The organism is Roseateles agri (genome assembly GCF_034043675.1).
Taxonomy (GTDB): Bacteria; Pseudomonadota; Gammaproteobacteria; order Burkholderiales; family Burkholderiaceae_C; genus KK5.
The window spans coordinates 1-57,352 of the sequence record NZ_JAXCLA010000013.1 but is presented as its reverse complement, the minus strand read 5'-3'; the positions used below and the strand labels follow the sequence as shown (position 1 = coordinate 57,352).

Genomic DNA, 57,352 nt, shown 5'->3' with positions numbered 1-57,352 from the left:
CGTTGATGCAAGGCGTCGCACCGAAGCTGCCATGCAGCAGATGCAACGGCTTGAAGCAGTGGGCACGCTCGCGGGCGGGGTCGCGCACGACTTCAACAACATCCTCGCAGTCATACTGGGTTTCGGAGAGGCCTCGATGAGACACACCCGCCGCGGGAGCCGGATGAGGCGGGATCTTGAGCGGATCCTCTCCGCCGGAGAGAGAGGGCGGGCCCTGGTTGAACGCATCCTTGCATTCAGCCGGAGCAGCGTGGGCGCGCGGGTCGTCGTGGACGTGCAAGGCGTAGTTGCGGAGTCATTGGCAATGGTAGAGGCCACCTGCCCGCCCTATGTCAGACTGGTTGCCAAGCTGAACTCGTGTGGCACGACGATTGTCGGCGACCCCACGCAGATCCATCAGCTGGTGATGAACCTCGCGACAAATGGCGTTCAGGCCATGACCTCCGCGGGCACTCTCAAGACAGAGCTGCATGATGTTTCCATTTCCAAAAACCAGATGACAACAACGGGCCCCCTGCCGGAGGGCGAGTATGTGGTGCTTTCAGTGCGTGACAGTGGTTCCGGCATTGATCCCGCGATCCGCGAGAAGATTTTCGATCCCTTCTTCACCACCAAGGACGTCGGCACAGGGACGGGCCTGGGACTTTCATTGGTCCACGGCATCGTCGCCGACCTTGGCGGTGCGATAGAGCTCACCACCGAGGTCGGCGCCGGCAGCTGCTTTTCGGTCTACCTGCCCCAGGGCGGGTCCGCGGCCCGGGAGCGCGAAGAGGAAGCCCAGCCTCCCATTGCGAGGGGACGAGAGGAGCGGATTCTTCTTGTCGACGACGAGGAGGCCTTGGTTCGTCTCGCCAGCGACATGCTGACCGAGCTTGGATATCAAGCTGCCGGCTTCACTTCCTCAGCCAGGGCCCTCGAGGCCTTTGACCGCGATCCGGGTGCTTTCGCCGCCGTCATCACCGACTCACGCATGCCCCATATGTCGGGTGTGCGTCTCATCAGGGCCTTGCGTGAGAGAAGGTCGGATACCCCCATCGTTCTGGCAAGCGGATTCCTTTCCACGGCCGGGCTCGCCGAGGCTCGGGCGGCGGGCGCGAACGTCATCCTGAACAAGCCAGTATCGAGAAGAGCCCTGGCCCAAGCGCTCTCCGAGGCACTCAAAAGTTCCGCGCAACTGAGAGCCTCGGCGGATTGAAGGGAGAACCCCATGCAGTCTCCATCGACCTTCACCCCACCCCACGTGCTTGCCGTTGACGACGATCCTGACGTGCTTTCACTGATCAGCAGCTACCTGACCGATCATGACCTGCGAGTCACGACCTCAAGCAACGAACTTGAGATGACCGAAGTGATGGCTCGCGACGCAGCCGACATCGTGGTGTTGGATCTCAGGCTCGCTCGAGAAGACGGCATCCAGATCGCACGACGCCTGCGCGAACGCTCCGTCGTCCCCATCATCATCCTGACCGGTCGACTGGAAGAAGCAGACCGCGTGATGGGACTTGAGATGGGAGCCGATGACTATGTGACCAAGCCCTTCTCGCCGCGGGAACTGCTGGCCCGCGTTCGAGCCCTGTTGCGCCGAACGCGCATGCACACCACGTCAGCGGGATCGTCCGCGAACGTCCGATGCTATCGGTTCGTCGGATGGGAGCTCAATATCGGGTTGCGACGACTCACCTCGCCTTCGAAGAGCGTTGTGGCCTTGAGCAATAGCGAATTCAGTCTTTTGCTGGCCTTTCTTTCAGCCCCTCAGAGGGTGCTAGGACGCGAGCAACTTCTCGCAGCCTCACGTCTTCACAACGCAGAGGTCTTCGACCGGGCCATTGACGTCCAAGTCGGACGGCTGCGTCGGAAAATAGAGGCCAATCCGAAGTCGCCCACGCTGATCGTCACCGAGCGCGGGCAAGGCTATAGCTTCTCCGCGGACGTGGACGCGATTCGTGGCTGAGCAGCCATAGGCACGAGCTCATCGCCTTAGCCCCGCCGCGAAAGCGCTTGAGATACGGCTGCAAGCAGTTGACGCTTGGTAAAGGGCTTTGGCAACACGCCTTGCACACCCAGCTCATTGGCAAGCTCGATGGATCCCTCCTGGCCTTTGCGAAATCTTGCTGAGATCAGCAAAATTGCAATCTTCGCTTGGGGCGTGGCCAAACTATCCAGCAGAGACTGGGCAGCGCGCGGAATGGATACATCGGCAATGACGAGGTCAAAGTCGCGGATCTGTTCCATGGATACGTCGATTTCCACCAGGTGACCCGCATCGCCCAGCCAGCGGCGAACCAACTCTGCCACCGCATCATCGTCTTCAAATACTGCGATTCGTCGCCCTGTTTTCATTTGGATAATGGCTATGACATCTCCATGTATTGAACCCGAGATTGTGTTTGCCGCGCGTGTGCGCGGGACTGTCCCACGTGTCAATCGACACATTGGCAAGGTTTCGGACGGAGATCAAAGTTCTCAACGGTGAATTTGTGTCAACTGATGATTTCAGAGTGGGTTTTGGTCATCCTCCTACCGAGGAATTTCGGCAAGCTTGAGGCGTGTCTTCAATACAAGAATCGAGAGCACATATGAATACGGTCATCGACAGCTCGCCGGGCTTGAAATCATCAGCTTTCAACTTTTCGTCCGGCTCCATCGATTCCAGACAAACCGACCAGGTGCGTTGTTCAATCCGACGCAACCGCAGTCACCCGACACCTTCGGGAATCGGTGAGGGTGCAATATCGATGGCTACCCGCTTTCGCGACGCCGACATGCTTATTGCCGACATCGCGAACCTTGCGAAGTCCTATATGGATCGAAATGAGCCGACGGGCCCAACGGCTTCGACATCGTCCAAATTCGATGTGGCAAGTGAAGGGAACTGCCCGAAGAATGATGAAGGCCGTGAATCCGCGGAATCCGACAAGCCCCATGACTTCGGGCTCGAGGTCGCGAACATGAACGCCGGCGCAGTGGGCAGAGATCGGGAAGAACTCCTGGACGCCGTACTCAGCTTGCTCGGACTGGCTTTGCAACAGATGCGAAATTCCCCTTCACCAGAGACGGGGACGGGGACGGGGACGGGGACGCACTCAGTTGGCGACTTGAAGATACTGTCTCGCCCACGGGGTGGAATTGCACCGTCCGCGCTTCGTCGGGTGCGGGAATATATCGACAAGAATCTCAGCGACCCTATCGAAGTCAATGTTTTGGCAAGCCTGACGGGCTTGTCACTCTGTCACTTTTCTCGCGCCTTCAAGCAAAGCATGGGCATGCCACCTCATCGATATCTGATTTGCAGAAGGATCAAGGAAGCCGCCCGATTGATCGAATGTACGGAAATGCCCATGTATGAGATCGCTCTGGAGGTGGGATTCTCTGACCAGAGCCATTTCACCCGTGTATTCAGCGCACAACTGGGAGAGTCACCAAGCAGATTCCGGCATCAACGTCGCTGATCCGAGTCATTCCGGGCACGTTTCTTCAAGACGGCCGGCCGGAATATGTCAACTGCAATGTGGCCGAAGTGCGTGCGTCCCCCGGTTAGGTTGAAAGCCGACGAACGGAAAATCTGGAAAGATTGCACGCGGCATGTTGTGTGAGATTTTTAATACGGCTCACCGTCCACGGACCCGCCCTCGCCGCGCGCCCGCAACTGACGCGGTGTCATTCCGTGTTGCAGACGGATGACGCGCACAAAATGCGATCCGCTGACGAAACCCGCTCGGCGACCGATCTCGCCCGTCGTGACGCGCTTGAAAAGCGGGGACGTCAACATCCGCACGGCGGTCCGTGATCGCGCATCGATCAGAAGCCTGCCGAAGGTCTCGCTGACCGCTGCCAGCGTCCGGTGCATTGTTCGGACAGAGACACCGAGCGAGGTGGCGACGTCGGAAGCCGTCAGCTCTGGCTCCGTGCATCGTTCGGCAATGCACTCCCTGATGCGCGCATGCAGCGTCTTCGTGCCGGGAGAGACCGTTGGCGTGGCAGACTGCATCGCACTGACCGTCAGCGCCAGCAGCGAGCCAACCTGGTCAGCCATGACGGACAAGGGTAGCGGCGGCGCCGCGGCAAGCTCCGGGGACATTTCTCCGAGGTAGGACGATAGCGCCAGTCCCCACATGGAATTCCCAGGAATCCGCCGGGCAACAAGGAGGCTGGGATCCGGCACCCAACGCCGCAGCCAAGCTTCCGTGACGACCAGGTTGACCAGCGAGAAGTCCTGCCTGACTTCGGCCTTGAGCGGGAAGCTCGAATCGAGGATCAGGACGTCACGCGGCATCATGCGCAGGGAGCCGCGATGCTCCGCATTCCAGGGCGCCTTCAGCGTCGTCATCAGATTGAAGACGTGCACCGAATTGCGCGCCAATTCCTTCTTGCCGCGAGAACTGCGATGAGGTGCGCCAACCGACTGCGACACGCCGATTGCACCCAGCTGGGCAAAGCTCACCTTGCCATGAAAGGTCTCGGCATCAACACTGTCAATGGTCAGCGGGGTCACCGCTTCGCTGACCGCGGCTGCAAAGTAGTCGAGGCGCCTCGACGGTGCCACGTCTTCAGTTGACCAGCGTTGGATGAGCTCAGTGCCGACGGATGCCACGTGTGTTCCCCGATAAGAAACGCAAAGTTATTTTGTCCGCTCCTCTGGCTCGGAGTATGCGGACGGGCCATGCCGCGCACAAGGCGCTTTCCCGAGTACGGCACTATCAAACGGAAATCCCGCCACGAATGGCACGCACAGAACAGAAACAAGGCGGGCTGCCAGCTAGACTTTTGGCGCTTGACGTCGCAAAAGCGTTGTTCCGCGCGATCGCGCCTCATTCCAATCCAGGGAGACTGTCGATGGCAACAGGCGAGACCTTGCAGAAATTCTCGACGCGAGCCATTCCGCAAGCGCATCGCTTCGACTACTGGATGAGTGTTCTCAGCGATTCACTCTGGCAGGTCACCGAGTGGAGCGATATTCCTGCGGACTTCAATGTCGAGCTGAGGTCGGCAAAGCTCGGCAGCCTCACGACCTTGAGCGAATGCATCAGCCCGCATCGCTCCCGCCGCACGCACACGGATCTCGGCCGGAGCGAGGAACGCAGCTACCACCTCTTCGTCAGCACGGCGCCCGCGTGGGGGTTTGAACATCGCGGTATCCATGGTCGCTTGAAGAATGGTGACGTCCTGATGCTTGCCGAGGGCGAGCATGAAACGATCTGCCCGGATGGCTTCACCGGAATCATCCTCAAATGCCCGGAGGACTGGATGCGCACGTGGCTGCCGCACCCCGAACTGCTGGCCGGGCAAACGCTGGCCCATGATTCGAAGTGGGGTCGGGTTCTATCACCGATCATTCGCCAGATGACGCCCGAATTCGCCCTGGCTCCGCCGCTGCCGCAGCAGGTCTTGGTCGACCAATTGGGCGCAATCCTGGGGCTCTTTGCCGGCGACGCACACGGCCAGCTCATGCCGGACCTGACCGAAAGAATCCGTGAATGCATACGCGAACGTTGTGGCGACCCCGGCCTGACCGCCGAAGACATTGCGCGAGCACTTGACGTGCCGCCACGAGTGCTGCATCACGCGCTGTCCACCGCCTCCTCCTGCTTTGCTGCGGAGCTCATCTCGGCAAGGGTTGCCGTCGCGGTCTCTCTGCTCACCTCGCGCCTGTGCAAGCAGATGACGCTCCCGGAAATCGCAGTCCAATCCGGATTCTCAAGCCAGGCGCACTTCTCAAGAGCCTTGAAGAAACGTACCGGACACGGTCCGCTCGAGCTTCGACGCGCGCTGTGGTGAGGGGTCTTGCGGTGAGGGCTCTGCGCTCCCCTCGCCCCGGCTCTATCCGCACCTGGCATCCGCGAATCGGGGTATATGTATTCCGGCTTGCGTTGACCCTGGCATCGACGGCCACACCCGCTGCTCATGCAGAAGCCGACTCGGATATCGTCACGCTCCAGACCGTCACGGTGACAGCACGCAAGCGCTCCGAGGACCTCCAGGACATCCCGATCTCCATCATTGCCTACAGCCAGGACGAACTCCGTGCCCGCTCCGTGCAGCGGCTCTCCGATCTGGGCCAGCTCACGCCCAATTTCTTGTACGGACAGAAGATCCAGTCCGGCAGCAGCGCAGGCCAGGTCTACATCAGAGGCATCGGCCAACAGGACACCAATGTCGCATTCAGCCCAGGGGTCGGCATCTATGTCGACGGCGTGTACCTCGGGCGGGCACAGGCCAACGACGCCGACCTTCCTGACCTGGAACGCGTTGAGGTGCTGTTCGGACCGCAAGGGACACTGTTCGGCAAGAACACGAATGGCGGCGTGGTCAATATCGTGACCAAACGACCCGACGCGTCGGCAGCCGGCCCCAGTGGAACGGCAGAGTTGCAGGCTGGCGACTTTCGCCGCCGGGACGCCAGCGTCTACCTGAACGTGCCGCTGCAGACAAATACCGCCGCACTCGGGCTGAGTGCTGCGACCTATCACGCCGACGGCTACAGCAAGCGTGCCGATGGTGAAGATCAGGCGGACCGCAATCGTGGCGCCATCCGCTTGCAGCTCTTGCTGACTCCCGATGACGACGTGGAGGCGCTGGTAAGGGTCGATCGGACCTCGTTCAACGAGCATTCCGCCGCCTACAAATTGATTCAGGTTCGCACGAGCTCGCCCATTCCCATGCTCTACGCGGCACAGACACCCTATCGCTACGACGATCGTTGGGTGACGGCGAGCGACTACACCTATGACGGGGCGGGCCCCAACCGAAATGCTGGGAGCGTCTGGGGCAGTTCGCTCACCGTTCAATGGAACAGGCCCTGGGGCACGCTCAAGTCCATCTCGGCCTACCGTCATTTATCGGTGGATAGCCAGTTTGATCCCGATGGTTCCCCTTTGAGCGTGCTCGACGTCTTCAATACCGTCCAGCAGCATCAGATCTCGCAGGAGTTGCAGGCCACAGGGTCTTCAATGGCCGGCAAGCTCGATTGGGTGGCGGGGCTCTACTATTTCAAGGAGTCCGCCCAGGACGATCAGCCGGCAATAGTCGCCGCGGAGTTGTTCAACGGCGCTGCAAATTTCAACCCACAGCTTCATGTCGTTAATCAGAACTACGCCATCTACGGTCAAGCCAATTTTCGTGCTTCCTCGGCCCTGACCCTGACGGCCGGCCTGCGTGCAGGAGTGGACAACACTCAGGCCGGGCTGCTTCAAGTAGGCTTTCCAACGCCCGTGGTGCAAACGCCTTTCGTTGAGCGCTCGGCCCAATGGTCCTCGCTTCTTCCCAGACTGAGTGCTTCTTACCAATGGAGCCTTGGGCTGATGACATTCGCTTCCGTGGCCGAAGGGTCCAAGACCGGCGGATTCAATGGTCGCGCGGCCTCGGCCAATGAATTCACACGCTTCGAGCCCGAGCGGGTTTGGTCCTATGAGGCTGGCATCCGGTCCGATTGGGCCGACAAGCGGTTGCGGGTCAATGCGACGGTGTTCTACAACAGCTATCTGGATTTCCAGTTGCAGTTGAATCGCTCTGTCACCGATCCCAACACCGGCAAGCCTGTCGCGTTCAGCTTTGTAGGAAACATTCCGAAGGCGCGTGTCCAAGGGGGCGAGTTCTCGGTGGAGCTCTTGCCATTCACCAGACTCCGATTGATGGCGGGCCTGGGCATCACCGACGGCAAATACCTGCAAGTCCTGCCAGGCGCGCCCGTGACGACCGCTAGCGATTTCGTCAACGCGCCCAGATACACCTTCACCAGCTCAGCGGAATATTCGACCGAGGCTGGTGCCATGGGCTACCTGACAGCACGAATCGACTATGTGCACAAGAGTCGGATCGAATATGACTACAGCAATTCACCACTGGTTGCGCAAGCGCCGTATGGCCTGCTCAATGCCCGACTGACCTGGCACCCGGCCGACAAGCGATTCTCCTTATTCGCCTTCGGCACCAACCTCACCGGCACTCACTACGCCACCGGAGGCATCGACGACGGCGCGGGAGGGTCGCTCGGTGAGGTCGTGAAGCTCATGGGTGCACCTCGCGAATGGGGTCTCGGCGCGAGTTATCGCTTTTAGGCGCATCGGTCGGCAGGCCGACAGGTCCATCGCGATTTAGTCCTGCCAATCCTCACCCACCCTGCTCTTCGGAGGTAGACCACCTTGCTACCAAGTACCATGGCTGCCCTGCCTCGCAGCGCCTAATCTGAATAGGCGAGGCGAACGATCGAGGACAAGTCATCATGGAACATGCGGTTGCTCCGAATCAGACCCAGACAGGACCGTGGCATCGGGCAATCTGACGACCGCCATCGACTCGTCAGACGCCGACGAGGCCGGTCAGCTCCCAAGAACGCTCAAGCTGATGAACGACAAGCTGGCGACCATCGCGGGCAGGTGCGCCATTCGTCCGATTCGATTGCGACCGGCTCTTCACAGATCGCCGTGGGCAAGGCGGACCTCAGTCAGCGCACCGAAGAGCAGGCCAGCAATCTGCAGCAGACGGCCGCTTCGATGGAGGAATTGACGGCAACGGTGAAGCACAACGCCGAAACCGCGAGCGCTGCGACGCAGATCACCAGCAACGCCTCTCAGGCCGCCGCGGAAGGTGCGCGCGTGGTCGACCAAGTCGTGATCACCATGGAGCAGATTTCCGCGGCGTCCAAAAAGGTCGCCGATATCGCCGGCGTGATCGACGGCATCGCATTCCAGACCAACATCCTGGCCCTGAACGCCGCCGTCGAGGCTGCTCGGGCCGGCGAACAGGGCCGAGGCTTCGCCGTCGTCGCCCCCGAAGTACGTTCACTGGCTCAACGTTCCAGCCAGGCCGCGCGCGAGATCAAGCAGCTCATCACCGCCAGCTCGGAAAAGGTCGACGCAGGCTCCCGCCTCGTCGGAACCGCGGGCCAATCCATGACCAATATCGTGTCCCAGGTCTCTCGCGCGCCAACGACCTCATCGGCGAGACTGGCAGCTCCAGCAGCGAGCAAAGCAAAGGTATCTCCCAGGTTGCCGACGCAGTGAGCCAACTGGACCAGGTCATGCAGCTAAATGCGGCCCTCGTGGAAGAGAGTGCAGCCGTCGCTGAAAGCCTCAAGGTGCAAGCCGCCAAGTTGGCGGAGATCGTTTCCGTCTTCACCTTGGCCGGGAAGGCTTGAGTCAAACTCGGGCCGCCTCGCTCTGCAAGCTCCTCAGGCGTCCAGTTCCCGAAAGACATCGCGGAGGAGCCCGCGTCGGCGGGTCGCGGCCGACGAGGATGATGCCGGACTTGCGCCCGTAGAGTTCCGTCGGCGTTGCGTGCGATGCACATCCTGACCTTGCAGCGTGGGTGGCCGGCGCCCTCGGTTGAACTAGTTCATCGCTTCGTCACTGACAGGCGGAATTCGCGTTGGCGATGGCACTTGCAGAGCAAAAGCGTTCGGGTTCGGGCGCTAAAGTTTTGTCATCAATGTTCCGTGCCTGGCTGAAAAAATCCTTCTGAGCCGCGGGGTCGGGGAACTGGGTCGAATCGCTGAATGGCGGAAGAATCATGCCTCTTGAATCTGCCAAGTGGAGAGCATCTCGAACAGCGCGGAGCCGCCGCTTCAGATTGTCGAGACTGATGTCGAAACCGAGAACCTGCCGCCACGTGATCGCGCGGGAGCAGCGTGCGTGACGTCGCTGCAGGAGATTACAAGACGCTTGTTGCGCTCGGGGCATCTCGCTGCCTCTGTCGCATGGCTGTTGCTCCTCGTGGCGATGCCCTCCATGGCGCTGGACGCCAATACACCTCTGAAGCAGCTCAGTCACACGGTATGGCTCGCCAAGGACGGATTGCCCACCGAGGCCCTTTCCGCCATCGAGCAGACTCGCGACGGACATCTCTGGATCGGTACCTTTGGCGGGCTCTATCAGTTCGACGGTTTGCGTTTTGAACGCGAAATCCTCCCGCGTGATCCAAAGCTCGGATCCTCAAGCATCTACACCCTGTACGCCGCGCGCAAAGGCGGCCTGTGGATCGGCTTCACGTTCGGCGGCGTGGGCTTTCTCCGGGATGGAAAGCTGCGCATATACGACGCCCAAGATGGCCTTCCACCTGGAACGATCAGGTTCATGACGGAGGACGCCTCGGGCGTTCCATGGGTCGCAACTAGGTCCGCCATTGCGCACCTGGACACGACGGGTCGATGGCGTCGTATTGACGTTCCCCCCTCTGTTTTGTCCATTCAGACCATTTACTTTGATGCGGACGACTCGCTTTGGGCCTCGGGATCGGGGGGGGTGTTTCGGCGAGAAGCGGGCGCAACCACCTTTTCGACATATCAGGTCGAACCCAAAAAACTGGATGTCATCAAAACCGTCATCCCGGCCTGGGATGGATCGACCTGGATCGTCGATGGGCTGTCCGCGCGCCGCGTGGCGCGTTCTTCCAAGCGACTCGACCCGTTCGCAGGTCACAGCAATGTCGCGAATATCGATGCTGAAGGTGCGCTGTGGATGGTCGATGGCAACTCTGTCGTTCGGGCAAGTCCATCGCCGGCGAACGACACCCTCGATATAGCCGCTCAACGAGACAGAGTCGGGCTTTCAGACGGCATGGTGGGAACAAGCTTCGCCGGTGTCACTCGCTTTCTGACAACGCACGACGGTCAGATGTGGTTCATGACCTCCACCAGCCTTGAACGGTTCTCGATGCGCGCGGCGACGCCTCTCGACATCTCGTTCCTCGCATCAGAATTGGCCGCGAACATGGCCGTTGCTGCGCTCGACGACGGCGCATTGCTGCTAATGCCCGCTGCGGGCCCACTGCAGTTGGTGAACCACGGCAAAGCCAGCGCAGTTCCGGGCTTGGAAGATGTCTTTGCCATCGCCCGGCTGGCTGATGGCACCACCATGGCAGGTGGAGAGGGCAATCTCTGGCACCTCCATGCAGGCGCTTGGCGTGCGGTTCCGCCCCCCCCTGGGATTGATCACTCGGAAATTCAGGCGATTGCGGGAAAGGACCTCGCACACGTTTGGGTATCGATCGTGAGAAAAGGTGTTTTCCAGTACCAGGCAGGCGTCTGGCAGGCAAACGGCGGTCTGCCTGGATTGCCATCAGAACCCGCAGTCACTCTGGCTTGGGATGCAAACGAGAACCTGTGGCTGGGATACGCGGACGGGAGAATCGCCCGGGTAAGGGGTTCGGACGTCCATATGTTCGGGGAAGCTGAAGGCGCAGACTTCGGCGTTGTCACTGCGCTCACCGCGCATGGCCAAAACGTCTGGGCCGGCGGCGAATTGGGATTGCGCCGATGGAACGGGCGGACGTTCACGCGCTTGCGGGCTGATCGCGAACGCGCCTTCGACTTTGTGACCGGCATCGTCGAGACGGCATCCGGGGACGTGTGGCTGAACTCGGCAGCAGGCATCGTACACATTCCTGCCTCTGACCTGGCGCAAGCCGATGGCGCGCCGCACTCCGCCATCGTCATCGATGTCTTTGACCGACTGGACGGATATCTGGGCTCAAGTGCTCGTGTGCGACCGCTACCCACTGCGGCGGAAGGGAAGGACGGCACCTTGTGGTTCTCCAGCACGGCGGGCATCTTCTCGATCGATCCGAAGACCGCAGTCAAGCTCCGAGCCCCGCCGCGCCCCCTTGTCAAGACGCTGCTTGCGAACGGCAAACGGTACGAGCCCAGCGAGCCCATCGTCCTCGCCAAGGGGACGGACAATCTGCGGATCGACTTCGTCGGTCTTGAGCTGGAAGTGCCGGAACGGGTGCGTTATCGATTCAAGCTCGACGGGGTCGACGCCGACTGGCGAGATGCAGGCATGCGGCGAGAAGCTTTCTACACCAATCTTCGCGCGGGCAACTACCGCTTCCATGTCCTTGCTTCCATCGATGGCAGGATCTGGAGCCCGGAAGAAGGTTCGCTCAGCTTTCGCATCGAACCCACCTTTTCCGAGACCGTATGGTTCTTGGCCTTATGCGTCGTCGCAGCCGTTGGCTTTATCACGTTGACGATAAAGTGGCGACTGCGTCGGATAGCGCAGCATCTGCGCCAGAAGTTGGACACCCAGCTCGCCGAACGCGACCGGATTGCGCGTGAACTTCACGACACCTTGCTGCAGAGTACGCAGGGCTTGATTCTGCGCTTTCAGGCGATCACCAATCGAATGCCTGCCGACGACGTCAACCGTGAGCAAATTGAGACCGCCCTTGAACGCGCAGACGAAGTGCTCACCGAAGGGCGAGATCGGGTGCGCGGCCTTCGCCGTGCCGCCAGTCATCGCGACAGCCTGGCGCAAGTACTGCGGACAATCGGCGACGAGCTTGCGGCAGAAGCGCAGCTGATCTTTCGCTTCGAGTCCTCAGGCGAAGATCCGCGGCTGTCGCTGGAAGAGGCCGATGAGATCCAGCGAATCGTTGGCGAGTCGTTGACCAATGCCTGCAGGCACGGAAGGGCGACAACCATCGGGCTCAGCATCAGCAACGCCTCTCAGAAGCTGCTCATATCGGTTGAAGACGACGGCGTCGGCATTGACGCCGAGATGGCCAAATCAGGTTCACGTCCTGGCCATTGGGGTTTGCAGGGCATGCGTGAGCGCAGCGAGCGTATCGGTGCCGCCCTGACAATCGAGCCGCGCGAGAGCGGGGGCACTAGGGTTGAACTTGCTCTCGCGATCAATCCATCGGGGAGATGGTCGTGATCAAGGTGATGATCGTCGACGACCACCCCTTGCTTCGCGAGGGCATCGCTGCAGTGGTCGACGGCGAGAGTGATATGAGGGTCATTGCCGAAGCCGGCAATGGCGTGGAGGCGATCGATCGATTCCGCGAACATCGTCCCGACGTGACGCTCATGGATTTGGCGATGCCGCAGATGGATGGCGTGGCAGCGACTGTCGCGATTCGCGCCGAATGGCCGCAAGCGCGTATTGTGATTCTGACGACGTACAACGGAGACGTGGCAGCCATGCGTGCCCTGAAAGCCGGCGCCTGCGGCTATCTGTTGAAGAGTCTGATCCGGACCGACCTGCTGACCGCAATTCGTTCGGTGCACGCTGGCCACCGTCGTATTCCGCGAGAGGTGGCAGACGAGCTCGCTGAGCACATAGGAGACGAAGTGCTCACCGAACGGGAATTGGGCGTGCTGCGAGAAGTGGCCGCTGGAAACTCGAACCGGAGTGTCGCCATGAAGCTGGGCATCTCCGAAGAGACGGTGAAGGTTCACATGAAGAACATCCTAGGCAAGCTCGCGGCAAATGACCGTACCCATGCCGTCACGATCGCACTGAAGCGCGGCGTCATCGATGTGTGATGCATCGAGGACGAAGAGTGGCTGGCCCGAGGGAGGGCAGAATCCGACGGCCTACATGCCCTGCTTTCTTAACCAGTCCAGACAGGCCGTTGCCACATCGCGCCAGCCATGATCGATAACCAGCGAATGACCTTTGCCGGCAAACTGCTTGAGGTCGGTCACCGCGCTTGAATTGCGATATTGCCTATGGGTGGCGCGGGAGGTGACGTCAGGCACGGTGTGGTCTGAACAGCCCGAGGTCACGAGCAATGGACCCCGCCGGAAGTTCGCCGTGTTGACGGCCGAAGCCGCGCGCGGATTGAAGTTCGCAAATGCGACTTCAAACAGACCGCGAGCCGGCGATGGGATGGTCCATTTCTCGAACAGCTCGTTCGACTCATCCTCCTGCAAGGCATTTCCGAATCCATAGCGGAACTGCTTGGCCGTAAGTGCGACGGACCTGCTCTTGTTGAACGGATTTCCGAGCGCAGGCAGTCCCGCACGCAGTTGTGAAAAGGGCAAAGGCAGTACCCCCTTGATCTGCGCCGGGTTGATCGCGATTGCGGCCCGTGCTATGCCCTCTCCGAGCAGCTTCTGCGCAATCAGTCCGCCAAAGGAATGGCCGATCAGGATGGGCGATGTCGGTTGGGCATTCGCGATCTGCCTGAAATGAGAACTCAGGTCCTCGATGCCCCGGTTCGCGACAAGCTCGGGCGCCGCCCGAGCGGAGGCCATGTCCTCGGGCTCGCCAGGCCAACCCGGGGCCACGGGCTTGTAGCCTTCGGTCTCGAAGAACTTCACCCAGGGCTGCCAGCTGCTGGCGTGAAGCCACATGCCGTGAATGAACACGATGGGCGTTCCCCTGTATCGAGTCGTCATGACTTTGACCTCCGCTTTGCACAAACATGAGCCACTTTGACTGGTATCGAATGGCTGATCGCCTGCCAAAGGATTGAAGAACAAGGGGCGTCCAGTCGCATGCGTGCGTATGCCTTTCGGACAGCGCGGCTGTGCACGCACGTGAGAAATCGCAGCTAGCCATCCTTGCCGTCCGTTCGAGCGGAAAGGCGCCAGGGTCCAAAGAGTGCGAGGTAGATGCCGAATGCCGGTGCAAAGGAGGTGCCGGCCAAGATCAGCGCGACGGGATGCACGCCGGGCCAAAGCAAAGCGTGCGAGATGAGCAGAATTGCTGCGGCGGCCATGAGTACGTAGGAGCAGGTCTCCGCGCGCGAAGCAAGCAATGGGCGACCCGTGTGTCCCCCGGCTGTTCGCGTCATCATGGCGATCAGCAATCCTCCGGTCGCGCCGACTGCGAACGCATGCAAGGCAGGCGACGGGCTCGACCCGCCAAATGCGGACCAAGCGAGCGAGCAAGAGCAGTCCGATGGGTATCCATGCGTAGGCCAGGTGCAGCGACCAGAGAATGGGCTTTTGAATCGTCCGCGCCGGTGCCCAAGTCCACAGGCGCCAGGCGTGCAAGGCGGCGGAGCCCGATAGCAGCGCTGCCGTCAACGTTCCCGCGATGCCCGCGACCCAGCCCAGGAGCGCCAGTACCGTCACGCCGTCAAGCAGCCGGTTCCGCCAGGCCGGGACCGCATTCTGCAATCCCGGCGTGACGCTTCAGGTGAAGAAAGGGATCACACGACCGCCTATCGTGGATTCGATGAGCACGATTGTTGGCGCCGACCGGAAACTGAGCCAGTTCTGTAGGTAGTGCCGAAGTAAAAGTGAGCCAGGTGTTCAACCCACCCTACTGCCTTTCTGAGCAGCGGGGTTCCAGGAGTGATCACCAGGGACATGATTGGCAGAATCCGGCGGCTGCACACGAGGGACAAGCTGTCGGAGCGCGAGATCGCGCGCAAGACGGGCCTGTCACGCAACACCATCTCGAAGTGGCTTCACGCGCCGGTACCCGAGCCAGGGCCACGAGATGCTGTTCGATGCGCACACGCGCTCGTTTGCGCGCTGGGCGGCGTGGCCCGGCGCGGCATCTACGACAACATGCGCACGGCCGTGGACAAGGTGCACAAGGGCAAGGGGCGCACCGTCAACGCGCGCTTCGCGGTGATGTGCGCGCACTACCTGTACGACCCCGACTTCTGCCACGTCGCGTCCGGTTGGGAGAAGGGGCGCGTGGAGAAGAACGTCCAGGACAGCCGCCGTCGCATCTGGATCGACGCGACCAAGCAGCGCTTCGGCTCCTTCGCCGACCTCAATGCCTGGCTGAGCGAGCGCTGCCGCGCGCTGTGGAGCGAAGTCAGACACCCCGAGCACGGCCAGTTCAGTGTGGCCGAGATGCTTGAGCACGAGCGGCCGCACCTGATGCCGATGCCGGCGCCGTTCGATGGTTATGTGGAGACACCCGCCCGGGGTGTCCAGCACCTGCCTGGTGTCGGTGGCGCGCAATCGCTACTCCGTGCCCTGCGAGCCGGCCGGACAGATGGTCAGCACACGTCCGTACCCGGGCAACGTCGAGGTCGTGGCCGACGACGCCGTCGTGGCCCGTCATGAACGGCTCAGTGATGCTGGCGGCACCCGCTACGACCGGCAGCACTACATCCCGCTAGTGCAACGCAAGCCCGGCGCGCTGAGGAACGGCGCGCCCTTCGCCGACATGCCCCAGGTGTTGCAGCGCCTGCGTCGCAGCCTGCTGCGGCAGGCCGGAGGAGACCGCGTGATGGCCCCGGTCCTGGCCATCGCAACGATGGCCGGGCTGGACGCCGTGATCATGCCGGCGGAACTTGCGACGGAGAGCGCGCCATCGTCGTGACGCGTCAGCGTGGAGCACGTCATCAACGTGCTGGCAAGGCTGAACGCGCCGGCGGCGCCCCCGAGCGCCGAGACGGCCCTGCAGGTCGAGACCCAATCGCTCAGTTCTACTTCGGCGCGCACACGCCAAGGCCCATATCACCGTGCCCATCCCGGTCACCAGCACCATCTCGACACAGTCCCGGCGCGGTCCCCAGATCGCCAGAGCCGATGCAAGGCCGCCGATCACAGTTGCGTAGAGCAGGTAGTCTGCCCAGTATCCAGCCTTGCTATGTTCCAGTGAGAACATGCTTCCTCCGCTGCCGTCTCAATATCAATCGTTGGGCCGTGCGAGCACAGCTTCGAGAATGACGGCAGCAACCGCCTCCGGATGCGAAAGCATGACGACGTGGCTGGACCGGACAGGCACCACCCGGGCTTTCATTCGCGAGGACATGGCCCGCTGCAACTCGGGCGGAATCATTTGGTCGTTCTCGGCCAGCACATACCACGAAGGCTTCACGTGCCACGCGGCTTGACTCACCGGTTGCAGGAGCGTCTCGCCAAAGGTCGCACCCTGCTCAGCGGCGAGGACACGTGCCTGATGTGCGGGAAGATCGGGCGCGAAGTAGGTCATGTAGCCCGCTTCCGACAGACTCAGATTTCCCGAGTCATCCCGCTGCAAGGTCGCTGTCCACGGCGCCGGTGGAAAGCCGGAGATGAGGTTCTCGACCGACATGCCCTGATCGGGCGCAAATGCGGCGACGAATACCAAAGAGGACACCTTCGGGTTGACACCGGCCTGCGTGATTACCGCTCCACCCCAAGAGTGGCCCACAAGCACGACCTGACCCTGCTGCGCATCGATCACGCGTCGGGTGGCCTCGGCGTCGCCAGCCAGCGAGGCCAGTGGATTCTCCACGGCCACCACCCTGACACCGATCTTCTGAAGGATGCGGATCACGTCACTCCAGCATCCCGCATCGGCGAAGAATCCGTGCACAAGCACGACGGTACGGTTTCGCAAAGGCGAGCCGGAAGCGGACTCCTGCTGTGTCTCATGGGCCGTGGCCAGGCCGCTCAGGAGCAGGATGATGAAGAACGAGACCAGTGCACGCATTGCATGCGGTTTCAAGGAGATCATGACGGTCCTTTCAGTAGGAGGGATAGCCGGTTTTGCTGCTCCTGAATCCTTCAGGAAACTTCTGCAGCCGACATGCACATGAAGGTATGTGGCGAGCTCCATCTCTCGACGGAGAGGAGCACCACCACGTCCCTTGGCGCAGCGCCAACCCCGACGAATCGGCCGCGAAGCGGTACGCGTTCGCCCATCCAAAGACAGATTCAGCGATGGGTTCCAGCCAGCAGACTGGGTGTCCAGCATCCGAAGTGCGCGCCTGACTTGCATCTGAATTGCGGGACCGGCGCCGATTGACTCCTGTTGAAAGGCAAGAACATCCGATGGCTCCACTCACTTTCATCCGCTGCGCCGCGTGCACGCTCTGCTGTGCCGCGGGTGCCGCATCGGCCCTCGAAGGCGGTGTCGACACCTACGGCTTGGGCGCGGAGGGGACGCTGGCCGGCGCACTGCCGCCCACAGGGCTCTATGGCATCGTCTACCAGAATCACTATCAGGCTCGCCGCTTAGCCGATGACTCGGGACACTCCGCGATTCCGGGCTTCCGGCTCTACGCCGATTCGGTGACGCCTCGCCTGATCCTGATGACCGACACGACGCTGGCCGGAGGCCAGCTCGGTTACTACGCACTGATGCCTCTTGTGGACCTGCGGGTCAGCGTGCCTGGGAAAAGCGATTCCCGGACCGGCAAGGGCGACCTCCTGATGGCCCCGCTGCTGGCCTATCACAGCGGGATGTTCCACTGGGGCTACGCGCTGGAATTCGTGATGCCGGTGGGTGACTACGATCGGAATCGCCTCGCCAACATCGGACGAAACTACTTCTCGCTGAGACCGATCTTCGGTTGGTCCTTCCACGATCCCGAAGGCTGGGACGCATCCACAAAGATGAGCCTGACCTTCAACAGGCGCAACGGTGACACCGACTATCGATCCGGCAGCTACTTCGCCGGCGACTACAACATCGGCTACCGCGTCCGCCCGCATTTGCGGATCGGGCTGGAGGGCTATTTCCTCTCGCAGTTCAGCGACGACAAGCTGAACGGCGCCGTCGTCAGCAACGACGGCAATCGCGCTCAGGTGTTCGGTGTCGGCGGAGGCGTGCAGTACGAGGCGCCCAGCGGCTGGTCCGTCGAGGGAAAGGTCGTCAAGGACACAAGCGTGCGCAATCGCGCCGACGGCACAAGCCTGTGGATCCGCGCCGCCTGGAGGTTCTGAGGCGCCGTCTCTTCAAAGGGCGCGCCGACCCACGGGTCGGCGCATCGCTTTCAGCTGAAGCAAAGCTCGAACTCATGGACACCCGTTGAGGGGCAGCGAATGGAAATGCCGGCCTCGCCGGCCACCACATAAGGAGAATCGCTGCTCTGCACCGTATACCCGCTCCCGCGAGCCATCACGCGCCCATCGCAGACGAGCACCCAAGCGCCGCGCCCGTTCAGCCGTCCGACCACGACCTCGTCGTCGCGCTGCCCGCGTAGCGACATCCTGAAGCGCAGCGCCGAGCAGTGGAACCAGGCAGCATGGAGTTCGACATCGACACCGACTTCCGTCAGCGCCGGCCGTGTGTGGAAGGCAGCATCCAGCTTGTCGTTGTACAGATGCCAGAGCCCGTCCCGAACGTTTAGCCGCGCGTAGCCGAGCAAAACGTTGCCGGTATGCGGCTCGACCAGCGTGCGGTTGCCGAAACCATCCTCCGCCTGATCATTGCGCGGGTAGTAGAGGCCGCCCCGGCTCCACGTGGGACGCATGAAGCGGTCGGCGTGCCCCAGCAGGCCTTGCAGCGTCTCCTCATCACCCATCTCTGCGGCCCAGGCCGCCACCCAGCCGAAATCGCAATCGTCGCTGACGATCCGCTCGCCCATCACCTCAGGCCGCTGAGGTGGATGAACGGACAAGGTGCCGTGCATGCCCGGCTTCACCAACTCCGCGATCTGACGCGGATAGTTGTCGCGCACGAAATCGCGGTTCCACATGTTCATCAGTGCGCCGCACCAGGCATCCACCCACGGCGATCGGCTGAGATTGGGCCGCACCGTTAGCGTATCGGCGGCCAGCATCACGTGGTAATGCCCGTTGTCGCCGATGCGCCCGAACTGCCGCCACGCCGCCTCGTAGGCGTCGGTGACCTCCTGCGCACGATTACCTCCATAGCGCAGGTCATGCAAGCGGAACCCGAGCAGCGCTGGCTGGTTGCAGATCTGGAAGATGCAGTTTGGCTCGCAGGGCACACCGAGGTAGCCGCTCTCCACCATCAGCCAGTACAGATGATCGTTGAGCGAGTGCTCGTCGTAGGCGAAAGCCTTGGGCTCGCCGCCCCAGAAATAGGACCAGTGCTTGAAGGTGATGGCGCCCGGGCTCGACAGGGCGTCGTCATCGAACAGGTAGCTGTACAGCAGCGCAAGCGACTGCACGTAGGCGCTGTACATGATGTTATCGCGCCGCACCGGATCCCATTCTTCCTGGTACCTCGCGGTCAAGTGACGGTTGAAGATGCTGCCGCCGCGACTGACGTCCCGCCAGTACATCCACACCTCGGGCAGGAGCAGCTTGTCAAAAAGGCGCCGGAAGAGCGGCTTGAACAGACCCGGCGCCGCAGGCATGCGATGGATGTAGGTCAGAGCGACCGCGTAAGCCATGTAGGCGAGTTGGAACCGGTAGGCGCCGAAGTCGTCCTGCCCGATGCTGCGCCCCCCCATCAAGGACCAGTCATTCGGGGGCAGCCGGGAGAGATTGTCGAAGTGACGAACATGGCCGCGCTGCAGCGTATCGAGGCCACGGACCGGCAGATCCGCATTCACGACCTCATCTCCAGCACTGCCTTGATGGTCTTGCCCGCATGCTGGTCTTCGATGGCCTCATTGATCTGTTCGAAAGGATAGACGCGGATCAGTTTGTCAAACGGAAAGCGACCCGCCTGATGGAGCGCGATCATCTGTGGAATGAAGACATCGGGGATGGCGTTCCCCTCGATGAAGCCTTGGACGATTTGGCCCTTCAGCAGCATGTACAGCCACGGTAGGTTGAGCGTGCGCTCTGGTGTCGGCGGCACTGCGACGAGTGCGACCGTCCCGAGCCTCGCTAGCCCACCGATCGATGCTTCGACCAAGGCGGGCACGCCGGCCGAATCGACGATGTAGTCGACGCCCCGGGGCACGATCTCCAAGATCGCGGCGACCAGGTCGGGCGAATGATTGGTATCGATGGTGTGGGTTGCTCCCAGTGTTCGCGACAGCTCGAGGCGGCTCTCCACGCGATCGACAGCGATGATCTTCGCGCACCCACAGACCGCCGCGCCCATGATCGCAGCCATGCCCACCGTGCCCGTGCCCAGCACCAGAATGGATGCGCCGGCGCGGGGTCGAAGCCCGTTCATGACCGTGCCGGCACCAGTCTGGATGCCGCACCCGAGCGGCCCCAGCAGAGACAACGGCGCATCCTTCGGCACCTTCACGGCATTGCGGTCCCCCGCCAGCGCGAAGTGTGCGAACGACGACTGCCCGAAATACTTGATGTGGGCATGCTCTCCGGTGTGCAGGCGGGCGGTCGGGCCATGGGGATCTGTCTGCAGGTTGAGATCGGTAAAGCGGTCGCAGTACATCGGCGAGCCTGATTGGCAGAGCGGGCACGAGCCGTCCGAGTCGGGCGCGAGGACGACGTGGTCGCCGACGACCAGCTTAGTCACGTCGCGGCCCACGGCGGTCACAACGCCCGCGCCTTCATGCCCGAAGACTGATGGGAATGGTGCACCCAAATTGCCATCGCGGCTGGCCAGGTCGGTGTGGCAGATCCCGACACCGGCGATCTGCACGAGCACGTCATGGGCGCCCAGCTCGGGCAACTCGATGTCGGTCAGGGAAAACGGCGCCTTGGATGTGCGGACAATTGCGGCCAGTGTCTTCATGGATAAGCTCCTTTCGGTGTCGGCAGGATGACGGCTCCGGGAACGCATCTGCTGCATGTTCGATCCGGCAACCCATCGAATCAGGAGGCTATGGCCAAACCGGATATGACACCCGGCGCAGGAGGTCGAGCGGACGATCTGTCGTTTGACGGATGCTCGTTCAGCGCGTCGCTTCTAGAGTGCCGCCATGAGGACTTTGAAGATCGACCATGAGCTGCCATTGCGGTCAACTGCACTCACCGATTTCTGGCCCCGCCGTGGGCGGCTACTTTTTCTTGGTCAGCCATCAGGACAGACGTGTCGACGCCTACAGCTTTGGCGATCGATTGCTGCTGCTGTTCTTCGGCTTCACCCACTGCGAGATCGTGTGCCGGCGAGAACTGGCAAAGATCGACTCGGCACTCGATCGGCTGGGCGAGATGGCCGACCGAATCCAGCCGCTGTACGTGACGGTTGATCCTGAACGAGACTCGCCAGCAGTTTTGCGGGATTTCCTGAGCCTCCATCCCCGCTTCGTCGGGCTCACGGGAACCCGAGCGGAGATCGACGACGCCATGCGCAGCTTTCGCGTCTTCGCACAGCGGCGTAGCGATGAAAATGCCCCAGATGGTTACTTGGTCCCGCACACCACCATAACCTACCTAGCGGCACCCGGCGGGCAGGTCATCGCACACTTCCTCGATTCGTCGGATGCAAAGAGCCTCGCGGCAGCCTTGCTTTCCCGCCTTCAGGCTACGCCTTGATCTGGTCTTCAGTTCGGCGCGATCGCTTGTTCTCGCTCGCGTAGTGCCGCCTTGCGACTGCGCCTGACCGCGATCTTCGCGCCTCCATAGGCAGATGCAGCAGGCACCGTCAGTGAGATCGACGTTCCTTGGCCATTGACACTGACAACCTCCAGGTGGCCGCCGATCCGCAGGGCGCGTTCTCGCAAACCAGACAGGCCCCAATGACCGGGCCGATTGCCGGCGGCCAACGTGTCCGAAGGTATGCCAATGCCATCGTCTGCGATCGTCATGACGAAGGCCTCCGAAGCAAAGCGCAAGCGAACGGCGACCGCGCTGCCAGCTGAATGTCGAGCTGCGTTGAAGAGTGCCTCGCGGGCTATCCGGTAGCACTCCTCGGCAACCAGGCCTTCGATCTCACGCTCTTGGCCGTCGACCGAGATATGGAAACTCAATGGCGCAAGCGACCTCATATCCTCGAACACTCGTTCCAGTGCTGCCGCCAGACCATCAACTACATTCGCAGATGCACGCATTTCGACAATCTGGTCCCGCCCGTCGACCAGCACCTGTTCAGCCCTGTCGATCGCGCCATCCATCACCACGCGTGCCTCGCTGCTGACGCCGACTCGATCGGCCACTGCCCGGAAGCGGAGCAGCAGACCCTGCACGCCCTGTAGCAAGGTGTCATGCAGTTCGCGCGCGATGCGCTCCCGCTCGAGTTGCTGCGTTTCCTGACGCAGTGTCAGCATCTGGGAGAGGTATCGGACCCGCGCGTGGTACGCGAGCCACGCCAGCAGAATGACGCCAGCAACCACCAGCCCCTTGAAGCTGTTGGTCTGATAGAAGGCCGGCGCAGTCTCCACCTCGGTCGAAGCGCCCTGCTCGCTCCACACACCGTCCTCGTTGGATGCCGTCACCCGGAATCGGTAGCGGCCGGGAGGCAGGTTGGTGTAGAAGGCTTGGCGCCGGGGGCCAGCTTCCTGCCAATCATTGTCCAAACCTTCAAGCTTGTAGCGGAAGGAGACCCTTTCGGGAATGGCCAGGCTGGTAGCGGTGTAGTCGAACTGCACGTCGTGCACGCCTACCGGTGGCGCGACCGGTGGCCCGCCAACAACGTATTCGCGCGGACCGGCCTTGATGCTGCGCACGAGCACCGTCGGCGCGATCGTGTTGCGCCGGACTTTGGCCGGATCGATTGTCACCAAGCCGTTGGTGAGAGAGAACCACAACATGCCGTCAGTGCTTTCGACTGCCGTTGGAACCGGCCGCAGTTGCTCTGCGATGCCCGGGATGTCATCGAAATGGTCGAAGTGCTCGAGTCGCACTCGATGTTCTGGATTCGACAGCGCAAGGGCGATCTCCGCGGCGGCCAGGTGTTCAACGCCGTGGCCTGCATGGGCCCAAAGGTCGCCGTTGGCAGTCTCGACGAGTCCCGACACACCGTCGAGCGCCCCCTCCTGCTCTGGAGCAATTCTGAGAAAGCGCCTGCCGTCGAACCACCCGACTCCCCGACTGCCTGCGGCCCAGAGTCGAGCTCGCGCGCAGGAAGTTTGAGAGAGATGAGTATTCCATCGGTCTAGTGTTCTTCCGGTTGCGGCCGTTGGCTCAAACCATGTCAATGATGCCGCGCCTGAGCGCGATGACGACTGCGTGAGTCCGATCCTTTGCGCCGAGCTTGGCGGATATGTTCTTCAGATGGACCTTTACCGTCTCTTCCGACGACTTCAGCCGCGAGGCGGCTATCTTGTTGGAATTGCCGTTTGAAATGCACTGCAGCACCTCGATTTCCCTTTGAGACAAGGTCGCGCCGCCCATGTTCTGCATGACCTCTGCTGCGACCTCCGGCGTGACATGCCGGCGGCCGGCATGGACAATCCGGATGGCCTCGCGCAGTTCACGATGCAGGCTGCTCTTGAGCAAATAGTCCGCTGCTCCGGCAGCAATTGCTCGCGCCGCCTGGGCATCGCCCTTGTAGGTGGTCAACATGATGACTTTTGCGGAGGGCGACTCCTTGCGGATGCGCACCAGAGCTTCGATGCCATTGACACCCGGCATCTGGATGTCCAGCAAAGTGACCGCAGGCTGATACACCCGGAAGCGCTCGATACCCTCTTCCGCAGTGGCCGCATCGGCCACGAACTGGAAGTCCTCCTGCCCCTGCAGGACCGCCGCGATGCCTTCGCGCAGGAGGGCGTGATCGTCGATACAAAGAACAGAGATCGGCATGGACAGCAGGTCGGCTTGCAGCGATGTCCAAGTATGGTTGGTTCGAAAGCGCGGCCGATAGAACGTTCTTGCTCTTCTCGTAGCCTCTCCTGCCCGTGGGCATCGGCCGGCGCATCTCCAAGGAGGGGTGCGCCCCACGTCCTTTGGCAGATTCCCCGCACAGACGAATGCCACAGACTTGCCCGTCATACCAAAACGAAGGGGATCCACATGCTGGAGGCTGGTGCGCGTCCACGGGAACACCGGCGGACCGGCCTTCCAGGTTGTGGATAGAAGGACCGATCCGAAGTCCAATGCCGTCTACGGGTTCTTCGTCCATGCCTGGGGCCCGACCTATGACGCCGCGCGCCGCGAGCTGCCGTGAACCGTCAGCGATGTCGGAACCGGTAGGCACTCGGCGTCTCACCCATCTCGCGGGAGAAAGTTCGAGTGAAGTGGCTCTGATCCGAGAAGCCCACCTCAAGGGAAACGTCCGTCAGCGAGCGATCGGAGCTTCGGATCAAGTCGGCCGCGGCCTCGACCCTCAGTTTCAATAGGTATCGGTGAGGCGGAACGCCCACGCTTTGCTTGAAAGCCCGTGCGAAGTGTCCCTCCGACAGGCCGACGAGACGAGCAAGCAGCCGAAGATCGCAAGCCTCAGCCATCCGGCTCTCCATCGCCCGCTTCACTTTGCAAAGCGCAGCCGGAGCCAGCCCCCCTCGAAGCGTGCGGCAGCGGTTCACGTTGGGAATTCCGGTCAGCCGGTGAATGGAAGCAAGCAGTTCGCCTTCGTGGCACTCCACCGGCAGGCATTCATCGACGCCGTTCGGAAGCCCCAGTCGCGCTGATCCGCGCTCGCCGGGCGAATCGCTCATCACGACCAGTTTCGGCATCCGTAGTGTCGTTTCGAGCTGTCGCCTCTCGATGAACGACGACGCGGATGCCATGTCCGCAATGAGGATGCCTCCGTCCACATCGTCGAGGGGCCGCTCCCCCTCGGCCTGAGACTGTCGGAGGGAATGCACGCGACAGCCTGGCATCCGTCCCAGGATCGACGCAAGTCCAGCGGCGATCACCGTGCACCGATGCGCCACATAGACCGTCACCACCGAATCGTCACCCATCATCATCGTCTCCTCGCAGCGAGGCCCTCTGCCTCTCTACTCCACGAGCAAATCGTATGGATGCCTCGCGATTTCAGTAATACTGGTTCAAGTAGGAAAGTACTAACTCGATCGAGTTATCGAAGGGCCTTTGGCGCAGCAACAGTGGGCTGGCCGACAGGCCATGGTCACAGTACGGCGTCGTCCAGCCATCGCAGACAGTCCCGCGCGACGGCCTCCCACCCATGATCGATCACGAGCGAGTGCCCCCTGTCATCGAATCGCTGCATATCAGTTACCGCTGCCGACTTTCGATACTGCCGATAAGTTGCACGAGTCGTCACGTCTGGGACAGTGTTGTCCGCGCCCCCGGATATCAACAGCAAGGGGCCGCGGCTCTCATTGCGGGTGTTGACCGCGGACGCGGCACGCGGGTTGAAATTCGCGAATGCCACTTCGAACAAGCCGCGGGCCGGCGAAGGAATAGCCCACTTCTCGAACAACTCGTTGGACTCGTCTTCAGTGATTGCATTGCCGAATCCGAAGCGGAACTGCTTGGCAGTCAAGGCGACCGAACGACTCTTGTTGAACGGATTCCCCAGCGCAGGGAGGCCGGCCCGGAGCTGGGAAAACGGCAGAGGCAACACACCCTTGATCTGTGCCGGATCGATGGCAATGGCCGCGCGGGCCAGGCCTTCTCCGAGCAGCTTCTGCGCAAGCAGTCCACCGAAGGAATGACCGATCAGGATCGGCTTGGATCCGAGAGGGGCCATGATTTTCCTGAAATGCGCCGCGATGTCCTCGATGCCCTTGTTGGCGACGAGCGCTGGGCATCGCCGTGCGTTGTTGATGTCCTCGGGCTCTCCTGGCCAGCCGGGAGCCATCGGTACATAGCCTGCTTTCTTGAAGCGCCTCATCCACGGTTCCCAGCTACTTGCGTGGAGCCACATGCCATGAATGAAGATCACCGGGATATCAATGTTCATCTGCATGCTCAGCGCTCCGATTGAATGCTTGACATCGTTCACTGTGCGCCAGATGGCATTGAAGTGAACCTGTCAGAAGTCGGAAACGAAGTCACCTTCGAGATACACCCCGGGGTCTCCCTACAGGCAGCCAGCTGCGGAGGCCGCACACCGCCCTTACCTCGACCCGGAGGCCGCACACCAACGATGCACGGATTGATCCAGCGCCATCACTTTCATCAAAGCCCCCGGACAGAATCTCCGCAACCATGCAGGCTTTCCAACCCACGGAGTTCCTCATGACTCAACGACTTGACCATCAGGCGCTGGCGCCGGACGGCATGCGCGCGCTCGGCGGTGTCTATGGATACATCATGTCCAAGACGGGGCTTGACTCCGCGTTGGTGGACCTGGTCTACCTCCGCGCCTCGCAGATCAACGGCTGCGCCTACTGCATCTCGATGCATTCGAAAGACTTGATGAAGGCGTCGGTTCCCGCCGAGAAGTTGCTGCTCCTGTCAGCCTGGAGGGAGGCGGGCTCCGTGTTTAGCGCTCGCGAACGTGCCGCGCTGGCCTGGGCCGAGTCGGTCACGTTGGTAGCGCACACCTCGGTGCCAGACGACGTGTTCGAGGCCGCCTCTGAAACATTCACCGCGAAGGAACTGGTCGATCTGACCCTCGCCGTGGGCGTGATCAATACCTACAACCGGATGGCCATCAGTTTCAGAAAGCAACTGGAAGCGCCCACGACCTGACCTGCTGTGCGCCACCAGCGCAACCTCGTCCGCCACGAATCAAGCCGGGGACCGCCGCAAGCGGTCTCCGGCTTTCTCGTCTATCTTGGAGAACGGCTTGAATCAGAACGGGAAATAGTTGGAAGAGTTCTGCACCGAGATCCAGTGCTCGGTCGTGAAGCTGTCGATCACGCCTTCGGAGCCAAAACGGCCAAGCCCCGAGTTCTTCTCTCCTCCGAATGGCATGGTCGGCATGTCGATCGGCGTCACGTCATTGACGTGTGTCATGCCAGCTTCCACCAGGTGAGCAAAGCGAGTGCCACGATCAGTGTCACCGGTGATGACGCCACTCGAGAGACCGGACTCGACATCATTGGCGATACGCAAGGCGTCCGCCTCGTCTCTCGCGCGGATCACCGGCGCGATCGGGCCAAAGATCTCGTTCTGCGCGATTGCCATCTCGCTTGTCACCTGATCGAAGATCTGCGGCGGAAGTACCAGGCCCTGAGGAGACCCGCCCAGCAACTGGCGGGCACCCGATCGCCGGGCGCCATCGATCATCGCGATCAGCCTGTCGAGCTGCTTGCGGCTGATGACCGGTCCGATGACCGTCTTCGGGTCATTCGGGTCTCCGAACTTGAGAACGCGCACGCGATCGACATAGCTCTCGACGAAGGCGTCATGCAGCTTGTCCATCACAATGATGCGGTTCGTGGCCATACAGATCTGCCCCTGGTGTAGGAACTTGGCGACGGTCGCGATGCGCACGGCCCGTTCGAGGTCTGCATCGTCAAGCACGACCAAGGGAGCATTCCCTCCAAGTTCGAGCATGGTCTTCTTGATGCGTCCGCTCGCGACGGCCAGCTGGCCGATTCGTCGCCCCACCGCCGTCGAACCTGTGAACGATAGGACACGCGACAACGGGTTCTGGACGATAGGATCACCGATCGTCTCGTTGGGACCGATGACGACACTCATCACGCCCGCTGGGAGCCCGGCCTCTTCGAGGAGCTTGGCGAGCAGCAGCCCGCCCGTGATCGGTGTCTCGTTCGCGGGCTTCACGACGACAGCATTGCCCAAGGCCAATGCCGGAAATGCCGAGCGTGCCGTCAGGTGCATCGGCCAGTTCCAGGGGCTGATCACGGTGACCACACCGACCGGCTTGCGATAGATGCGGTTCTCCTTGCCGGGAAAGTCACCGGTCAGAATCCTCCCCTGCGATCGAGATGGAAGGGTCGAGCTCTCGAGAACAATCGCTCGCACCGTCATCCATTCCATTTCGGCCTTGATCCGCGTGCTACCGGACTCCTGTATCAGCCAGCGCACGATTTCCTCGCGGCGCTGCTCCATCAGTTGAGCTACTCGACGCAGCACGTCAGCGCGTACTGCCGGCATCGATTCGCCCCATGCGTGCTGCGCTGATGCGGCTCCTTGGAAGGCATCATCGATGTCCCCCAAGCTGGCATCCGGAACTTCGGCAAGAAGCGAACCGCTATACGGATCGTGGACCTTGAGAATCGTGCCAGCGCTACCGCTGCGCCAATGGCCCGAGATATACAGAGCGTCAAAGCTGTAGGGCCTCGGCAATGCTGAGGAATTTACATCAGCGGGTGCTTCATTCACTGCGGACTCCTTCAATGACATGCCTCGCGCTGAATCACGCGCAAGCCTTAGGGGATGCACATCGTGTCAGGCAGTCCTCCATTCGGATTGCTAGATCTGATCGCGGATAGCCTCAGATACTCATCTCGATCTGTCGAAGGCACCCGCTTCACACTGAGTGTGGCCCCTCTGCGCTTCATCAAGTCAATCAAAGCAGGCTTGGCACTGCCATCGACTCGAAGAACTAGCCCTATGAACTTCGCATCAAGAAGCTCGCACGGAAGCGAGATACGCTCATCCGCCAAAGTTTCCACGGCTTGCTACGCAGTTCAATCGACGCTCCCGGCTTCAATCTATATGGCGATTGGGGTCGCAACGGAGGGATTTTGCAATAGCGTCTATGTCCTGATGCGTTGATCGAGATTCAGGGCGTTCCGAAAACAATGAAGGCGATGAGGCAGCCAGGTGCGTAGCAGCCCAGATACTTGCATCGACGCTTCTGGCATCTTTGAGCGAGACACCCCGTCAGCATTCACGTGGTGGGTCGTTGTGCATCTAGCGAGCACTTTGCTGCTGAAGGACATGAGCAGCGTCACATGGTGGGTCAGCCACGAGGGTAGGTACGGTCTATGGCAAGACCTGACTCCGGCGACGAAGTTGACGCGACGATCTGCCAGGCACTGATGGCCAAGCGCGATATCAGTTCTTGCGAACTCGTGCTGCCCGAGAATTCAAGAAGAAGAATCCAAGGACGAACGCCAGCACCGCTCCTTGCGCGATCAGGCCAATCGTCGAAGGGTAGACACCCAAAGGCTCGAACCTCGGAGCCGTCAAGGTGCTCGGTGCGATCCAGCCCGCCTCCTGCAGCGCCGCAATGCCCTTGCCTGTCAGCACGACTGCAAGCACGGCGACGAGCCACGAACTCGCCGAGAAGAACTTCCCGATCGGAAGCCTGGCACTGAACCGAAGCAGCAGCACCGTGATGAGCACGAGGCCCACGATCCCTGTGAGCAGACCGGCCACGATAGCGCCATCACTGCCCTGTCCCCAGAGCGCCGCATAGAAGAGGATCGTTTCGAAGACCTCGCGGTACACCGCGACGAAGGCCAGCCCGAACATGAAGAAGGCGGACTTCCGGTCCAGCGCGGCGGACATCCGTTCACGAAGGTAGGTCTGCCATTGCCCTGCAACGCTCTTCTGATGCATCCAGACCCCGACGCTGAGCAGCACCGCCGCGGCGAAGAGGCTGGAGAGTCCCTCGGTCACCTCTCGATTGGCCCCGCTGATGGTCACCAGGTAGGTGGCTGCTATCCAGGTGATGCCGCCGGCAGCCAGTGCAGCGACCCAACCGGCGTGGACGTAGACCAACACCTCGCGCCGCTCGGCCTTGCGCAGGAAAGCGATCATCGCGACCACCACCAGCAGCGCCTCGATGCCTTCGCGCAGCAGGATGGTCAGGCTGCCGAAGAACGCCGCGGTCGAATCGGCATGGCTGTCAGCGAGGACCTTGTCAGCATCGGAGAACAGCTGTTCGATGGAAGCCGCGACGGCCTTCGCTTCACTCGCCGGCGCTCCCTGGCTCAGGAGCGAGCGATAGCGGCCCATCTCGACTTCGATGCGATCCTTCAGCGATCCGTCACGGGCGGCCAGCGCCTGCTCATACGGCTCGACGCCGTCGAGGTACGAAGACAGGGCGAGGTCTTTCGCTTTGCTCGCATCCCCGGCCTCATAGGCGAGAAGGCTCGCATGCAGCCGTTCGCGGGCCAGGGAGAGTCCTCCTGCCTGAGCCTTCGCGAGCGCCTCGGGGTGCACGTGCAGGTAGGCCATGACGGCGCCGGCCTCAGACGCTCCCAAGGACTTGGACAGGTCGTCCTCGGTGAGCCCGACAAGGCGTTCGACACTGCCCACTTCGGCCGATGCCTTGCTCCCCGCCGCCCACAGCTTCTCGCCTTGTGCGACCTGCTGCGCGTCGTGGGCAAATGAACCGAGATAGGTTGCGACAGCCCAGCGATCCTGATCCGACAGTTGGCCGAAGGCTGGCATGGCCGTCCCCGCGATGCCTTGAGTCACCGCCTGGTACAGGGCGAAGATGCTGCGGTGGCGCGCGCGGTCCTTGTCGGTGAATGCGATCGGTGTCGGATCCAGGGTCTTGCCAACCGGACCGTCGCCGTTGCCGGTGATGCCATGGCAACTCGCGCAGTTCGCTGCATAGACCTTGGCGCCGAGCTGCACGTCCGGGATGGCGGTCGGCGCAAGGGGCACCGGATAGCTCGCAAGCAGGTGGGTGCCAAGTGTTTTGGCCAAAGTCGCGACGCGGGCCGGGTCTGCCTTGGCCTCGATGGCTGCCTCCAGTGTCTTGGCTTCGTCAACGAGCGCAGGCTGATCGGGCTTTGCCTCCAACGATGCGATCTTCTCGCGAGCCGTCTTGGCAAATTCCTTCATCTCGCCGTACTCGGACGCCGAGAGCACGACGCCGCCTTTCACGGCACCGGCGTAGTCCACGCCCAGGTAGTCGAGGATCTGCCAGACCCGTTTCACATCCGCTTCCGCTGCATGGGCGCTGGGAAAGAAGAGGCAGGCGATGAAGCCCAGGATGAGGGCCTGGCGTTGAAGAATTGTATTGAGACGCATTGCTGATTCTGGACCAAAGTAAGGCCCGTGCGCCGCGGGCCTGAGAAAGGGCTTGTCAGCTACCGGCCTTGAGCAGGCACAGACCGTTGAACACGACCAGCAAGCTGGCTCCATGTCCGCGAAGACCGCGAGCGGGAGGCACGGGGCGACGCGTCGGCCGCACCAAACATGGCAGCACGACGACCATCGGGGACTCGACTTAGCGCATGCACCGGGTAGACCGGCAAGCAAAGGCTCAGCGCGAAGCGGGTGCAGTGAGTCGCAGGTTGCGGCATTCGGCGGTGTCGTCGAGCCGCTTCAGATACCCGACGAGGTCCGCCCGGTCCTTCTGGTCCGGAACCCCGTCATAGGTCATCGTCGTGCCGGGAACGATCTTGAGCGGATGGGCGAGGAAGACATCCAGCGTCTTCTCGTCCCAGACGATCTGCGACTTCTTCATGGCCGCCGAATAGGCAAAGCCCGGCACGCTGCCTGCGCGTCGCCCGATCAGGCCGCAGTGCCGTGGTCCCACGCGGTCGTAGGCCGTAGCGTGGCAAGCCATGCAGCGGACGTAGACCTGTGCTCCATGCGCCAGATCGGGAGCGCACTGGGCCGCCGCGGCGACGCCAGCGACGAGGCCCGCGGCCAGGCAAGTCCGCAGCATCCTCATGACACGAAGGCAGCGGGCACGGGGGCCTCCCCGAGCGCTTGGCGCAGCACGGCCCAATGCATCGCTTCATCGCCCAGGATGCTGGCGGCCGCCTTCGCCAGGTCGCGGTTGCCGAACAGGGGCACCGCGCCCAGGTAGGCGCTGACAGCACCCAGCTCGAGCTTGGCGGCGAAGCGCAGCACATCGGCCTGCGACTTGAGCTGGTCGAGCGGGAAGTTGTAGCTTGCCTTGGCCGCGACCGGCTTGCCGCCGAGCTTTTCGATGGTCCGGGCCAGCACGTCCGCATGTTCCTTGTGATGCCCCTGGAAAGTCACGGCAAGGTCCAGGACGGGCTTCTGCAGCAGCTTGCTCTCGGCGCCCAGTTGATAGGCCGCGATGGCTTCCAGTTCGGCGCCCAGTGCCGTATTCAGGATCTGCACATCCTGAGGCGCGCCGCTGCCGGACTGCGCAGCCAGCGCATCCCTGCCGGCCAGCAGGGCCACCGCGGCGCCGGACAGCACGAGGCTTGAATTTCCCAGAATGAGGCGTCGCGCGGAGGCGAGGTTCGGCGTCTGCAGGAAGGACATGGCGATCTCCAATTTTTCGTACCGGCTCCGAGAAGTTCAGGCCCTGTCCATTGGATGCGGTCCTTGCTGGTGACGTTCCCCGGTTCGATCCGAAATGTCTCTACGACGCAGGCAGGCGTGTCAGCACCGCCGCGACGATGCGATCGCAGCGTTCGCCATCAAAGGAGAAGGCATCGCAGGTGGCCATGTCGATGTCCCGCGACAGGCCTTCACGCATCAGGCTGCGGGCCCGGAAGAAGCGCGTGCGGACCGTGGCTTCCGGGATGCCCAGCACCTCGGACACTTCCTCGACGCTCAGTTCCTCGACAGCGCGCAGCAAGAAGACGCTTCGGAACGCATCCGGAAGGACGTCGATATGCGCCTCGATCAGTCGGCGCATCTGGGCGCGCATGACCATGCGGTCGGGGCCGTTGTCAGGGTCTTCGTGCCACATGGCTTGCGTCTCCGCGTCGGTCGACTCCACCGCGACGTCCAGGGGATTGACATTTGCGTCGCGGCTGCGCAGGCGCCCCAGGGCTTCGTTCACCACGATGCGGACCAGCCAGGTACTGAGCTTGGCTTCAGCACGGAAGGACGCGATGCCACGCCAGGCACGCAGATAGGCTTCCTGCAGGATGTCCGCGGCTTCCGGGTCGCTTCTGACGATGCTGCGCGCCGTCCGGAACAGCAGGCGATTGTGGCGCCGCATGATGGCTTCAAACGCCGCCGCCTCGCCGCCCGTGGCGCGCTGCACCAGTTCGGTATCGGTCGTGCTTGCTCCTAGGGACGGGAGCTGGTTTCGGTGGATTTGCATGGGGCCTCCATGCATTGGACGCGGAAATGGCCCGATGCGTTCCCGATGCGTGCGATCAGGCATCCCAGGGTGTCACCAACTGACGCTGAACGCTGCTCGATCCGGCGTCATCGCGACTGGCGGGTTTCGGGCGCCCGATCGGCAGCGGGCAATGTCGTAGATGGGGCGACCCTTGACGGCCATCTCCAGACACTCGCCACCGGCGGCCTTCGAGCAGGCTCGTTCGGGTTCTGATTCAAGGCCCGGACCGCGCCGCCCGCGAATCAATCGGACTACGCACGCCGCCACCTTGCCAGAGGCCTGCGCCAACGCTCGCGCTCCGGTGCAGGCGCGCGCACTGCAGCGAGAGCAGGGCTGCGCGATCAATCCACGAACAGGTGCCGGTGCTTCAACGCCAGGTGGATCTTGTCGCCGATCGTGTCCTTGCTGAACGGCTTCACGACGTAGCCGGCGGCGCCGAGGCGGGCGGCGCGGATGATGTCTTCCTTGCGGGCCTCGGCCGTCACGAGCAGCACGGGCAGCTTGCGCAGCGTGTCCGTCTCGGGCTTGCCCTGCAGCGCTTCCAGCAGCTCGAAGCCGTTCATAACCGGCATGTTGATGTCGCTGAGCACGAAGTGCACGGGCTCGCCGGACTGCGCCGACCGCTCCAGGCCGCGCAGCGCCGCCTGGCCGTTCTCGGCTTCGACGATGTGATGGAAGCCCAGTTCGCGGACGAGGCCGGAGATGATCCGTCGCATCGTCGCGAAGTCGTCCACCACCATGAAGCGGAAGTCCTCGCGCTTGATCGTTGCTGGCATGGTCGGCTTTCCTGGGCAGTCTCGGTGGGGCCGGCGATCAATAGGTGACCGTGACGGTCACGGTGTCGGTGTAGGCACCCGGCACGGCGTTGGCGATCGACGGCAGGCGGCCATAGATGCTCAGCGTCTGCGCGCTGCCGGTACCCGTGCCGGCGGAGGTGCTGCTGCTGGCGGTGCCGTCGCCCCAGACGGTCGAGCGGCCGGTGTCGGTGTAGAGCTGGTAGCTCAGCGTGTTGCTGCCGCTCTTCATCTTGCGGGTGCTGAAGTTGGAAGCGCCACCGGCGTTCGTGCCGGCGTTCAGCGCGACGGTGTAGGGCGTGGTGTTGGAGCAGGTGACCGTCAGCGTCGAGGTGGCATCCACCGGGGTCGGCGTGGCCAGCGAATCGATCGTGTTGCCGAAGTTCAGGGTCGTGCCCGAGACGGTGCAGGAACTGATCACGGTGGCCGTCACCTGGAAGGTGTTGCTCGCCGTCACGGCCATCGACAGGCCCGGCGTCAGCAGTGCGGCGATCAGCAGAGTGCGCTTGAAGTTCGTCATCGTCATCTCCCCTTGGTCTCACGTTGCTGGGCGAGTGCCCGTTGCGATGACGCTAGTTTTCCGGAGAGGGGGTTTCGCCGGCAGAAGGCGAATCCGGCAGTGGCGTGCCGGGGTTGAGGGCAATTGCCGTAGGCAAGTTACCTACATGGCAGCAGGTCCGTGAAGCGCGTCACAAATCGGAGTGGTGCAGTCCACATAACGGCTACGGCAACGGCGTTGCTGCTTCTTTGTGCATCCTGGCCTGGAGGGGAGTGAGCACCCGTCCATTCGCAGGTTCCAGCTCCTCATCGCCTCAAACGAGAAACCCCGTTCGGTGCTTCATTTGAGAGCAGGCAAAGGCGAACGCCGACGGATCAAGGGTCTATGTCGGGAATCTTCAGGTCGTCCCCAACGTTGTCCACAGCTACCGTGGACAAGCCCGCAGCCGATCATGTCGGCGCTAACGCGGCATCGATCGAGCTGCAAAGCGCGGCCAGCGACGATCTGCTGTCGGCGCAGGCAAGACCTCTTTGCCATCTCTATGGACTGGCTGCTCGTGGCGGGTAGACAAACCCTGCGCTGAAGCCGATTCGCAACGGCTGGTCACTTTAGGCCCGCCATTCATTGTGAGCATTCCATGCCCAGCCGCTGATCGCGGCTCAGCTTGAACGTTGAACGGCGGCTTTGGGGCGTCCGATCCGAACAGTTCTAGGACCGCAACGGGTCGTCTCTTGTCGGCCGGGAGCGGTCCTCCGTGCAGCCGAATTTGGGAACCGAAAGCGGCCGCTCAGCGCTGCATTTCAGCGCCGTCGTTAGGCGTCCCCTGGAATGCAGGAGTTAGACGGCCGGTGAGGCTGCTCCACACGAGATGAATGAGAACGCAGGCACCTGCAACGCTAGCGCCTGCGTTGCAATGTGATCAAATTTGAATGGCTGCATTGGCCCAACGCTCAAGCCTTGCACTACGAGGGGAGACCCGCCTGCACCGGCGCGCGCAATGGGTCAACAACACCGAGGCGGCTTTCGGGAAGGCTGATGCGCGGCTCTCGGCTGACACATTGAACGCGTCGGTGGTGGCACACGCTGACCTGTCATGCGTCACACGAGCGACATGATCCCCGCGGCGAGGTTTGTCCGCCTCCTCGAAGTGCGCTTCGAACGTGGGCGTCGCGAACAGCGGTTTGCGCGTCAGAAGCCCACACAAGATCTCCACCCGCTTCGCTCGGAACAGCGGCTCCGGCACGTGCGCGTACTCGCCACCACGCTGGCCGTCTATGCGTTGAGCACGTTGACGATGGCCGCGTCGTTTGTAGTGATGTGATGGGCTTGGCGATCGGGCTGGAGTAATGAGGGGCTGACGCAGAGGACACCCATCAAGTAGGTGGAGATGAGCCTGTCTGCGGCGTCTTATCCCGCATGCCGAAAACTCCTTGTGATATAAGCTCGAAACCCCAGTCAAGCTCAGCGTGGTGGGCGGCCGTGACGCTCTGCTACCTTGATCGAAATCAGTTCATGGTGACTAGACTTAATCTGGAGCTCGAAACGCGCACTTTCCTTGCTAATCGCGAGTTTTGGGCTCGTGAGCATGCGGGCGAGTACGTTCTGATCCACGGGCGCTCGCAGGACTTCTTCACGACGTTGGAGAAAGCCCTGGACGAAGGCTACAGGCGCTATGGCATGCAGTTCCTGGTCAAGCAGGTGACGCGCGAGGTTCACATCGACCGGGTCTCCCCGCTGCTCTGACGTGGGATCGACCGGGTCGTTGCCCATTTTGCCTGCGGACGGTCCCGCAGTCGATCTGCGAATCGGCCTTAGCAGCGCTTTGGTCTCGGCGCTGAGAAGCGTTGGTCAAGCCGTGCCAGGCCCTCTCTTGGTGAGCTTTCTGGTGGACACGGGTGCATCCACCACCGTCATCGAGCCGTGGCTGGTGTCTCATTTCTCGCTGTCGCCACGATCGACATCAATGACCCAGACGGCAGGTGGCGTGGTTTCGGTCCAGCAGTACGACATCAGCCTGGAAATCCCCGACAAACGTCTTATCGCCAGCGGCATGCGCGTCGGCAACCTCCTGGCCTCCGAGATGGCGCTGAATTTCATTAGGCCTAAAGGTGGGCTCCTGGGGCGCGACGTGCTGGACCACTGCACCATGTCATACGACGGCCCCAGCGGAGCGTTTCAGCTGCACTGGTAGGCGGCAGCGTTCCACGAATTTGAGGATTTCACGGCTGGTGCACCTAGCGATACTGGTGGCCCATTCCTCAGCGGAGCCCGTCATGTTTTGCAAGGATCCGGCCATAGCGTTTCTGAAGGACATCGGCTACAGCGTCATCCGCCTGCCGCGACGTGACTTCACGCCGCTACTGATGCTGGCGGGCGAGAACAAGGCGCTCGAAGCGCTCGGCACGCTAGATGGCGTACTGGTCGGCGAAAAGCTCGCCCCGGCGATCGTTGCCGACGAGCCGGTTGCCGACATCTCCGGCCAGCGCACCAGCGAGCTGAGTCTGGGCATCGGCCTAAACATTCTGGGCAACATCATCGGCGCGATGGGCGGCTCCAAGCTGGCTCTGGACGCGGCCTACAAGTCGGCACGCAGCGTTTCCTTCGAGTTCGTGGACGTGCTGCGCGACTCGGTCAGAATCTCCGACCTGGACAAGTACCTGGGCGCCTCGGATGTCGATCCTGGCGCCAAGACCATCGGCCAAATGTTGGAAGCGTCCGACGTCTTTGTCGTGACCTCGATACTCAAGAGCAGGCGGATTTCCGTCGCGGCCAAGAGCGATAGCAATGCCGAGCTGAGCTTGGATGTCCCGACGATCCAGGGCATCGTCGGCGGCAAGGTCAAGGTGTCGGCAGCCGTAAGCGCGAGCCATGTCCTGAGCTATGAGGGCGAGGTGCCGCTGGTCTTCGGCTTCCAAGCCGTTCGCCTGTTCTACGACGAAGGGCGCTATACGGCCTTCGAGCCCGCTGCCGACGTGGCCGCACGCGCCGTACGCGATCTCGAAAAACCGTCCACATTGCCCGAAGGCGTCAAGGCCTTCGTCAGCAATGGGGCGTTCGCCAGGCTTGGCTGAATGGCAGACAACTGGGCCGTCGTCATCGGCGTCAATGAGTACCGCACGCCCGAGCATCGATTGAAGGGGGCGGTCAATGATGCCGTTCAAATGTCAACGTGGTTACTTGACCATGGTGGCGTCGATCGTCACCAGCTGTACCTCCACCTATCCACAACGGAAGCGGTCAAGGCGCCGGTGAGAGTCCGGCGAGCCGAGCGAAGCAACCTCGTCGACACAATGGAGGAACTGCTCGGCCGTAGTGGCGGCGAGGGTGATCGTTTCTACTTCTACTTCGCCGGTCATGGCCTGAGCAGTGCCGTCAGCCATCAACTGCAGTCCGCCATCCTGCCGAGCGATTTCCGCACGATCGAACCGGACCGGAGCATCACGGTGGCCTCGCTCGTTTCGCTACTGGCAAGCACCGGATTCAAGGAGCAGTACTTCTTCATTGATGCATGCCGCAACCTATCCTTCGATACCGACGCCGTGCTGGGCGTCTATCCCAAGCCGCGCTTCGCCAGGACGCCGCCCTGCCCGCAGTTCGTCATGTACGCCACCCAGCCCGGTGTCAAGGCAACCGAGATCCACAATCCCAATGACGAGCACGGCGCCTTCACCCGGGCCCTGCTGGACGGTCTAGGCGGGCGCGGTACCGCGAAATCCTGGATCGAGGACAGCGGCGAATACGCGGTGCGCTGGCTGAGCCTTTTCGCCTATGTGGAGGCCCGGGTCGCCGCGATGAAACTGAGCGTAGGCCGTGGCACCGAGCCGTCGATCATCCAGGTCCCACAGGTCTTTGGCGAGCGGGGCAGCCTGAACCCGGTCTTCCGGCGGCTGGACGAGACCGCGGTCCAGCCGGAGACCTTGTCGATCTGCCTGCTGCCGGAGGCGGCGCGCCCGCTGGCCAGCCTCGCAATCAGCAATCTGTCAGCCCCAGTGCAGACCGTTTCGCCAATGACGGGGTCGACCGCGGAGATCCCGCTGATGCCACGCACCTACGGCCTGCTGCCCACCGCCCCGGGCTATCGCTTCTCGCAGCGGATTAAGACGCTGGAGTTCTACGAAGCAACCACCGTCAATCTGCAGATGCTGCCGCAGGGCGGTGGCCCTGCACAGCCGCCGGCCATGATCGGCGAAGGCTCTGGCCCGCATGTGTTCTACACCGCCACGCGTGGTCCCATCCCTGAATCGTTCGCCTTCACCGGGTCCGGCGTGCACAGTGGCTCGTTGACGCTGAGGGCGCCTGATCCGATGACGTGGCTCGAGGTCACGAGCGCTGCGGGTGATCGGGTCGGCCATGGGGCTGGACAGCTTGAAATGCACGCCCTGCCTGCCGGCTTTTACCGTGCCAGCCTGCTGGCTCCGGACGGCGTTCGCAGCGAGCAGATGTTGGAGGTCGTGCCGGGCAGCCATGCCTTTCTATCGCTGCTTCCGGCCGCGGCGCAGCCCGCCCCCGGCACGGCCCATGCCCTGGCCCTGGCCGGCATCCCGACTACCGAGGATGGCGTACTGCATCCCTCCGAAGCCATCGGTTCGGCCAGCTTCATGAAGCTCTCGAGCCTACTGGCGCTGGCCGCCGGGGCGGCGACCGATCCCGACCAGCGCTGGGGCCACAAGCTGCGTCAACTGGGCCTGCCACGCTTCGATGCGAACTCCGGCGTCTATCTAGTGCTGGGCGACGAGCTGGCGGATCCGGAGCCGCTCGGGGAAGGGGCCTCGATGCTGTGTGTGCCGGCCGGCGAAGCGCCGCACGATTCGGCTTGGGGGATACCCTTGGCCCTGATGCCAGCCTTCAAGGGCATCGGCTTGGCCACGGCCCCGCGTCAGCCGGGCCCGCATGCTTTGCGCCTGGAGTTGTCCAGTGGACAAACCATGACCATGCCTGTAGCCATCATGCCCGGCTGGCTCGCCTTGGTCATCGTCACGCGCGAATCCGATCGCAGCCTGGAGCTCCATCACTACCAAGTACCGCTACTGGACTTTGAGGACTTGCATTCACGCCGTCCCGATGCCACGGCCTTCGCCACTCTACGGCGTGCGGAATTGATGCAGCGGCTGGTCCAGGCGGGACGTCTGGAGCCGCTCGAACCTGACATCAACCTACTGCTCTGGGACAAGTGGCGGGACCCCATCGCCGGCTGTCTGGGCGCCTACCTCCTGCTTGCGAAGGGCCGGCTCGACGATTTAGCCGTGCCCGCAGGCAATCTGGTGCGTTTTTTCGGGACGCTGCCCGACACCCATCTTCTTATGGCCCTCAGCCATGAGCATCGGCGCGACAAGGAAGCGGCCATCCGTTCGCTCGAAACATGCCTGGGCAAAGGTCTGCCGGTTTTCAGAGCCGGCTTGGAAGCCTTATTGGCGGCCGCCGACCGGCTCAGCATCGATCCAGGGCGGACAGGCTTGGCAAGACGGTGGCTGGCGCACGTACCTGCTGGATCGCTGTTCAGTACCGAGTGGGTCACCAGCATGTCTTGGCGCAGTGGCAATGATCGATGGCCGTGATGGCCTCGTGAAGAAGCCAGTGGCCGTGGATCCAGAAACCAGACGTTCATGGATGCCCGCATAGGGTCGTCAGCCGACGTCGGTCAAGCCCTGATGCCCGCGAGCGACCCCTCCACGGCAATGCGAACAATTGGGCACCTGGCCGGCTCCCGAACCGATGGTCTCGACCTCAAAAGGGCATCCACGAACCGCCTGGTCTGGGCCACTTCCGCTCACGATTCTCTTTCCTTGCTCAATGGCGCCAGTTCTTGTAGCGCTCATCATCGAGCTGAAGCCAGCGGCCATTGAATTGACTGACGAGCTCGTTAGCCTTTTGCGCTGCCTGGTCGCGATCGACCTCCCATTGCAGACCGATCCAGGAACGAGTCGCTTTGCGCTCCCAAGCCGATTCATCGAAGAGCCAGTGGGCGACGAGTGGGTCAACGACGAACAGCCGGCCTACAGGGACAGCCTCCTGTGGGTGAGGAGCAAGTGCATCGCCAGCCATGTGTTTCGATACGACGCTGACCGTCAGGAACAGCTTGTGGTTCCAAAGCGTGCTCTTGTCCACATGCGGCGTGGCGTAACAGCACGAAATCCAGATAGCGCCGTGTGGAGCTTGCGTCCTCGACGTGTAGATGTGCGGCGACCGCGCATTCAATCTGACACTTTCAGGGATTGCGGTCTTCGGTAATTCCAGCTCGGCCAGCATCATGGGCAGGTACTCTTTCCTTCAGTGCGCCTCAGCCTGAGCTGCTGCGCGAATTCGTTGTGCTGCGGCCTTGGCGGTGTCGCCTACCCTAGACCAATCGTGGTGCCACCAGGAAATAACATGGGCCGCCTCGCCGGCCGAGCGTGCGGTCAATACCAGGCTCAGTTCGGCATGCACGGCCGTCCACCAAGCCTCGCCTTCGGCGTCCGAAGCCTTCTCATCCACCGCAGCGCGGTAGATCGCTTTGGCGCGATCCAGGGTCAGGATTTGCATGCCGAGATCTTCTAGACCGCAACTGGTTTGGCGGCCATCATTAGTCCTGTGACGTACAACGCCCACTTCGAGCCATAGTCACAATGGCCACACGCCTGGCGCTCAACACGCACGACGTCCGCCAGCAGCGGCACGCGAAGACCATGCTGCTCAGCGAAATCACGCGCTGCAGCCCACATGGCGTTCACTTCGGCCGTCGTCCACTGCTCAACAGTGCGCCCAGGGCGCTTCGCCGCCTCCTCAACAAGCACTGTTTTTAGCGTTTGAATGCCCGTCTCCATTAGACGGTAGCGCGTCAGCGGGTTCATGCCTCCATCCTAGACTTTGAGCCGCTTCAGCCGAGCCTGAAGATCGGCTGTGTCCTTCGGCGGCGCCGTCCTCAGGGCCTCGTAGTTCCGCAGCAGCGTGTGTAGCGTCATCATCTAGCTATTCTTCAGGAAACACTGCCAATCCAATTCAGCCCAATGGACAGTTGAGTTGGAGCCGGGTCATCTCCAAACTTCTGTGCAGAGGCGGCGCCCACTGCGCCCCCTCCTTCGGGCGTTCAACACGGATTCGACCGGGCACTTTGAGGTAAACAATTCTAGGTCGTGCTTGCCGGCGCAGGGTCGCGAGCAGAAGTCCAAATGGCCACGCAAGACATTCGCGGTCGCGCTAAAGTTGGTCCACTGCGCGCCGCATGAGATCCCTAGCGCCGATTCGCTGTGGGGTTTCTTGTGGGGTTTCTGGACTAGGGCAGAAGAATTGCTTTGATCAATCAATCACTTGGCGTCGATGTCGACATTCAGGTGCAAAACATCGAGTGAGCGTTCAGCACGTCTCAGATGGGCGTGCGCAGCGGCTCCCCTGCCAAGTGCCGCGCGGCGTTGTCCATAAAACACGCCAAGGCGGCCTGAAGCGCCTCGGGTGATGACCCGGCGACGTGGGGCGTGAGCACCACGTTCCGCAGGCCAATCAAGGCGGCAGGCGGATCCGGTTCGCCCTCGTAGACATCGAGCCCAGCCCCGCGCAGGCCGCCTGCGGAGAGCGCCTCCGCCAGCGCCGCCGTATCGACCAGGCTGCCCCGCGAGATGTTGACGAGAAACCCATCGCTGCCGAGGGCAGCCAGCACTACGGAATTGACGATGTGCCTGGTCGCCGCTCCGCCGGGAGCCGCCACGATCAGGAAGTCGCTCCAGTTCGCGAGCGCTTCGGCATCGCCGAAATACGCGTACGGCAAGTCCGAGCGCTTCGAGCGGTTGTGATAGCCCACGCTCATGTCGAAGGCCTCACAGCGGCGGGCGATCTTGCGGCCAATGCTTCCCAGCCCGAGGATCCCCACGCGCTTGTGCGCCAGTTGCGGAAAGAGCGGCAGGTCATCTCGCCACACGCCCTGCCGGCATGCGCTGTCGAGCGTGGGGATAGCGCGCACGGCGGAGAGCAGCAGCGCCAGCGCGTGATCGGCCACGCAGTCCTCATTGGAACCTGCGCCATTGGCCAGCGCGATCCCGCGGGAGCGCGCGTGCTCGACGGCGATGTTCTCGTAGCCGGCCCCGTAGGCGCATGCAAAGGTGAGACGGGGCATCGCGTCGATCTGGTCGGCAGAGATACCAATCGTTCCGTTGGTCAGGACAATCTCGATCTCTTCCCCGTGCGACCGGACGATCGCTTCTCGTTCGACCTGCGTGGGCGCATGACGCACATCGAAGCGCTCACGGAGTTGAGCGAGGAGTTGATCTCGAAGGGGGATCATCAGCAAGAGTACGGGCTTCATGCGTGCATTCTTACCCGTGTTCCGGCTCCCTCCTGCCTTCATCTCCTAAGAGCCGACCGCACCGCCACCGAGCGCCTTGTAAAGCGTCACCCGGTTGGTCAGCGCCGTGAGCTGCGTCGTCGCCAGCGTCTGCTGGGCGCTGTAGAGCGTGCGCTGGGCCACCAGTGCGTTCAGGAAGGTATCGACGCCTTTCGAGTAGCGGTCGCTGGCGAGCTGGTAGCTGGCCTGGGCGGCCGCGACCAGCGCCTGCTGGGCGGCGAGTTGCTCCGCCATCGTGCCCTGCCGGGCGAGCGCGTCGGCGGTCTCGCGGAAGGCGGTTTGCACGGCGAGTTCGTAGGCGGCCACGTACCCGTCGCGCTGGGCCTGCGAATACTGCAGGGCAGAGCGATGGGCGCCGCCGTCGAACAGCGTGAGACCCAGCGCGGGCGCGGCGCTCCAGACGCTGGCGCCGCCGCTGAACAGCGAGGACAGCGCGGTGCTCGCGAGGCCGGCGCTGCCAGTCAGCGTGAGCTGCGGGAAGAAGGCCGCGCGGGCCGCGCCGATGTTGGCGTTGGCCGCCTTCAGCTGGTGCTCGGCTTGCAGCACGTCGGGCCGGCGCAGCAGCACCTCGGACGACAGCCCGGCCGGCACATCGGCGAGCCACTCGCTCGCGGGCTGAGCCGCCCCTGGCAGCAGCGCATCGGCCACGGGGCCGCCCACCAACAGTTCCAGCGCGTTGCGGTCCTGCGCCACAGCGGTGGTGGCACTGGCGACGTCGGCGCGGGCCTGCTGGTAGATGGTCTCGGCATCCGTCACGTCCACGCGCGAGGCCACGCCGACGTCCAGGCGCTTGCGCGTCAGCGCCATCGTCTGCTCCGCCGCGGCCAGGGTCCGCCGCGACAGTTCCAGCAGGCTCTGATCGGCCGCCAGGGTGAACCAGGCGGTGGCGGTGCTCGCGATCAGGCTGATGCGCGTGCTGCGGCTGGCCTCTTCCGACGCGAGATAGGTTTCCAGCGCGGCGCCGGTCAGGCTGCGGACGCGGCCGAACAGGTCCAGCTCGTACGAGCTCACGCCAGCAGCGGCGCTGTAGCTGTGCGTGGTGGACGCCGCATTACCGCTGCCGCCGTTGAGCGCGCGGGACGCGCTGCCCGACACGTTGGCCTGCACGGTGGGCACCAGCGCCGCGCGCTGCTCGCCGTACTGGGCACGGGCCGATTCGATGTCGCTGATCGTCTTGCGCAAGGACCGGCTGCCGGCCAGCGCCTGCGTGACGACTTGGCGCAGCCGCTCGTCGAGGATGAAGGACTGCCAGGGCAGATCGGCCGCGGTGCTGCTCGCGGCTGCCGCGGGTGCATAGGCCGGCCCGGTGGGCCAGCTTGCAGCCACGGGCGCCTCAGGGCGTTTGTACTCGGGCGTGAGCCCGGCGCAGGCGCTCAGCATGAGCAAGGCGGCGATCGAGAAGAGGTTGCGGGTCATGTCAGTGAGATTCCTTCTTGTGCTCGCCGAACATCCGGCGCACGCCGACGAAGAACATCGGCACGAGGAAGATCGCGAGCGCCGTAGCGGTCAAGGTGCCGCCGACGATGCCGGAGCCGATGGACACACGGCTGTTGGCGCCGGCGCCGGTGGACACGGCCAGCGGCAGCACACCCGCGATGAAGGCCAGCGAGGTCATCAGGATCGGGCGCAGCCGCAACCGCGCGCCTTCGATGGCGGCGGCCGTCAGCTTCATGCCGGAGGCGTAGGCCGCGTCGGCGAACTCGACGATCAGGATCGCGTTCTTGGCCGACAGGCCGATCGTTGTCAGCAGCGCCACCTGGAAGTACACGTCGTTCTCCAGACCCCGCACGGTGGCGGCCAGCACCGCGCCGACCACGCCCAGCGGGATCACCAGCAGCACCGAGATCGGGATCGACCAGCTCTCGTACAGCGCTGCCAGGCAGAGGAAGACGACGACGATCGAGATCGCGTACAGCTTGCCCGTCTGGCCGCTGGCCTGGCGCTCCTGGTAGGACTGGCCGCTCCAGGCGTAGTTGCTGCCTGCGGGAAGCTTGCTGGCGAGCTGCTCCATCTCGTCCATCGCCGTGCCCGAGCTGATGCCGCTGCCGGCCGCGCCCTGGATCGAGTAGGACGCCAGGCCGTTGTAGCGCGAGAGCGTCTCGGGCCCGTAGGTCCACGCGGTGGTGGCGAAGGTGGAGAACGGCGTCATCACGCTCGTGCCCGCGCTGCTGGTGCCGCGCACCTGCCATTCGTCCAGGTCCTCGGGCTTGGCGCGATAGGCGGCGTCACCCTGCAGGTAGACCTTCTTGACGCGGGCACGGTCGATGAAGTCGTTGACGTAGAGGCCGGCCCAGGCGGTGCTGAGCGTGTCGTTGATGTCGGTCAGCGACAGGCCCAGCGACAGGGCCTTGGCTTCGTCGACCTTGACGTTGAGCTGCGGCTGGTCTTCCAGGGTGCCGGAGCGCGCGGCGCTGAGCTTGGCGTCCTTACCGGCCTCGGCCAGCAGCGTGTCACGCATGCTCTTGAGCGTCGCGCGGTCGGTGCCGGCCGCGCCCTGCAGTTGGAACTCGAAGCCATTGGACTGGCCCAGGCCCGAGATGGACGGCGGCGTCAGCGCGAAGACCTGCGCGTCGCGCACCTTCTGCAGCGCGCCGGTGGCGCGAGCCGAGATCGTGTCGGAGCGGTTGGCGGCGCCGGAGCGCTCGCTCCAGTCCTTCAGGTTCACGAAGGCCATGCCGGCGTTCTGGCCGCTGCCGCTGAAGTTGAAGCCTGAGATCGTGAAGATCGCGCTGGTGTTGGCCTTCTCGTCGACGAGGAAGTGCTGCTCCACGGCCTTGGCCACCTCCATCGTGCGGGCCACGGAGGCGCCCACGGGCAAGGTGTACTGCACCATCACGTCGCCGGTGTCCTCGGTGGGCAGGAAGCCGGTGGGCAGGCGCAGCATCAGCCCGGCCATCAGCGCGACGATGCCGCCGTAGACGATCACCCAGCGCAGCGGCTTCTTCAGGATGCCGGCGACCCGGCCTTCGTAGCGGTTCGTCAAACGGTCGAAGCCGCGGTTGAACCAGCCGGCCAGGCCGCGCTGCCCGCCCTCCTCGTCATGCGGCTTCAGCAAGGTAGCGCAAAGCGCCGGCGTCAGGGTCAACGCCACCAGCACCGACAGCAGCATCGACGCGCAGATCGTGATCGAGAACTGCCGGTAGATCACGCCGGTGGAGCCGCTGAAGAAGGCCATCGGCAGGAACACTGCGATCAGCACCGTGGCAATGCCGACCAGCGCGCCGGTGATCTCGCCCATCGAGCGGATCGTGGCCTCGCGCGGCGGCAGTTTCTCCTCGCGCATCAGGCGCTCGACGTTCTCCACGACGACGATCGCGTCGTCCACCAGCAGGCCGATGGCCAGCACCATGCCGAACATCGTCAGCGTGTTGATCGAATAGCCGAAGACCTCCAACACGCCGAAGGTGCCCAGCAACACGACCGGCACCGCGATGGCCGGGATCAGGGTGGCGCGCCAGTTCTGCAGGAAGACGTACATCACCAGCACCACCAGCACGACGGCCTCGATCAGCGTCTTCACCACCTCCTCGATGGCGATCTTGACGAAGCGGGTGGAGTCCTTCGCGTAGGCCATCTTGTAGCCATGGGGCATGCCCGATTCCAGCGAGCTGATCAGCGCGCGCACGCGGTTGGCCGTGGTCAGCGCGTTGGCGCCCGGGGCCAATTGCACCGCGATGCCGGAGGCCGGATGACCGTTCAGCCGCGCCACGTTGTTGTAGCTCTCCGCGCCCAGCTCCACGCGGGCCACGTCGGACAGGCGCACGACGGCGCCGCTGCTGTCGTTCTTGACGATAATGGCGCGGAACTGCTCGGGCGTCTGCAGCTTGGACTGCGCGGTGACGGTGGCGTTCAATTGCTGCGTGCCGACCGTCGGCAAGGCGCCGATCTTGCCGGCCGAGACCTGCGTGTTCTGTGCCTGGATGGCGGCCTGCACGTCCGAAGGCATCAGCTTGTAGGCGGCGAGCTTGTGCGGGTCGAGCCAGATGCGCATTGCGTACTGCGCGCCGAAGACGTTGACGCCGCCCACGCCGTCCACCCGCGAGATCGGGTCCTGCAGGTTGCTGGCGAGGTAGTCGGCCACGTCCACCGCGGTGGCCTGGTCGGTCTCGTCGTAGACGGCGGCGATCATCAGGAAGTCGCTCTGCGACTTGGTCACCGTCACGCCCAGGTTCTGCACCGAGGTCGGCATGCGGGTGAGCGCCTGCTGCACCTTGTTCTGCACCTGCACTTGCGCGGTGTCGGCGTTCGTGCCCTGCTTGAAGGTGACGCTGATGCTCGCGCTGCCGGAGGACGAGCTGGTGGACGAGAAGTACAGCAGCCCGTCCAGGCCGGTCAGCTGCTGCTCGATGATCTGCGTAACGCTGTTCTCCACCGTCTCGGCGGAAGCGCCGGTGTAGGTGGCCTGGATGTTGACCGTGGGTGGGGCCACATCGGGGTATTGCGCCACCGGCAGGTTGGCGATGGACATCGCGCCGGCCAGCATGATGACGATGGCGATGACCCACGCGAAGATGGGTCGCTTGACGAAGTAACCGGCCAGCATCTCAGCGCCCCGCCTCGGCAACGGCCGCCGCGGGTGTCGAGGCCGCCACGTCGACGACCTTCACCGTGTCACCCGGGCGGATCTTGCTGAGACCTTGCACGATCAGCCGGTCGCCCGACTTCAGGCCGGCGGTGATCAACCACTGGTCGCCGATCGCGCGGGTCGCCGTCGGCGCGCGCTGCTCGACCTTGTTCTCCGCGTTCACCACCGAGGCCGTGGCATTGCCCTTGGCGTCGCGCGAGATGCCCTGCTGCGGCGCCAGGATGGCGGCGGGGTCCACCGCCTGGTCCAGCTGGGCCCTCACGTACATGCCGGGCAGCAGCACGCCCTTGGGGTTGGGGAACTGCGCGCGCAGGGTGACGCTGCCGGTGGATTCGTCCACCGCCACCTCGGCGAACTTCAGTTGGCCCTTCAGCGGATAGGCCGTGCCGTCCTCCAGCTTCAGGCTCACGCTGGCGCTGCCGGCATGCAGGTCGCCCTGGGCCAGCGAGCGGCGCAGCTGCAGCAACTGCGCGCTGGACTGGGTCAGGTCCACGTAGATCGGATCGAGCGCGCGGATCGTGGCCAGCGCCGTGGTCTGACCACTGGTGACGAGTGCGCCCGAGGTCACGCCGGAGATGCCGATGCGGCCCGAGATCGGCGCCCGCACCCGCGTGTAGTCGAGGTTGATGCGGGCCGTCTCATAGGCCGCCTTCTGCTGCGCCACCGAGGCCAGCGCCTGCAGATAGGCGGCGTGCGCGTCATCCGCATCCTGCTTGGCCACGCCCTGCACGGTGGCCAACTCGGCGTAGCGCTTGTCCTTCAGCTCGGCGGAGGCCAGCGTGGCCTGGGCATTGGCGAGCGCGGCCTTCGCCTGGTCGGCGGTGGCCTGGTAGCTGGCCGGGTCGATTTCGTAGAGCAGCTGGCCGGCCTTGACCAGCGAGCCTTCCTCGAACTTGCGCGCCTTGAGGATGCCGGTGACCTGCGGGCGCACGTCCGACACTTCGGAGGCCGTCGTGCGGCCGGGCAGATCGGTGGGCAGCTCCACGCGCTGCGTGGCGAGCGTGACGACGCCCACCTCGACCGGACCGCGGGCCACGGGAGCCGGTGCCTTCGAGCAGGCGCACAAAGCAGCGATGAGAGCGCCAGCCAGCGCGGTGCGGATCGGCCAGGCCGTGACCCGGATTTTTTCTTCTTGAACCATTGCGAAAGCGATGCCTTCTCGTATGACCATGGAGCCGAAACCGGCGGTTCCAGCGTGTGTCCAGATCGTAGAAAAGCCCCCCGTTCAGCGCGGTTCAGCAGGGTTAAAGTGGGTAAAAAGCGCCGTTGCCACACCGTAAACCGCGCGAATCACGGGACACTCGCGGCGATCAAAGCCCCCCCGCCATGACCAAAGTCCTTCTCGTCGACGACGACCTCGAACTCACCGCCATGCTGGCCCGCTACCTCGCCAGCGAAGGCTTCGACGTGCACCAGCGGCACGACGGCGAACAGGGCGCGATCGAAGCCGTGTCGGGCGGCTACGCCATCGTGGTGCTGGACATCATGCTGCCGCGCATGTCGGGCATCGAGACGCTGCAGCGCATCCGCACGCAGAGCCAGGTGCCGGTGCTGATGCTGACCGCGCGGGGCGACAACATCGACCGCATCGTCGGCCTCAACATGGGCGCGGACGACTATGTGCCCAAGCCCTGCACGCCGGGCGAGCTGGTGGCGCGCATCCGCGCGATCCTGCGCCGCACCGAGGCCCGCCACGCGCAGGAGCCGGCCAGCCCGCCCAGCGTGATCCAGGCCGGCGAGCTGCGACTGGCGCCAGGCAACCAGACGGCCACCTGGTTCGGCGCGCCGCTGGAGCTGACCGGCACCGAGTACCGGCTGATGGAGGTGCTGGCCCGCCATGCCGGCACGCTCACCAGCAAGCAGGACATTTCGCAGGAGGCCTTCGGCCGGCCGCTCGCGCCCTTCGACCGCCGCATCGACGTGCACATCAGCAGCATCCGCCAGAAGCTGGGCCTGCGACCCGACGGACAGTCGTGGATACAGAGCGTGCGCGGCCTGGGCTACCAGCTGCTGAAGGACTGAAGGTGGAAGCGCCCCGCCCCGTCCGGCGCCTGTTCTGGAAGCTGCTGCTGGCGCTGACCATCAGCATGCTCGTTTCCTTCGCCGCCACCTCGGTCTACTTCCGCATCTTCGGCCCGACGCATCACGACGACGGCAAGGGCCCGCTGATGATCCTGGGCCTCTTCCCCGTGGTCCCGCTGATCGTGGCTTCCGCCGCCTTCTTCGTCACCGGCCTGCTGGTCGCCTGGTACTTGTCGCGCCCGCTGCATCACCTGAGCTGGGCGCTACGCCAGGCCTCGGCCGGCCGGCTCGACACGCGGGTCAGCCCGCTGATGGGCGGCCGCAGCGACGAGATTACCGACCTCGCGATGGAGTTCGATCGCATGGCCGCGCAACTGCAGCAGCTGACCGAATCCCGCCAGGTGCTGCTGCACGACATGTCGCACGAGCTGCGCTCGCCGCTGGGCCGCATGCAGGCGGCCATCGGCCTGTTCCGGCAATCGCAGGGCACGGCGGCGGACGCGCTGGACCGCATCGAGCGCGAGGTCGGCCGGCTCGACGCGCTGATCGGCGAGCTGCTGACCCTGCACCGGCTGGAGGCCGGCCCGTCTGACGCGGCCGAGCGCTCGCGGGTCGACCTGATCGAGCTGCTGCTGGCGATCGTGGAGGACGCGGACTTCGAAGCGCGCCATGCCGGCTCCGCCGTCGAGTGCAAGGCCGCGGGCAGCTTCGTCACCGAGGTCAACGGCGAGCTGATGTACCGCGCCTTCGAGAATGTCGTGCGCAACGCGGTCAAGTACACGGCGCCGGGAACGACCGTCTCGGTGCTGGCCGAGACCGTCGACGAGGGCAAGACCCTGCTGGTGCGCGTGCTGGACCGCGGGCCGGGCGTGCCGCCGCACCAGTTGCAGAAGATCTTCGAGCCCTTCGTGCGGGTCGAGGGCAGCGAGCACGTGCGCGGCGTCGGCCTGGGCCTGGCCATCACGCAGCGGGCCCTGCACATGCACGGCGGCTCCGTGCAGGCGCACCTGCGGGCGGACGGCGGCCTCGAGGTCCGGATGCGGGTGCCGGTTCAGGCCTCGGCCGGTGGCAGCGCCGCGCCGTAGCTCAGCGCCATCAGCACCACCGCATCCTCGATCTCTTCAAGAGGCGGCAATTCGTCGCTGGCCGTCAGCGCGCGCATCACGCCGCCGATGCCGTGGGTGATGACGAAGGCCTGGGCCGGCGTCAGCTTGCGCGCAGGCTGCCCCGGTGAGGCGAGACCCTCAGCGGTGAATAGAGCGATCAGCCGGCTGTAGAGCGGCGACAGGCGGTCACCCGGCATGTGCGTCAGCGCGTGCTGCATCAGCAGCCGGTGGACGCGCGTGCGCCCGCCGTAGCTGCCAACCACGGCGCGCATGATCCGCCGGATGCGCTCGCCCGGCTGGATCACCGCGTCGCCTTCCATCGTGTCCAGCACCTGCGTGGCCAGCGCGCCCATTTCCTTGCGCACCATCGCGTCCAGCAGCGCCTGCTTGCTGTCGAAGTACTGGTAAAGCGTGCCGATGCTGACGCCCGCCTTGGCGGCGACGGCATTGGTCGTCAGCGAAGCGATGTCGCCCTCCTCCAGCAGGCGCATTGCCGCCTCCAGCAGCAGCTCGACCTTCATCTGCGAGCGCGCCTGCTGCGGCTTCCTGCGCGCCACGGGTTCGTCCGGCGGGCCTTTTCGGGTCATGGTGTCTCCACGCGGGCGGGCTTCAGAGGCGTGCCGTGAACGCATGCGCCGCGCGATGCAGATGCGCGAGGAAATGCCGGACGCTGGGCTTCAGGCCCATCTCCGCCCGCGCCAGCGCGCTCAGCGTGAGCTTCAGCGGCCCCTCCTCCACCGTGACCACCTGCAGATGCTGCATCGCGAAGGCATGCATCGCGATCTGCCGCGGCAGCAGGCCGACGATATTGCCGCTGGCAATGACGGACAGCAGGCCCAGGGTCGAATTGACCAGCGCCCCGGCAGGCGGTGGCTTCAGGCCGTGGCTCTCGAACAGCTTCTTCGCATAGCCCGCGTCGGACGAGGCGCCCGTGTAGACCCAGGGCGAGTCGCCCAGCTCGGCCAGGCGCTTCGCACGCGCCAGCGGATGGCCCTTGCGCACGACGATGACCATGTCGATCGGCATCAACTTCTCGACGATGAACTCGCCCGGCGGTAGATGCTCCGGCAGCGGCCCCAGCGCGATGTCCACCTCGCCCTTGCGCAGGCGCGTGAGCTGGGCGATGTAGAGCTCCTCGAAGATGCTGAGCTGGATGTCGGGAAACTCCTGCCCGAAGGTGCGCAGCGCCTCCGGCACCAGAAGCATCACCGCCAGCGGCACCGCGCCGATCTTCAGTGTGCCGGTCATGCGCCCGTCGAGCTGCTGGATCTGGTCGACCGCATGGGCCAGCTCACGGTCCGCGGCGCGGGCACGCTCGTACAGCACCATGCCCTGCGCGGTGGCCAGCACGCCGGTGGTCGAGCGCAGCAGCAGCGAGGTGGCCAGCTCCCGCTCCAGCTCGCGGATCATCTTCGTCAATGCGGGCTGCGAGACGCCGATGCGCCGGGCCGCCGCGCGCATGCTGCCTTCCTCGATGGCGGCGGCAAGTGCGCGCAGGTTGGTGAGTTTCATGCCGGGCGATGTTACCCAGCGTCGAGGCGAGACCCGTCAGTCGACATAACGGAGCCCGGCTTTCGCCAGCGGCTCGCGCATCGCATACATGTCCAGGCCCAGCACACCCGAGGCCAGCTTCGCGCGCTTCTCGCCCTCGAAGGCTTCGCGCTTCGCTGCGGCCGCGGCCACTTCGGCCACTCGCGCGGCCGGCACGACGACGATGCCGTCGTCGTCCGCCACGACCGCGTCGCCCGGCGTCACCAGCATGCCGGCGCAGACGATCGGCACGTTGACCGAACCCAGCGTGGCCTTGACCGTGCCCTTGGCGCTGATGGCCTTGCTCCACACCGGGAAGCCCATCTCGGTGAGCGTCTTCACGTCGCGCACGCCGGCGTCGATGATCAGCGCCCTCGCTCCTCTTGCCTGGAAGCTGGTGGCGAGCAGGTCGCCGAAGTAGCCGTCGGTGCATTCGGCCGTCACTGCCGCGACGACGATGTCGCCGGGCCGGATCTGCTCGGCGGCGACGTGCAGCATCCAGTTGTCGCCGGGCTGCAGCAGCACGGTCACGGCCGTGCCGGAGACCTGGGCGCCGGCGTAGATCGGTCGCATGTACGGCTGCAGCAGGCCGACCCTTCCCATGGCTTCGTGCACGGTGGCGGTGCCCAGTGCGGCAAGCTCATCAGTGGCCGCACGGTCGGCGCGTTGGATGTTGCGATAGCAGATGCCCAGTTCGTACATCTCAGAGTCCTTTGGCTTTCAGTTGTGCGTCCAGGCGGCTGAACACGCGGCGCGCATTGCCTTCGAAGACCTGCATGCGCTCCTCGTCGCTGAGGTGGGGCGTGGCCTGGATGTAGCGCCGGGTGTCGTCGTAGGCGTGGCCGGTCTCGGGATCGGTGCCGCGCACGGCGCCGATCATCTCGGAGGCGAAGAGCACGTTCTTGACCGGGATGACCTTCGTCAGCAGGTCGATGCCGGGCTGGTGGTAGACGCAGGTGTCGAAGAAGAGGTTGTTCAGCAGATGGTCTTGCAGCAGGGGCTTCTTCATCTCCTGGGCCAGGCCCCGGAAGCGGCCCCAGTGGTAGGGCACAGCGCCGCCACCGTGGGGGATCAGGAACTTCAGCGTGGGGAAGTCCTTGAAGAGATCGCCCTGCAGGCACTGCATGAAGGCGGTGGTGTCGGCGTTCAGGTAGTGGGCGCCAGTGGTGTGGAAGCAGGCGTTGCAGCTGGTGGAGACGTGGATCATGGCCGGCACGTCCAGCTCGACCATCTTCTCGTAGATCGGGTACCAGTGGCGGTCGGTCAGCGGCGGGCTGGTCCAGTGGCCGCCGGAGGGGTCGGGGTTCAGGTTGAGGCCGACGTTGCCGTACTGCTCGACGCACCTCAAGAGTTCCGGGATGCACGTGGCCGGGTCGACGCCGGGGCTCTGGGGGAGCATGGCGGCGGGCACGAAGTGGTCCGGGAAGAGCTGGCTGACGCGGAAGCACAGCTCGTTGCAGATGGCGGCCCAGGTGGCGGAGGTCTCGAAGTCGCCGATGTGGTGGGCCATGAAGCTGGCGCGGGGGCTGAAGATGGTGAGGTCGCTGCCGCGCTCGCGCATCTTGGCCAGTTGGTTCAGCTCGATCGACTCGCGCAGTTCGTCGTCGCTGATGCGCAGCTCGCTGGCCGAGGGGCCTCGGCCCGGGAGCGCGGCGATCTGCTTGTCGCGCCAGGCGCCCAGCGCTGCCGGGGCTGTCGTGTAGTGGCCGTGGACGTCGATGATCATCGTTGTCTTCATGTTCCTGCTATTGCCATTCCCTGGGCCTGCCGGATCGCGTCTTGCGCGGGCGCGGCCATGAATTCCAGTGCCTCGTGGGCAGCGGCGCGCTGCGTCGACCCGGCACCGACCGCGCCGACGAAGCGCGTCACGATCTCCTCGCCCGGCGGCATGACGCCGAGCAGCTCGATGCCGGGCTGGCCGCGCAGCTCGCTCAGTTGCTGGAAGCCGAGATCGGCCTGACCGGCAGCCAGCATCGCGGCCACCGGCACGCCCGGCCGCGACTGGACAAGGCGCCCCTGCAGCGACTCGGCCAGGCCCCAGCGCTCGATCAGGCGGACCAGCGCCACGCCGCTGGGACCGGTCGAGAAGCCGATGCGAGCGGCGCCAAGCAAGGCCTGGCGCAACGACGCTGCCGAGCCGATGTCGACTCGCGCCGCACCGGCCGGCACCGCGATCGCGACCTCTGAAACCCCGATCACACGGGGTTCGCCCACGAGCCGGCCTGCCCTGAGCTGCTTTGCGATCGCCTCCTCGGCGAGCACGACCAGATCGAAGACCTCGCCGTTCTCCAGCCGCAGCACCGCGTCGACGCCACCGACCGATTCGAACGCCAGGCTGCCCGCGAAGGCCGACGACAGCGCTGCAACGAGACCCTGCGTCGCCTTCGAGCCAATGCCACGCAGCGCCATCGTCCGACTTGCCTCAGAACGAGTGGCGGATGCCCATGGCAAGGCCAGTCTGCCCTTGGCCGGCAACCGGCGTCGCGCCGGCCGCGCCATTGCTGACGCCCAGGGCCAGGGTGCCGTCGTTGGCCATGTGTCCGGCCGTGGCGTAGACCGCCGTGCGCTTGGAGAACTGGTAGGTGGTGCGCAGGGCGACCAGGGTCGCCTGGTTCGCGCTGTTCTTGTAGTCGAGCTTGAAGACCTCGGCGTCGGCGCTCCAGGCCGGCGTGAAGTTGTAGGTGCCGCCGATGTACCAGAGGTCGCTCTTCGGCGTCGTCGCGCTGCCGTCGTTCTTGCGGCTGATCAGGCCCGCGCCGAGCTTGAAGTCCGGGCCGAACTTGGCCCAGCCGGCGATCGACGAGCGGCGGTCCTTCAGCGCGCTGCTGGTCAGGCCCGCGAAGGCGCCCGCACCACCGCGGATCTCGTCGACGACGGCCACCGCGCCCCAGGTCGGCGCGTCGTACTTCAGCATCGCCGACCACTGGCGGCAGGCCGAGGTATCCGCCGCGTTCTCGCCGGCGCAGTTGGTGCCCGAGGGGCTGGGCCCGGCGTTCACTGCATCGCGGCCGAAGCTGTAGGTGCCGCCGACGGTGAAGCCGCTGAAGGTGCCGCGGTAGGCGATCGTGTTGTCCACGCGGTCGTTGGGCAGGTAGCTGTCCAGCGAGCCGGAACCGAAGGTGTTGGGGCCGAGGATGTCGGCGTCCAGCTGCGACCAGAACAGCATCGAGTACTGGCGGCCCAGCGACAGGGTACCCCAGTTGCCCTGCAGGCCGACGAAGGCCTGGCGGCCCCAGGCACGCCCGCCCTGGTTGAAGGTGCCCGAGTCCAGGCCCATGCCCATCTCCAAGGTGAAGACGGCCTTCAGGCCATCGCCCAGGTCCTCGCTGCCGCGGAAGCCCAGCCGCGACGGGAAGCTGCCGGCCAAGCCCGGCATGCGGGTCAGCGAGTCGTGGCCCGCGCCGACGTTGTTCAGGTGCTCGACGGCCTGGTCCAGCAGGCCGTAGATGGTCACGTTCTGCGCCTGGGCCGCGCCGCACAGGGCCAGCGTGGCGATGGCGATGCCGGTCTTGATCTTGTTCATGAATGTCTCCTCGTTGTTGTCGGTGGATCTATCGGGTGGGTGACTTGTCATCCCAGTTCAGCGGGCCGGCCCCCTCGCCGGCGACCGAGTACAGGGCCTTGGTGTTGCGCGTCGCCTGGAAGGCCTCCAGCGTCTCGCCGCGCATCGCCGCGTAGATGTGCAGGTTGGACACGCCGACCACGGCGCCCAGCTTCTCCAGCACGAAGAAGATCGCGCCGTAGCGGATCAACCCGCGCCAGTCGCGGCGACGGATCAGGTCGCGCTCGGCCTCGCTCAGCGCGGCGCGCTCGTACTCGGTCTCCTCGTCGGCGAGGAAGGCGGCGCGCCGTTCGGGCACGATCAGCTCGTGCAGGAAGGCGTTGACGCGGTAGCCCTGCACGCCGCGTTCGATCGTGAACGGATAGGTGCCGGGCAGGTGCTCGATGCCGGCGAGCTGCTCGTCGGCGCGGCTCGGCTCGCGCGGCGGCTCCTCGGCGTTCTCGTAGATCGCGGTGGCGATGCCCGCCATCGACGGCAGGTAGTAGCTGCGGTGCAGGCAGTTCACCCGCCGCGCCAGCGCGCCGCGCATCACCAGCCACATGATCACCTCGCTGCCCTCCAGGCCGCCCAGCTCGGCGTACTGCGCATGCGTCAGCGCGGCGAGCTGCTCGGGATCGGTCTCGAACAGGTCGAGGAAGCGCTGGTCCCACTCGGTGTTGTTGAAGCCGGCCCGCTCGCCGTGCACCTGGTGCGACAAGCCACCGGTGGCGACGATCGCCACCTTGATGTCCTGCGGATAGCTCTCGATCGCGCGGCGCAGCGCCTGGCCCAGCTTGAAGCAGCGGCGCGCGGTGGGGATCGGGAACTGCAGCACGCCGATCTGCAACGGCACCAGGCGCTGGGGCCAGGTCTTGCCATCGTGGCGGCTCAGCACCGACAGCGGCGAGAAGCAGCCGTGATCCAGCGGGCGCTGCTGGAAAAAGCTCATGTCGAACTCGTCCGCCATCAGCGAGCGGCCCAGGTGCGCGGCGAAGGCCGGATCGCCCTGCGCCGGCGGCAGCGCGCGTGCACCGCCGCCCTCGTCGGCCGGCGCCCATTGCTCGCCGGTGCCCAGCGCGAAGGCCGAGTAATGGTCGAAGAAGAACGAGGTGATGTGATCGTTGTAGATCATCAGGAGCACGTCGGGCTTCTTCGCATCGAGCCACTGCTGCACCGGCGCGAAGGCGCTGAAGATCGGTGCCCAGACCGGGTCGTCGCGCTTGTCGCGGTCGAAGGCGAAGCCGATGGTCGGTGTGTGGGAGGCGGCGATGCCGCCGATGATGGTTGCCACGGTGATGACTTCTGCTTGTTGAACCTAAATCCGGCAGTCGAACGCGCCCGAGGGGCTGGCGAAGCGGGTCGCAGGCAAGGCGCGACGACGGCAAGTCGGAGAGATCGTCGTGTTCATCGGATGTTTCAGATCAGGTGAAGCGGTCAACTGCCGGATTTAGGTTTAAGTGACCGCGCATCCGTTTGTGATGCCGTCCAGTGTGTCGATGGACGGCCGGGCGTGGCGTGAGTTCGGCGCTAACAGGCCTCAGGGTTTCTTATCGGGGCGACGGGGCTCAGTGCGCGGCCACGCCGAGCCACTGATCAAGCGGCGCGGGATCAGCGAGCAACGCCGCACTCTCCGCCCGATACGCGATCCCGCCTCTGTCGAGCACGATCGCGTCATCCGTCACCCCCAGCACCATGTGCGGATGCTGCTCGACGACGATCGACGGCAGACCCTCCTCGCGCGCCACCCGCCGGATCGCCCGCAGCAGCTCCTCCACGATGATCGGCGCCAGCCCCTCCAGCGGCTCATCCAGAAGCAGCAGCTTCGGGTTGAGCACCAGCGCCCGGCCGAAGGCCAGCATCTGCTGCTCGCCGCCACTGAGCTGCGTCCCGAGGTTCCTCTTGCGCTCCGCCAGCCGCGGGAAGAGCTCGTACACCCTTGCCGGC

Annotated in this window: 50 protein-coding genes and 5 pseudogenes (1 of these 55 cut by a window edge); 21 read left to right on the top strand and 34 right to left on the bottom strand. The window is 63.9% G+C overall.

What is annotated here, in order from left to right:
* On the top strand, positions 1-1,195 hold the 3' portion of the coding sequence (locus SNE35_RS31300; protein WP_320426994.1) for a PAS domain-containing protein. Its footprint begins 1,847 nt before the window's first position; the window shows 1,195 of its 3,042 coding nt (coding positions 1,848-3,042); its start codon lies beyond the left edge, outside the window; its stop codon occupies positions 1,193-1,195.
* A 12-nt stretch (positions 1,196-1,207) separates the two neighbouring features.
* Positions 1,208-1,951 (top strand): response regulator, encoded by a 744-nt coding sequence (locus SNE35_RS31295; RefSeq protein WP_320426993.1) that lies wholly within the window; start codon positions 1,208-1,210, stop codon positions 1,949-1,951.
* Between the two features lie 26 nt (positions 1,952-1,977).
* Here SNE35_RS31295 and SNE35_RS31290 read toward each other — a convergent pair whose 3' ends face one another.
* Entirely contained in the window at positions 1,978-2,340 is a 363-nt protein-coding gene (locus SNE35_RS31290; RefSeq protein WP_320426992.1) for a response regulator, read from the bottom strand.
* Positions 2,341-2,576: 236 nt separating this feature from the next.
* On the opposite strand from SNE35_RS31290, the gene SNE35_RS31285 reads away from it, so the two are divergent.
* Entirely contained in the window at positions 2,577-3,449 is an 873-nt protein-coding gene (locus SNE35_RS31285; RefSeq protein WP_320426991.1) for an AraC family transcriptional regulator, read from the top strand.
* 149 nt (positions 3,450-3,598) lie between these two features.
* On the opposite strand, the gene SNE35_RS31280 is transcribed toward SNE35_RS31285, so the two are convergent.
* Positions 3,599-4,591, bottom strand: coding sequence for a helix-turn-helix transcriptional regulator (locus tag SNE35_RS31280; RefSeq protein WP_320426990.1), 993 nt, complete (start codon positions 4,589-4,591; stop codon positions 3,599-3,601).
* A gap of 128 nt (positions 4,592-4,719) precedes the next feature.
* Here SNE35_RS31280 and SNE35_RS31275 point away from each other — a divergent pair, with 128 nt between their 5' ends.
* From SNE35_RS31275 to SNE35_RS31255, 5 genes and pseudogenes are all read left to right on the top strand, one after another.
* On the top strand, positions 4,720-5,775 hold the full coding sequence (locus SNE35_RS31275) for a helix-turn-helix domain-containing protein (protein WP_320426989.1): 1,056 nt from the start codon (positions 4,720-4,722) through the stop codon (positions 5,773-5,775).
* Between the two features lie 92 nt (positions 5,776-5,867).
* The gene (locus tag SNE35_RS31270) at positions 5,868-8,054 is read left to right on the top strand and encodes a TonB-dependent receptor (RefSeq protein WP_320426988.1); all 2,187 of its coding nucleotides are present in this window, start codon (positions 5,868-5,870) and stop codon (positions 8,052-8,054) included.
* 202 nt (positions 8,055-8,256) lie between these two features.
* Positions 8,257-9,133: pseudogene (locus SNE35_RS31265) on the top strand (methyl-accepting chemotaxis protein); the annotation flags it as partial.
* A gap of 391 nt (positions 9,134-9,524) precedes the next feature.
* Positions 9,525-12,650, top strand: a complete 3,126-nt coding sequence (locus SNE35_RS31260; RefSeq protein WP_320426987.1) for a sensor histidine kinase — start codon at positions 9,525-9,527, stop codon at positions 12,648-12,650.
* Complete coding sequence (locus SNE35_RS31255; protein WP_320426986.1) at positions 12,647-13,261, top strand: response regulator transcription factor; 615 nt, start codon at positions 12,647-12,649, stop codon at positions 13,259-13,261. Before SNE35_RS31260 ends, SNE35_RS31255 begins: the two co-directional genes overlap by 4 nt.
* 51 nt (positions 13,262-13,312) lie before the next feature.
* Here SNE35_RS31255 and SNE35_RS31250 read toward each other — a convergent pair whose 3' ends face one another.
* The 3 genes and pseudogenes from SNE35_RS31250 to SNE35_RS32160 all read right to left on the bottom strand — a co-directional run.
* Complete coding sequence (locus SNE35_RS31250) at positions 13,313-14,119, bottom strand: alpha/beta hydrolase (RefSeq protein ID WP_320426985.1); 807 nt, start codon at positions 14,117-14,119, stop codon at positions 13,313-13,315.
* Positions 14,120-14,274: 155 nt separating this feature from the next.
* Positions 14,275-14,595: pseudogene (locus SNE35_RS32165) on the bottom strand (NnrS family protein); the annotation flags it as partial.
* Positions 14,596-14,623: 28 nt separating this feature from the next.
* A pseudogene (locus tag SNE35_RS32160) lies at positions 14,624-14,845 on the bottom strand (NnrS family protein); the annotation flags it as partial.
* A gap of 192 nt (positions 14,846-15,037) precedes the next feature.
* Between SNE35_RS32160 and SNE35_RS32155 the strand changes: the two are divergent.
* Both SNE35_RS32155 and istA read left to right on the top strand, forming a co-directional pair.
* Positions 15,038-15,139, top strand: a pseudogene (locus SNE35_RS32155) (helix-turn-helix domain-containing protein); the annotation flags it as partial.
* Between the two features lie 7 nt (positions 15,140-15,146).
* Positions 15,147-16,124: pseudogene (gene istA, locus SNE35_RS31245) on the top strand (IS21 family transposase); the annotation flags it as partial.
* Between the two features lie 198 nt (positions 16,125-16,322).
* Here the strand turns inward: istA and SNE35_RS31240 are convergent.
* A complete protein-coding gene (locus SNE35_RS31240) occupies positions 16,323-17,132 on the bottom strand; it encodes an alpha/beta fold hydrolase (protein WP_320426984.1) in 810 nt (269 codons plus the stop codon).
* Positions 17,133-17,449: 317 nt separating this feature from the next.
* On the opposite strand from SNE35_RS31240, the gene SNE35_RS31235 reads away from it, so the two are divergent.
* Entirely contained in the window at positions 17,450-18,343 is an 894-nt protein-coding gene (locus tag SNE35_RS31235; RefSeq protein WP_320426983.1) for a SphA family protein, read from the top strand.
* Positions 18,344-18,393: 50 nt separating this feature from the next.
* Here SNE35_RS31235 and SNE35_RS31230 read toward each other — a convergent pair whose 3' ends face one another.
* Together SNE35_RS31230 and SNE35_RS31225 are read right to left on the bottom strand one after the other, a co-directional pair.
* The gene (locus tag SNE35_RS31230) at positions 18,394-19,923 is read right to left on the bottom strand and encodes a linalool dehydratase/isomerase domain-containing protein (protein WP_320426982.1); all 1,530 of its coding nucleotides are present in this window, start codon (positions 19,921-19,923) and stop codon (positions 18,394-18,396) included.
* Positions 19,920-21,026 (bottom strand): NAD(P)-dependent alcohol dehydrogenase, encoded by a 1,107-nt coding sequence (locus tag SNE35_RS31225; RefSeq protein ID WP_320426981.1) that lies wholly within the window; start codon positions 21,024-21,026, stop codon positions 19,920-19,922. Before SNE35_RS31225 ends, SNE35_RS31230 begins: the two co-directional genes overlap by 4 nt.
* Positions 21,027-21,235: 209 nt before the next feature.
* Here SNE35_RS31225 and SNE35_RS31220 point away from each other — a divergent pair, with 209 nt between their 5' ends.
* Positions 21,236-21,769, top strand: a complete 534-nt coding sequence (locus SNE35_RS31220) for an SCO family protein (RefSeq protein ID WP_320426980.1) — start codon at positions 21,236-21,238, stop codon at positions 21,767-21,769.
* An 8-nt stretch (positions 21,770-21,777) separates the two neighbouring features.
* On the opposite strand, the gene SNE35_RS31215 is transcribed toward SNE35_RS31220, so the two are convergent.
* A complete protein-coding gene (locus SNE35_RS31215) occupies positions 21,778-23,190 on the bottom strand; it encodes an ATP-binding protein (protein ID WP_320426979.1) in 1,413 nt (470 codons plus the stop codon).
* 166 nt (positions 23,191-23,356) lie between these two features.
* Positions 23,357-23,977 carry a response regulator transcription factor gene (locus SNE35_RS31210; protein ID WP_320426978.1) on the bottom strand — a complete coding sequence of 207 codons (621 nt, stop codon included), beginning with the start codon at positions 23,975-23,977 and terminating at the stop codon, positions 23,357-23,359.
* Between the two features lie 223 nt (positions 23,978-24,200).
* On the opposite strand from SNE35_RS31210, the gene SNE35_RS31205 reads away from it, so the two are divergent.
* On the top strand, positions 24,201-24,341 hold the full coding sequence (locus SNE35_RS31205; RefSeq protein WP_320426977.1) for a hypothetical protein: 141 nt from the start codon (positions 24,201-24,203) through the stop codon (positions 24,339-24,341).
* 4 nt (positions 24,342-24,345) lie between these two features.
* Here the strand turns inward: SNE35_RS31205 and SNE35_RS31200 are convergent, their stop codons facing one another.
* Positions 24,346-25,080: an AraC family transcriptional regulator gene (locus SNE35_RS31200; RefSeq protein WP_320426976.1), complete on the bottom strand. Its 735-nt coding sequence runs from the start codon at positions 25,078-25,080 to the stop codon at positions 24,346-24,348.
* 167 nt (positions 25,081-25,247) lie between these two features.
* Positions 25,248-26,051: an alpha/beta hydrolase gene (locus SNE35_RS31195; protein WP_320426975.1), complete on the bottom strand. Its 804-nt coding sequence runs from the start codon at positions 26,049-26,051 to the stop codon at positions 25,248-25,250.
* Positions 26,052-26,323: 272 nt separating this feature from the next.
* Here SNE35_RS31195 and SNE35_RS31190 point away from each other — a divergent pair, with 272 nt between their 5' ends.
* On the top strand, positions 26,324-26,779 hold the full coding sequence (locus tag SNE35_RS31190) for a carboxymuconolactone decarboxylase family protein (protein ID WP_320426974.1): 456 nt from the start codon (positions 26,324-26,326) through the stop codon (positions 26,777-26,779).
* Between the two features lie 102 nt (positions 26,780-26,881).
* On the opposite strand, the gene SNE35_RS31185 is transcribed toward SNE35_RS31190, so the two are convergent.
* The 7 genes from SNE35_RS31185 to SNE35_RS31155 all read right to left on the bottom strand — a co-directional run bounded on the left by SNE35_RS31185 (position 26,882) and on the right by SNE35_RS31155 (position 34,334).
* Positions 26,882-28,381 (bottom strand): aldehyde dehydrogenase family protein, encoded by a 1,500-nt coding sequence (locus SNE35_RS31185; protein WP_320426973.1) that lies wholly within the window; start codon positions 28,379-28,381, stop codon positions 26,882-26,884.
* Between the two features lie 678 nt (positions 28,382-29,059).
* Entirely contained in the window at positions 29,060-30,991 is a 1,932-nt protein-coding gene (locus SNE35_RS31180) for an FTR1 family protein (RefSeq protein WP_320426972.1), read from the bottom strand.
* 235 nt (positions 30,992-31,226) lie between these two features.
* Positions 31,227-31,640 (bottom strand): c-type cytochrome, encoded by a 414-nt coding sequence (locus SNE35_RS31175; protein ID WP_431312810.1) that lies wholly within the window; start codon positions 31,638-31,640, stop codon positions 31,227-31,229.
* Complete coding sequence (locus tag SNE35_RS31170; RefSeq protein WP_320426971.1) at positions 31,637-32,206, bottom strand: ferritin-like domain-containing protein; 570 nt, start codon at positions 32,204-32,206, stop codon at positions 31,637-31,639. Before SNE35_RS31170 ends, SNE35_RS31175 begins: the two co-directional genes overlap by 4 nt.
* A gap of 100 nt (positions 32,207-32,306) precedes the next feature.
* Positions 32,307-33,014 (bottom strand): RNA polymerase sigma factor, encoded by a 708-nt coding sequence (locus tag SNE35_RS31165; protein ID WP_431312813.1) that lies wholly within the window; start codon positions 33,012-33,014, stop codon positions 32,307-32,309.
* Between the two features lie 347 nt (positions 33,015-33,361).
* Positions 33,362-33,796 carry a response regulator gene (locus SNE35_RS31160; protein ID WP_320426969.1) on the bottom strand — a complete coding sequence of 145 codons (435 nt, stop codon included), beginning with the start codon at positions 33,794-33,796 and terminating at the stop codon, positions 33,362-33,364.
* Positions 33,797-33,833: 37 nt separating this feature from the next.
* A complete protein-coding gene (locus tag SNE35_RS31155; protein ID WP_320423642.1) occupies positions 33,834-34,334 on the bottom strand; it encodes a Csu type fimbrial protein in 501 nt (166 codons plus the stop codon).
* A 1,072-nt stretch (positions 34,335-35,406) separates the two neighbouring features.
* On the opposite strand from SNE35_RS31155, the gene SNE35_RS31150 reads away from it, so the two are divergent.
* From SNE35_RS31150 to SNE35_RS31130, 5 genes are all read left to right on the top strand, one after another.
* A complete protein-coding gene (locus SNE35_RS31150; RefSeq protein WP_320426968.1) occupies positions 35,407-35,634 on the top strand; it encodes a hypothetical protein in 228 nt (75 codons plus the stop codon).
* A 191-nt stretch (positions 35,635-35,825) separates the two neighbouring features.
* On the top strand, positions 35,826-36,056 hold the full coding sequence (locus SNE35_RS31145; RefSeq protein WP_320426967.1) for a hypothetical protein: 231 nt from the start codon (positions 35,826-35,828) through the stop codon (positions 36,054-36,056).
* 1 nt (position 36,057) lies between these two features.
* Complete coding sequence (locus SNE35_RS31140; protein WP_320426966.1) at positions 36,058-36,504, top strand: aspartyl protease family protein; 447 nt, start codon at positions 36,058-36,060, stop codon at positions 36,502-36,504.
* A 55-nt stretch (positions 36,505-36,559) separates the two neighbouring features.
* Positions 36,560-37,384, top strand: coding sequence for a gasdermin (locus tag SNE35_RS31135; protein WP_320426965.1), 825 nt, complete (start codon positions 36,560-36,562; stop codon positions 37,382-37,384).
* Positions 37,385-39,868 carry a caspase family protein gene (locus SNE35_RS31130; RefSeq protein ID WP_320426964.1) on the top strand — a complete coding sequence of 828 codons (2,484 nt, stop codon included), beginning with the start codon at positions 37,385-37,387 and terminating at the stop codon, positions 39,866-39,868. It abuts the gene before it with no gap.
* Between the two features lie 232 nt (positions 39,869-40,100).
* Here SNE35_RS31130 and SNE35_RS31125 read toward each other — a convergent pair whose 3' ends face one another.
* The 7 genes from SNE35_RS31125 to SNE35_RS31095 all read right to left on the bottom strand — a co-directional run bounded on the left by SNE35_RS31125 (position 40,101) and on the right by SNE35_RS31095 (position 48,350).
* Positions 40,101-40,559, bottom strand: a complete 459-nt coding sequence (locus SNE35_RS31125; protein ID WP_320426963.1) for a hypothetical protein — start codon at positions 40,557-40,559, stop codon at positions 40,101-40,103.
* A 21-nt stretch (positions 40,560-40,580) separates the two neighbouring features.
* Positions 40,581-40,832 (bottom strand): hypothetical protein, encoded by a 252-nt coding sequence (locus SNE35_RS31120; protein WP_320426962.1) that lies wholly within the window; start codon positions 40,830-40,832, stop codon positions 40,581-40,583.
* Positions 40,833-40,843: 11 nt separating this feature from the next.
* Positions 40,844-41,140, bottom strand: a complete 297-nt coding sequence (locus SNE35_RS31115) for a hypothetical protein (protein WP_320426961.1) — start codon at positions 41,138-41,140, stop codon at positions 40,844-40,846.
* Positions 41,141-41,652: 512 nt separating this feature from the next.
* Positions 41,653-42,585, bottom strand: coding sequence for a 2-hydroxyacid dehydrogenase (locus SNE35_RS31110; RefSeq protein ID WP_320426960.1), 933 nt, complete (start codon positions 42,583-42,585; stop codon positions 41,653-41,655).
* 45 nt (positions 42,586-42,630) lie between these two features.
* On the bottom strand, positions 42,631-44,040 hold the full coding sequence (locus tag SNE35_RS31105; protein WP_320426959.1) for an efflux transporter outer membrane subunit: 1,410 nt from the start codon (positions 44,038-44,040) through the stop codon (positions 42,631-42,633).
* Between the two features lies 1 nt (position 44,041).
* The gene (locus tag SNE35_RS31100) at positions 44,042-47,167 is read right to left on the bottom strand and encodes an efflux RND transporter permease subunit (protein WP_320426958.1); all 3,126 of its coding nucleotides are present in this window, start codon (positions 47,165-47,167) and stop codon (positions 44,042-44,044) included.
* A 1-nt stretch (position 47,168) separates the two neighbouring features.
* Positions 47,169-48,350, bottom strand: a complete 1,182-nt coding sequence (locus SNE35_RS31095; protein WP_320426957.1) for an efflux RND transporter periplasmic adaptor subunit — start codon at positions 48,348-48,350, stop codon at positions 47,169-47,171.
* A gap of 185 nt (positions 48,351-48,535) precedes the next feature.
* Here SNE35_RS31095 and SNE35_RS31090 point away from each other — a divergent pair, with 185 nt between their 5' ends.
* Together SNE35_RS31090 and SNE35_RS31085 are read left to right on the top strand one after the other, a co-directional pair.
* Positions 48,536-49,231 (top strand): response regulator, encoded by a 696-nt coding sequence (locus SNE35_RS31090; RefSeq protein ID WP_320426956.1) that lies wholly within the window; start codon positions 48,536-48,538, stop codon positions 49,229-49,231.
* A 2-nt stretch (positions 49,232-49,233) separates the two neighbouring features.
* Positions 49,234-50,316 carry a HAMP domain-containing sensor histidine kinase gene (locus SNE35_RS31085; protein WP_320426955.1) on the top strand — a complete coding sequence of 361 codons (1,083 nt, stop codon included), beginning with the start codon at positions 49,234-49,236 and terminating at the stop codon, positions 50,314-50,316.
* On the opposite strand, the gene SNE35_RS31080 is transcribed toward SNE35_RS31085, so the two are convergent.
* The 8 genes from SNE35_RS31080 to SNE35_RS31045 all read right to left on the bottom strand — a co-directional run.
* Positions 50,283-50,924 carry a TetR/AcrR family transcriptional regulator gene (locus SNE35_RS31080; RefSeq protein ID WP_320426954.1) on the bottom strand — a complete coding sequence of 214 codons (642 nt, stop codon included), beginning with the start codon at positions 50,922-50,924 and terminating at the stop codon, positions 50,283-50,285. The genes SNE35_RS31085 and SNE35_RS31080 overlap by 34 nt on opposite strands.
* A 22-nt stretch (positions 50,925-50,946) precedes the next feature.
* Positions 50,947-51,849 carry a LysR family transcriptional regulator gene (locus SNE35_RS31075; protein WP_320426953.1) on the bottom strand — a complete coding sequence of 301 codons (903 nt, stop codon included), beginning with the start codon at positions 51,847-51,849 and terminating at the stop codon, positions 50,947-50,949.
* 36 nt (positions 51,850-51,885) lie between these two features.
* Complete coding sequence (gene ligK / locus SNE35_RS31070) at positions 51,886-52,569, bottom strand: 4-carboxy-4-hydroxy-2-oxoadipate aldolase/oxaloacetate decarboxylase (RefSeq protein ID WP_320426952.1); 684 nt, start codon at positions 52,567-52,569, stop codon at positions 51,886-51,888.
* A 1-nt stretch (position 52,570) separates the two neighbouring features.
* Entirely contained in the window at positions 52,571-53,593 is a 1,023-nt protein-coding gene (locus SNE35_RS31065; protein ID WP_320427074.1) for an amidohydrolase family protein, read from the bottom strand.
* A gap of 8 nt (positions 53,594-53,601) precedes the next feature.
* Positions 53,602-54,276, bottom strand: coding sequence for a substrate-binding domain-containing protein (locus SNE35_RS31060; RefSeq protein WP_320426951.1), 675 nt, complete (start codon positions 54,274-54,276; stop codon positions 53,602-53,604).
* 13 nt (positions 54,277-54,289) lie between these two features.
* Positions 54,290-55,390 carry a porin gene (locus tag SNE35_RS31055; protein ID WP_320426950.1) on the bottom strand — a complete coding sequence of 367 codons (1,101 nt, stop codon included), beginning with the start codon at positions 55,388-55,390 and terminating at the stop codon, positions 54,290-54,292.
* 28 nt (positions 55,391-55,418) lie between these two features.
* Positions 55,419-56,699, bottom strand: a complete 1,281-nt coding sequence (locus SNE35_RS31050) for a gallate dioxygenase (RefSeq protein ID WP_320426949.1) — start codon at positions 56,697-56,699, stop codon at positions 55,419-55,421.
* Between the two features lie 274 nt (positions 56,700-56,973).
* On the bottom strand, positions 56,974-57,352 hold a 379-nt coding region (locus tag SNE35_RS31045; protein WP_320426948.1), incomplete at its 5' end, for an ATP-binding cassette domain-containing protein.

What these genes read in the sequence shown, in the direction of transcription:
- SNE35_RS31195 (WP_320426975.1), bottom strand. Translation starts at nt 26,051, where the DNA reads ATGCAGATGAACATTGATATCCCGGTGATCTTCATTCATGGCATGTGG.
- SNE35_RS31055 (WP_320426950.1), bottom strand. Translation starts at nt 55,390, where the DNA reads ATGAACAAGATCAAGACCGGCATCGCCATCGCCACGCTGGCCCTGTGC.
- SNE35_RS31145 (WP_320426967.1), top strand. Translation starts at nt 35,826, where the DNA reads ATGGTGACTAGACTTAATCTGGAGCTCGAAACGCGCACTTTCCTTGCT.
- SNE35_RS31095 (WP_320426957.1), bottom strand. Translation starts at nt 48,350, where the DNA reads ATGGTTCAAGAAGAAAAAATCCGGGTCACGGCCTGGCCGATCCGCACC.
- SNE35_RS31275 (WP_320426989.1), top strand. Translation starts at nt 4,720, where the DNA reads ATGGCACGCACAGAACAGAAACAAGGCGGGCTGCCAGCTAGACTTTTG.
- SNE35_RS31080 (WP_320426954.1), bottom strand. Translation starts at nt 50,924, where the DNA reads ATGACCCGAAAAGGCCCGCCGGACGAACCCGTGGCGCGCAGGAAGCCG.
- SNE35_RS31060 (WP_320426951.1), bottom strand. Translation starts at nt 54,276, where the DNA reads ATGGCGCTGCGTGGCATTGGCTCGAAGGCGACGCAGGGTCTCGTTGCA.
- SNE35_RS31250 (WP_320426985.1), bottom strand. Translation starts at nt 14,119, where the DNA reads ATGACGACTCGATACAGGGGAACGCCCATCGTGTTCATTCACGGCATG.
- SNE35_RS31170 (WP_320426971.1), bottom strand. Translation starts at nt 32,206, where the DNA reads ATGTCCTTCCTGCAGACGCCGAACCTCGCCTCCGCGCGACGCCTCATT.
- SNE35_RS31235 (WP_320426983.1), top strand. Translation starts at nt 17,450, where the DNA reads ATGGCTCCACTCACTTTCATCCGCTGCGCCGCGTGCACGCTCTGCTGT.
- SNE35_RS31075 (WP_320426953.1), bottom strand. Translation starts at nt 51,849, where the DNA reads ATGAAACTCACCAACCTGCGCGCACTTGCCGCCGCCATCGAGGAAGGC.
- SNE35_RS31120 (WP_320426962.1), bottom strand. Translation starts at nt 40,832, where the DNA reads ATGCAAATCCTGACCCTGGATCGCGCCAAAGCGATCTACCGCGCTGCG.
- SNE35_RS31180 (WP_320426972.1), bottom strand. Translation starts at nt 30,991, where the DNA reads ATGCGTCTCAATACAATTCTTCAACGCCAGGCCCTCATCCTGGGCTTC.
- SNE35_RS31160 (WP_320426969.1), bottom strand. Translation starts at nt 33,796, where the DNA reads ATGCCAGCAACGATCAAGCGCGAGGACTTCCGCTTCATGGTGGTGGAC.
- SNE35_RS31210 (WP_320426978.1), bottom strand. Translation starts at nt 23,977, where the DNA reads ATGCCGATCTCTGTTCTTTGTATCGACGATCACGCCCTCCTGCGCGAA.
- SNE35_RS31100 (WP_320426958.1), bottom strand. Translation starts at nt 47,167, where the DNA reads ATGCTGGCCGGTTACTTCGTCAAGCGACCCATCTTCGCGTGGGTCATC.
- SNE35_RS31150 (WP_320426968.1), top strand. Translation starts at nt 35,407, where the DNA reads ATGCGTCACACGAGCGACATGATCCCCGCGGCGAGGTTTGTCCGCCTC.
- SNE35_RS31130 (WP_320426964.1), top strand. Translation starts at nt 37,385, where the DNA reads ATGGCAGACAACTGGGCCGTCGTCATCGGCGTCAATGAGTACCGCACG.
- SNE35_RS31115 (WP_320426961.1), bottom strand. Translation starts at nt 41,140, where the DNA reads ATGAACCCGCTGACGCGCTACCGTCTAATGGAGACGGGCATTCAAACG.
- SNE35_RS31110 (WP_320426960.1), bottom strand. Translation starts at nt 42,585, where the DNA reads ATGAAGCCCGTACTCTTGCTGATGATCCCCCTTCGAGATCAACTCCTC.
- SNE35_RS31165 (WP_431312813.1), bottom strand. Translation starts at nt 33,014, where the DNA reads ATGCATGGAGGCCCCATGCAAATCCACCGAAACCAGCTCCCGTCCCTA.
- ligK (WP_320426952.1), bottom strand. Translation starts at nt 52,569, where the DNA reads ATGTACGAACTGGGCATCTGCTATCGCAACATCCAACGCGCCGACCGT.
- SNE35_RS31220 (WP_320426980.1), top strand. Translation starts at nt 21,236, where the DNA reads ATGAGCTGCCATTGCGGTCAACTGCACTCACCGATTTCTGGCCCCGCC.
- SNE35_RS31225 (WP_320426981.1), bottom strand. Translation starts at nt 21,026, where the DNA reads ATGAAGACACTGGCCGCAATTGTCCGCACATCCAAGGCGCCGTTTTCC.
- SNE35_RS31295 (WP_320426993.1), top strand. Translation starts at nt 1,208, where the DNA reads ATGCAGTCTCCATCGACCTTCACCCCACCCCACGTGCTTGCCGTTGAC.
- SNE35_RS31175 (WP_431312810.1), bottom strand. Translation starts at nt 31,640, where the DNA reads ATGAGGATGCTGCGGACTTGCCTGGCCGCGGGCCTCGTCGCTGGCGTC.
- SNE35_RS31155 (WP_320423642.1), bottom strand. Translation starts at nt 34,334, where the DNA reads ATGACGAACTTCAAGCGCACTCTGCTGATCGCCGCACTGCTGACGCCG.
- SNE35_RS31090 (WP_320426956.1), top strand. Translation starts at nt 48,536, where the DNA reads ATGACCAAAGTCCTTCTCGTCGACGACGACCTCGAACTCACCGCCATG.
- SNE35_RS31200 (WP_320426976.1), bottom strand. Translation starts at nt 25,080, where the DNA reads ATGGGTGACGATTCGGTGGTGACGGTCTATGTGGCGCATCGGTGCACG.
- SNE35_RS31285 (WP_320426991.1), top strand. Translation starts at nt 2,577, where the DNA reads ATGAATACGGTCATCGACAGCTCGCCGGGCTTGAAATCATCAGCTTTC.
- SNE35_RS31240 (WP_320426984.1), bottom strand. Translation starts at nt 17,132, where the DNA reads ATGATCTCCTTGAAACCGCATGCAATGCGTGCACTGGTCTCGTTCTTC.
- SNE35_RS31190 (WP_320426974.1), top strand. Translation starts at nt 26,324, where the DNA reads ATGACTCAACGACTTGACCATCAGGCGCTGGCGCCGGACGGCATGCGC.
- SNE35_RS31105 (WP_320426959.1), bottom strand. Translation starts at nt 44,040, where the DNA reads ATGACCCGCAACCTCTTCTCGATCGCCGCCTTGCTCATGCTGAGCGCC.
- SNE35_RS31290 (WP_320426992.1), bottom strand. Translation starts at nt 2,340, where the DNA reads ATGAAAACAGGGCGACGAATCGCAGTATTTGAAGACGATGATGCGGTG.
- SNE35_RS31065 (WP_320427074.1), bottom strand. Translation starts at nt 53,593, where the DNA reads ATGATCATCGACGTCCACGGCCACTACACGACAGCCCCGGCAGCGCTG.
- SNE35_RS31125 (WP_320426963.1), bottom strand. Translation starts at nt 40,559, where the DNA reads ATGCTGGCCGAGCTGGAATTACCGAAGACCGCAATCCCTGAAAGTGTC.